This window comes from Thiomicrorhabdus marina, assembly GCF_017571465.1.
Taxonomy (GTDB): Bacteria; Pseudomonadota; Gammaproteobacteria; order Thiomicrospirales; family Thiomicrospiraceae; genus Thiomicrorhabdus; species Thiomicrorhabdus marina.
In genome coordinates this window covers 1-48,410 of the sequence record NZ_JAGETV010000018.1, presented here as the reverse complement: position 1 = coordinate 48,410, position 48,410 = coordinate 1, and the positions used below count along the sequence as shown (strand labels likewise).

Annotated in this window: 45 protein-coding genes, 1 tRNA gene and 1 riboswitch; of the genes, 18 read left to right on the top strand and 28 right to left on the bottom strand. The window is 44.3% G+C overall.

What is annotated here, in order from left to right:
- Nucleotides 1–145 precede the first annotated feature (145 nt).
- Entirely contained in the window at nucleotides 146–931 is a 786-nt protein-coding gene (locus J3998_RS09670) for a transporter (protein WP_208150456.1), read from the bottom strand.
- 202 nt (nucleotides 932–1,133) lie between these two features.
- Here J3998_RS09670 and J3998_RS09665 point away from each other — a divergent pair, with 202 nt between their 5' ends.
- The 5 genes from J3998_RS09665 to J3998_RS09645 are packed head-to-tail and all read left to right on the top strand — an operon-like array spanning nucleotide 1,134 to nucleotide 5,859.
- Complete coding sequence (locus tag J3998_RS09665) at nucleotides 1,134–2,060, top strand: metal ABC transporter solute-binding protein, Zn/Mn family (protein WP_208150455.1); 927 nt, start codon at nucleotides 1,134–1,136, stop codon at nucleotides 2,058–2,060.
- Entirely contained in the window at nucleotides 2,053–2,838 is a 786-nt protein-coding gene (locus tag J3998_RS09660) for a metal ABC transporter ATP-binding protein (RefSeq protein WP_208150454.1), read from the top strand. Before J3998_RS09665 ends, J3998_RS09660 begins: the two co-directional genes overlap by 8 nt.
- A gap of 14 nt (nucleotides 2,839–2,852) precedes the next feature.
- Nucleotides 2,853–4,220: a metal ABC transporter permease gene (locus tag J3998_RS09655; protein WP_243750693.1), complete on the top strand. Its 1,368-nt coding sequence runs from the start codon at nucleotides 2,853–2,855 to the stop codon at nucleotides 4,218–4,220.
- Complete coding sequence (locus J3998_RS09650; RefSeq protein WP_208150453.1) at nucleotides 4,217–5,140, top strand: metal ABC transporter permease; 924 nt, start codon at nucleotides 4,217–4,219, stop codon at nucleotides 5,138–5,140. The genes J3998_RS09655 and J3998_RS09650 overlap by 4 nt, the downstream gene beginning before the upstream one ends.
- 5 nt (nucleotides 5,141–5,145) lie before the next feature.
- A complete protein-coding gene (locus tag J3998_RS09645; protein ID WP_208150452.1) occupies nucleotides 5,146–5,859 on the top strand; it encodes a metal-dependent transcriptional regulator in 714 nt (237 codons plus the stop codon).
- Nucleotides 5,860–6,121: 262 nt separating this feature from the next.
- Here the strand turns inward: J3998_RS09645 and J3998_RS09640 are convergent, their stop codons facing one another.
- The 4 genes from J3998_RS09640 to J3998_RS09625 all read right to left on the bottom strand — a co-directional run bounded on the left by J3998_RS09640 (nucleotide 6,122) and on the right by J3998_RS09625 (nucleotide 12,632).
- Nucleotides 6,122–6,397, bottom strand: a complete 276-nt coding sequence (locus J3998_RS09640; RefSeq protein WP_208150451.1) for a (2Fe-2S)-binding protein — start codon at nucleotides 6,395–6,397, stop codon at nucleotides 6,122–6,124.
- A gap of 9 nt (nucleotides 6,398–6,406) precedes the next feature.
- Complete coding sequence (locus J3998_RS09635; RefSeq protein WP_208150450.1) at nucleotides 6,407–9,469, bottom strand: efflux RND transporter permease subunit; 3,063 nt, start codon at nucleotides 9,467–9,469, stop codon at nucleotides 6,407–6,409.
- Between the two features lie 3 nt (nucleotides 9,470–9,472).
- On the bottom strand, nucleotides 9,473–10,525 hold the full coding sequence (locus tag J3998_RS09630; RefSeq protein ID WP_208150449.1) for an efflux RND transporter periplasmic adaptor subunit: 1,053 nt from the start codon (nucleotides 10,523–10,525) through the stop codon (nucleotides 9,473–9,475).
- Between the two features lie 529 nt (nucleotides 10,526–11,054).
- Nucleotides 11,055–12,632 carry a SulP family inorganic anion transporter gene (locus J3998_RS09625; RefSeq protein ID WP_208150448.1) on the bottom strand — a complete coding sequence of 526 codons (1,578 nt, stop codon included), beginning with the start codon at nucleotides 12,630–12,632 and terminating at the stop codon, nucleotides 11,055–11,057.
- 271 nt (nucleotides 12,633–12,903) lie between these two features.
- On the opposite strand from J3998_RS09625, the gene J3998_RS13395 reads away from it, so the two are divergent.
- Nucleotides 12,904–13,032 (top strand): hypothetical protein, encoded by a 129-nt coding sequence (locus J3998_RS13395; RefSeq protein WP_279576273.1) that lies wholly within the window; start codon nucleotides 12,904–12,906, stop codon nucleotides 13,030–13,032.
- Nucleotides 13,033–13,297: 265 nt separating this feature from the next.
- On the opposite strand, the gene cas2 is transcribed toward J3998_RS13395, so the two are convergent.
- The 7 genes from cas2 to aroC all read right to left on the bottom strand — a co-directional run bounded on the left by cas2 (nucleotide 13,298) and on the right by aroC (nucleotide 21,198).
- Entirely contained in the window at nucleotides 13,298–13,627 is a 330-nt protein-coding gene (cas2, locus tag J3998_RS09620; protein ID WP_208150447.1) for a CRISPR-associated endonuclease Cas2, read from the bottom strand.
- Nucleotides 13,627–14,520, bottom strand: a complete 894-nt coding sequence (gene cas1, locus J3998_RS09615; RefSeq protein ID WP_208150446.1) for a type II CRISPR-associated endonuclease Cas1 — start codon at nucleotides 14,518–14,520, stop codon at nucleotides 13,627–13,629. Before cas1 ends, cas2 begins: the two co-directional genes overlap by 1 nt.
- A 4-nt stretch (nucleotides 14,521–14,524) precedes the next feature.
- Nucleotides 14,525–17,656, bottom strand: a complete 3,132-nt coding sequence (cas9, locus tag J3998_RS09610; RefSeq protein WP_208150445.1) for a type II CRISPR RNA-guided endonuclease Cas9 — start codon at nucleotides 17,654–17,656, stop codon at nucleotides 14,525–14,527.
- A gap of 299 nt (nucleotides 17,657–17,955) precedes the next feature.
- Nucleotides 17,956–18,273: a pyrimidine/purine nucleoside phosphorylase gene (gene ppnP, locus J3998_RS09605; protein ID WP_208150444.1), complete on the bottom strand. Its 318-nt coding sequence runs from the start codon at nucleotides 18,271–18,273 to the stop codon at nucleotides 17,956–17,958.
- Nucleotides 18,274–18,302: 29 nt separating this feature from the next.
- The gene (gene gloA / locus J3998_RS09600) at nucleotides 18,303–18,698 is read right to left on the bottom strand and encodes a lactoylglutathione lyase (RefSeq protein WP_208150443.1); all 396 of its coding nucleotides are present in this window, start codon (nucleotides 18,696–18,698) and stop codon (nucleotides 18,303–18,305) included.
- Nucleotides 18,699–18,773: 75 nt separating this feature from the next.
- Entirely contained in the window at nucleotides 18,774–19,928 is a 1,155-nt protein-coding gene (locus J3998_RS09595) for an MFS transporter (protein ID WP_208150442.1), read from the bottom strand.
- Nucleotides 19,929–20,103: 175 nt separating this feature from the next.
- Nucleotides 20,104–21,198: a chorismate synthase gene (aroC, locus tag J3998_RS09590; protein WP_208150441.1), complete on the bottom strand. Its 1,095-nt coding sequence runs from the start codon at nucleotides 21,196–21,198 to the stop codon at nucleotides 20,104–20,106.
- Between the two features lie 82 nt (nucleotides 21,199–21,280).
- Between aroC and J3998_RS09585 the strand changes: the two genes are divergently transcribed.
- Nucleotides 21,281–21,682 (top strand): acyl-CoA thioesterase, encoded by a 402-nt coding sequence (locus tag J3998_RS09585; protein WP_208150440.1) that lies wholly within the window; start codon nucleotides 21,281–21,283, stop codon nucleotides 21,680–21,682.
- On the opposite strand, the gene J3998_RS09580 is transcribed toward J3998_RS09585, so the two are convergent.
- The 3 genes from J3998_RS09580 to mog all read right to left on the bottom strand — a co-directional run bounded on the left by J3998_RS09580 (nucleotide 21,679) and on the right by mog (nucleotide 24,291).
- Nucleotides 21,679–22,674 (bottom strand): carbonic anhydrase, encoded by a 996-nt coding sequence (locus J3998_RS09580; RefSeq protein WP_208150439.1) that lies wholly within the window; start codon nucleotides 22,672–22,674, stop codon nucleotides 21,679–21,681. The genes J3998_RS09585 and J3998_RS09580 overlap by 4 nt on opposite strands.
- A 102-nt stretch (nucleotides 22,675–22,776) precedes the next feature.
- On the bottom strand, nucleotides 22,777–23,712 hold the full coding sequence (gene prmB, locus J3998_RS09575) for a 50S ribosomal protein L3 N(5)-glutamine methyltransferase (RefSeq protein ID WP_208150438.1): 936 nt from the start codon (nucleotides 23,710–23,712) through the stop codon (nucleotides 22,777–22,779).
- Between the two features lie 24 nt (nucleotides 23,713–23,736).
- Nucleotides 23,737–24,291: a molybdopterin adenylyltransferase gene (gene mog / locus J3998_RS09570; protein WP_208150437.1), complete on the bottom strand. Its 555-nt coding sequence runs from the start codon at nucleotides 24,289–24,291 to the stop codon at nucleotides 23,737–23,739.
- Between the two features lie 109 nt (nucleotides 24,292–24,400).
- Between mog and lon the strand changes: the two genes are divergently transcribed.
- Nucleotides 24,401–27,067 carry an endopeptidase La gene (lon, locus tag J3998_RS09565; protein ID WP_243750691.1) on the top strand — a complete coding sequence of 889 codons (2,667 nt, stop codon included), beginning with the start codon at nucleotides 24,401–24,403 and terminating at the stop codon, nucleotides 27,065–27,067.
- Between the two features lie 50 nt (nucleotides 27,068–27,117).
- On the opposite strand, the gene J3998_RS09560 is transcribed toward lon, so the two are convergent.
- The gene (locus J3998_RS09560; RefSeq protein ID WP_208150436.1) at nucleotides 27,118–27,951 is read right to left on the bottom strand and encodes an HDOD domain-containing protein; all 834 of its coding nucleotides are present in this window, start codon (nucleotides 27,949–27,951) and stop codon (nucleotides 27,118–27,120) included.
- Nucleotides 27,952–28,044: 93 nt separating this feature from the next.
- The gene (locus J3998_RS09555; protein ID WP_243750690.1) at nucleotides 28,045–28,737 is read right to left on the bottom strand and encodes an arylesterase; all 693 of its coding nucleotides are present in this window, start codon (nucleotides 28,735–28,737) and stop codon (nucleotides 28,045–28,047) included.
- 43 nt (nucleotides 28,738–28,780) lie between these two features.
- Between J3998_RS09555 and J3998_RS09550 the strand changes: the two genes are divergently transcribed.
- The 5 genes from J3998_RS09550 (at nucleotide 28,781) to J3998_RS09530 (ending at nucleotide 33,372) form a co-directional block, all read left to right on the top strand.
- Entirely contained in the window at nucleotides 28,781–29,476 is a 696-nt protein-coding gene (locus J3998_RS09550; protein ID WP_208150435.1) for an ABC transporter ATP-binding protein, read from the top strand.
- A 30-nt stretch (nucleotides 29,477–29,506) separates the two neighbouring features.
- On the top strand, nucleotides 29,507–32,002 hold the full coding sequence (locus tag J3998_RS09545) for an ABC transporter permease (protein WP_208150434.1): 2,496 nt from the start codon (nucleotides 29,507–29,509) through the stop codon (nucleotides 32,000–32,002).
- A gap of 152 nt (nucleotides 32,003–32,154) precedes the next feature.
- On the top strand, nucleotides 32,155–32,382 hold the full coding sequence (locus J3998_RS09540) for a hypothetical protein (protein ID WP_208150433.1): 228 nt from the start codon (nucleotides 32,155–32,157) through the stop codon (nucleotides 32,380–32,382).
- Nucleotides 32,383–32,629: 247 nt separating this feature from the next.
- On the top strand, nucleotides 32,630–32,848 hold the full coding sequence (locus J3998_RS09535; protein WP_208150432.1) for a hypothetical protein: 219 nt from the start codon (nucleotides 32,630–32,632) through the stop codon (nucleotides 32,846–32,848).
- Between the two features lie 113 nt (nucleotides 32,849–32,961).
- Nucleotides 32,962–33,372 carry a hypothetical protein gene (locus J3998_RS09530; protein WP_208150431.1) on the top strand — a complete coding sequence of 137 codons (411 nt, stop codon included), beginning with the start codon at nucleotides 32,962–32,964 and terminating at the stop codon, nucleotides 33,370–33,372.
- Between the two features lie 110 nt (nucleotides 33,373–33,482).
- On the opposite strand, the gene J3998_RS09525 is transcribed toward J3998_RS09530, so the two are convergent.
- The 10 genes from J3998_RS09525 to J3998_RS09480 form a co-directional block, all read right to left on the bottom strand.
- Nucleotides 33,483–33,559: transfer RNA gene (locus J3998_RS09525), tRNA-Pro, on the bottom strand.
- 22 nt (nucleotides 33,560–33,581) lie between these two features.
- A complete protein-coding gene (locus J3998_RS09520) occupies nucleotides 33,582–34,028 on the bottom strand; it encodes a MerR family transcriptional regulator (protein WP_208150430.1) in 447 nt (148 codons plus the stop codon).
- A complete protein-coding gene (locus tag J3998_RS09515; protein WP_208150429.1) occupies nucleotides 34,015–34,329 on the bottom strand; it encodes an integration host factor subunit alpha in 315 nt (104 codons plus the stop codon). The genes J3998_RS09520 and J3998_RS09515 overlap by 14 nt, the downstream gene beginning before the upstream one ends.
- A gap of 32 nt (nucleotides 34,330–34,361) precedes the next feature.
- Entirely contained in the window at nucleotides 34,362–36,749 is a 2,388-nt protein-coding gene (pheT, locus tag J3998_RS09510) for a phenylalanine--tRNA ligase subunit beta (protein ID WP_208150428.1), read from the bottom strand.
- Nucleotides 36,750–36,790: 41 nt separating this feature from the next.
- The gene (gene pheS / locus J3998_RS09505; protein WP_208150427.1) at nucleotides 36,791–37,789 is read right to left on the bottom strand and encodes a phenylalanine--tRNA ligase subunit alpha; all 999 of its coding nucleotides are present in this window, start codon (nucleotides 37,787–37,789) and stop codon (nucleotides 36,791–36,793) included.
- Nucleotides 37,790–37,995: 206 nt separating this feature from the next.
- Nucleotides 37,996–38,352 (bottom strand): 50S ribosomal protein L20, encoded by a 357-nt coding sequence (gene rplT, locus J3998_RS09500; RefSeq protein WP_208150426.1) that lies wholly within the window; start codon nucleotides 38,350–38,352, stop codon nucleotides 37,996–37,998.
- Between the two features lie 16 nt (nucleotides 38,353–38,368).
- Complete coding sequence (rpmI, locus tag J3998_RS09495; protein WP_208150425.1) at nucleotides 38,369–38,566, bottom strand: 50S ribosomal protein L35; 198 nt, start codon at nucleotides 38,564–38,566, stop codon at nucleotides 38,369–38,371.
- 168 nt (nucleotides 38,567–38,734) lie between these two features.
- Nucleotides 38,735–39,283: a translation initiation factor IF-3 gene (infC, locus tag J3998_RS09490; RefSeq protein ID WP_208150458.1), complete on the bottom strand. Its 549-nt coding sequence runs from the start codon at nucleotides 39,281–39,283 to the stop codon at nucleotides 38,735–38,737.
- Nucleotides 39,284–39,316: 33 nt separating this feature from the next.
- Nucleotides 39,317–41,260 carry a threonine--tRNA ligase gene (thrS, locus tag J3998_RS09485; RefSeq protein ID WP_208150424.1) on the bottom strand — a complete coding sequence of 648 codons (1,944 nt, stop codon included), beginning with the start codon at nucleotides 41,258–41,260 and terminating at the stop codon, nucleotides 39,317–39,319.
- Between the two features lie 153 nt (nucleotides 41,261–41,413).
- Complete coding sequence (locus J3998_RS09480) at nucleotides 41,414–42,295, bottom strand: HDOD domain-containing protein (protein ID WP_208150423.1); 882 nt, start codon at nucleotides 42,293–42,295, stop codon at nucleotides 41,414–41,416.
- A 231-nt stretch (nucleotides 42,296–42,526) separates the two neighbouring features.
- Nucleotides 42,527–42,633, top strand: a riboswitch (TPP riboswitch).
- A 90-nt stretch (nucleotides 42,634–42,723) separates the two neighbouring features.
- On the opposite strand from J3998_RS09480, the gene J3998_RS09475 reads away from it, so the two are divergent.
- Genes J3998_RS09475 through pnuC form a run of 4 tightly spaced genes read left to right on the top strand, consistent with a single transcriptional unit; the run spans nucleotide 42,724 to nucleotide 46,393 of the window.
- Nucleotides 42,724–44,793, top strand: coding sequence for a TonB-dependent receptor (locus tag J3998_RS09475; protein WP_208150422.1), 2,070 nt, complete (start codon nucleotides 42,724–42,726; stop codon nucleotides 44,791–44,793).
- Nucleotides 44,794–44,846: 53 nt separating this feature from the next.
- Complete coding sequence (locus J3998_RS09470; protein WP_208150421.1) at nucleotides 44,847–45,476, top strand: class I SAM-dependent methyltransferase; 630 nt, start codon at nucleotides 44,847–44,849, stop codon at nucleotides 45,474–45,476.
- Between the two features lie 13 nt (nucleotides 45,477–45,489).
- The gene (locus J3998_RS09465; protein WP_208150420.1) at nucleotides 45,490–45,759 is read left to right on the top strand and encodes a YkoF family thiamine/hydroxymethylpyrimidine-binding protein; all 270 of its coding nucleotides are present in this window, start codon (nucleotides 45,490–45,492) and stop codon (nucleotides 45,757–45,759) included.
- A complete protein-coding gene (gene pnuC / locus J3998_RS09460) occupies nucleotides 45,746–46,393 on the top strand; it encodes a nicotinamide riboside transporter PnuC (RefSeq protein ID WP_341829263.1) in 648 nt (215 codons plus the stop codon). Before J3998_RS09465 ends, pnuC begins: the two co-directional genes overlap by 14 nt.
- Here pnuC and J3998_RS09455 read toward each other — a convergent pair.
- A complete protein-coding gene (locus J3998_RS09455) occupies nucleotides 46,383–47,330 on the bottom strand; it encodes a hypothetical protein (RefSeq protein ID WP_208150419.1) in 948 nt (315 codons plus the stop codon). The two genes, pnuC and J3998_RS09455, sit on opposite strands and share 11 nt — an antisense overlap.
- A 194-nt stretch (nucleotides 47,331–47,524) precedes the next feature.
- Between J3998_RS09455 and J3998_RS09450 the strand changes: the two genes are divergently transcribed.
- Nucleotides 47,525–48,172: a protein-L-isoaspartate O-methyltransferase family protein gene (locus J3998_RS09450; RefSeq protein ID WP_208150418.1), complete on the top strand. Its 648-nt coding sequence runs from the start codon at nucleotides 47,525–47,527 to the stop codon at nucleotides 48,170–48,172.
- Nucleotides 48,173–48,410: the final 238 nt, after the last annotated feature.

Here is a 48,410-nt window from a genome sequence, read left to right as displayed (position 1 = left end):
CAAAGCCCCTACGGGCGAGGTTTGGAAGCGTCACTTCGTTGTTAGGCTTCTTAACCATAGCGATGGCTATGCTTTGCGAAACCTGCCTAGAATTGTCTGCTTCAAACACCTCGCTGAAGTCAATGGGGACTTATTCTGCGCTTCCTTAATAGCGCTGAGTGAAACCAAAGAAAACTTCAAAGTCTTGTCCATCATCAGTGAATGCTTGCTTTGAACCCACATCCCATTGCAGATTCTTATCTGCTTGGTAGGTGAGGCCAAAACTTGCATAAGGAATATAATTGGCATCAACATCGTATTCTCCAATGTATTCAATATAACCGCCTAACTTTTCCGCAATATCGTAGCCAAGAACGGCAGTGTAGCTACCGGCAAACGTCATTTCGTTTTCTGTCTCATCATGCACATAATCCAACTGTGCCTGTACGCCTACGCCAAAACCGGATAATTCAGTGCCATAGGTCACAATCATCCCAGCTTCAGTTTTATCGTTAGAAAAATCACCAGCCGGTAATTTGATATATGGCAAGAGCGCCATAGCACTTGCGCCTCCATCATTGCCCCAAAGATTAATCTTCGAGCGGACTTCTAAGTCACTGTAACTGCTTACAGAATTCGTTACGCCAGCTTGCTCAATTTCTTGTTTTACATAGGGAGTCATCACAAAGTGAATATCCATCGAATCGGTTAATCCATATTTCAAATTGGTATTGAATACCTCATAACGGCGTGACGTCATGCCATTTCGCTTATCTTGTGCAAAACCTAAAATCGAGGTTTCGATTTGCCAATGTCCTTTATCCACAGTCTGCGGGCTTTCAGTCGCATCGGGTCGGTCTGCGGCTAACGGGCGCAATTCACCCGCATTACTGGCGCTGGATAGGCAAACACTCAGTAAGCCAAAAGGTAGATAAGTCAAAAGGGGTTGCATCGTATTTCCTTGCAATTAATTAAAATTAGCCTTGGTTAACTTATTTATTAGACTAATAAACAAAAACTTTTAATGCAATGATATTTTTTTATTAAACGACACTGTGTTTTCAGTTGAAACAGTGCCAACATCTTGCTATATTTGGAAAAACTTTAGCCAAGACTAACTTTATTTTTATCCGGTCTTAAGGAATTTTCTAGTAATGCATAAACCAAACCAATTACTCAAACGACTTTCGTTACTGCTCAGTGCACTTTACCTAACATTAGGAACCTCTACGGCACTGGCACAACTCAAAGTCACCGCGACAACCGGCATGATTGCTGACTTGGTAGAAAACATTGCACAAGATAAAGCAGACGTTCAGGCATTAATGGGGGTTGGCGTTGATCCACACTTATATAAGGCAACACAAGGCGATATTCGTAAGCTAAGCCGTGCCGACATTATTTTTTATAACGGTCTGCATTTGGAAGGTAAGTTACAACCAATTTTCGACAAGATTGCACGCAAAAAAACTGTCATTGCTGTCTCGGAATCGATTCCAGAAAATCGCTTAATCGCCTACGACAAGCTGCATGATCCACACATCTGGTTTGACGTTTCGCTCTGGCAAGAAGCCGCCAAAAAAGTAGCGCAGTCGTTGGCGCAAAAAGACTCAAAAAATGCCGTTTTTTATCAAAACAACTTACAAGCCTACCTGCAAAAACTGACCGACTTGAACGCTTGGGTCAAAAGTGAGATGGCGAAAGTACCGGAACAAAACCGAGTGTTAATTACCGCTCACGACGCCTTCGGCTATTTCGGCAAAGCTTACGGTTTAGAAGTGATGGGCTTGCAAGGCATCAGTACCGCCGGAGAATTCGGTTTGCAAGACATCAAACAACTGAAAGACACGATCGTATCGCGCGGTATTCAGGCGGTCTTTGTGGAAAGCAGTGTCTCCCCAAAATTCATTGAATCTTTGGTTAAGGGCGTGCAAGCCGAAGGCAAAAAACTCGTGGTCGGCGGTGAGTTATATTCCGATGCCATGGGGGCGCAAGGTTCTAATGCTGAAACCTATCTCGGCATGGTTAAACACAATGTCGAAACCATTCGTAAAGGTCTTTTAGGACAGGCTCATGAGTAATCAAATTCCGTTACAAGTTGAACAGCTCTCGATCCGTTATCACCATAAACCGGTGCTGACTGATGTCAGTTTTAGCGTACCGGCCGGCAAAACTGTCGCCATTATCGGCCCGAACGGTGCCGGTAAATCTTCATTATTAAAAGGCATTATGGGACTAACGCCGGTGATTCAAGGCAACGCGCTGTTTTACGGCAAACCTTTAGCAGAAAAGCGGCTAACCACGGCTTATGTACCGCAACGCGAGGAAATCGACTGGGACTTCCCGATTGATGTCATGGATGTGGTGTTAATGGGGCGTCACGGTCAATTGAAATTCTGGCAACGCCCAAGTCAATCTGACCGAGAAATCGCTGAACAAGCGCTGAAAGATTTACAGATGTGGGATTTCCGCGAACGCCAGATTTCGCAACTTTCCGGTGGTCAACAACAACGCGTTTTTCTGGCTCGTGCCTTGGCGCAACAAGCCAGCTTATATCTGATGGACGAACCTTTCGCCGGTGTCGATGTCGCCACCGAAAAAGCCATTATCGAACTCTTTAAACAACTCAAAGCGAAAGGCAATACCGTGGTCTGCGTTCACCATGACCTAAATACCGTCAGCGAATATTACGACTATGTGGTGTTGATTAATTCACGTTTGATTGCCGCCGGTCCGACCGATGAAGTCTTGACCCAAGACAACCTCAACAAAACCTATGGCGGCCGCTTATCGTTGTTAAACGATTTGACCGAACAGATGTATCGTAGCCGCCTCGATAATGCGCACGATAGCGATTAAGGCAGGCCGAGAAGATGAATGGTTTTGAACCCTATCCCGAAATTGGCTTTATGCAACAAGCGTGGCATCACCTCGCGGTGTTTTGGTCATTTGAAGACATTAACGCCACTTGGGTACTGATCGGTAGTCTGTTGCTGGGCATGAGCGCTTCGGTAATCGGGGCTTTTGCCTTTTTGCGTAAACGCTCGCTACTTGGTGATGCTTTGGCGCATGCCGCTTTGCCCGGGGTAATGATGGCGTTTTTACTGAGCGGCAGCCGTGATGCCGAAGTAATTTTTTTCGGCGCTTTACTTTCAAGCTTGCTTGGCTTTTGGATTATTGATTGGCTGCCGAAAAACACCAAAATCAAACCGGATGCCGCCCTAGCAATTACCTTGTCGTTTTTCTTCGCCTTAGGCTTGATGTTACTGTCTTATATCCAAACCTCGGAAATGGCCAATAAAAGCGGACTGGATAAACTGCTGTTCGGGCAAGCGGCAGCGATTACCGAAGACGACATTCAATTACTGATTTGGGTCACCAGCATTGTATTGCTGACTGTATTGGTATTTTTTGACAAGTTTCGTCTTATTTCATTTAACCGACTGTATGCGAAAACACTGGGCGTGCATGTCAAATTCTATGAAGTGTTACTGGCAATCATGATTGTGCTTTCAGTCGTGGTCGGTTTACAGTTAGTCGGCGTGGTGCTAATGGCAGCAATTCTGCTGACGCCGATTGCCGCAGCGCGTTTCTGGAGTCATCAACTTAGTACGTTATTAATTTTAGCGGCTCTGTTTGGAGCCATCAGTGCCTCGCTGGGCGCACAAATCTCTTATGTTGCTCCGGCCATGCCAACCGGCCCTTGGATTGTGGTCAGCTTGTCGATTCTGTTTTTTATTAGTTTTATCTTTGCTCCGCAACAAGGGCTGTTAAAACGCTATCTGGACTATCGCCAATTAAAACAACGTGTCGTACAGGAAAACATTCTACGCACCCTATACAAACTTTTGGAACGTGAGCACTTCCAACGCAATCACTTCACCTTGGCAGAAATTACCGCCTTACGCTCAGTCAGTACCGCGGATTTAACCCGCAGTATACAAAGATTGATTAAGAAGCATTTAATCTCCGAAAAATCCAATGGCTATTCACTCAGTGAAGAAGGGTTGTTGAAAGCAATAAAACTCACTCGCCGCCATCGCTTATGGGAAAGCTATCTAAGCCAGCATGCCGACTTAAATTCCGAACAGGTGCACCAACAAGCAGAGCGAATCGAGCATATTCTCAATAAAGAACAAGAAGAACAGATTGTCGCGGAATTAATGGAGCAACTTGATCCACATGGAGCCCCGATTCCAAAACTGCCGTCGCAAAACTTACGGGAGACAAAAAACAAATGAGTTCCTTCGATCTTGCCGATTGGCTACTCGATATCTGGATTCTGGCGACCGCCAGTTTGGTTGCCGCCTCCTGTGCAATGGTCGGCGTCTTTCTGATTCTGCGGCGCCAAGCACTCATGGGCGACGCGATTTCGCATTCAGTATTGCTCGGGATTGTCCTCGCCTACCTGATTTCCGGCAGCAATTCACTTTGGGTAATGCTATTAGGCGCGGTTACTATCGGCTTAATCACCGCTTGGCTCTCGGAAAGCCTACATAAAGTCAGTCGCCTGCAAAGCGATGCCAGTATCGGCATCGTTTTCACTCTATTATTTTCCATCGGCGTGATTTTAGTGTCGCTGTATACCGGACAAATCGATTTAGACCAAGAGTGCGTGCTGTACGGTGAAATCGCTTTTGTGCCATTCGATACTATTATTTGGGGCGATATGGAAACCGGGACAGACATAGGTCCGCGCGCATTCTGGCTAATTCTTATCGTATTCCTAATCGTGTTGATCAGTATTACGCTTGGCTTTGAACGTCTAAAAACCGTGACATTCCACCCAAGTCTAGCACTATCGCTCGGCATCAGTATTCCATTCTGGCATTACTTTTTAATGACGTTGGTGTCGATGACGACGGTCGCTTCTTTCGATGCGGTTGGTGCGATTCTGGTGGTCGCGTTACTGATTATCCCAGCGGCAAGCGCCTATCTACTGGCTAAATCTTTGAAGTCAATGTTATGGTTGGCTGTGCTCTACTCGCAACTCTCGGTTTGGATTGGCTACGCCCTTTCTTACTGGCTAAATAGCTCAATCGCGGCTTCGATCGCGGTCAGTGCCGGACTGTTGATGATAGTTACCTTACTCATTATGCAAATCCGTAAAGTTCAACAGAAACGCCACTACCTACAACAACTTAATACTGAGCAGGCTTGATTAAGATGCGTACACGTAAAAACTCAACCAAAAACGCACCATCCCGCGCTTGGGAAGATTATTTAAAAGCGATTTATAAACTGGAAAAACCGGAACCGACCGACAAGGGCGTGCAAACTAAAGAATTGGCAGAGCGTATGTCGATTTCACAAGCATCGGTCACCAATATGCTGAAAAAATTGGCGGATGAAGGTTATATCCAATATGAACCTTACTATGGTGTGACCTTAAATGACTCCGGCCGAAGTATTGCCATGAAAATGATTCGCAATCACCGTGTTTTAGAAAGCTATCTAGTGGAAAGGCTTGGCTATTCTTGGGATGAAGTTGATGAAGAAGCCGAAACGCTGGAACATTTCCTGTCTGATAAACTAGTAGAAAGAATGTGGAACGATTTAGGGCAACCAACACACGATCCGCACGGCTCGCCAATTCCCAATATCGACGGTACCATCGAACGTAAAAACCTAACCTCGCTGGCTGAAGTTAAATTGGACACTCCGGTCATGCTGGAACGAATCAAAAACCGGTCACCGGAAGAGCTGCGCTATCTGGCTTCTATCGGCATGCATATCGGTGCCAAGATTGTGATTAAAAACCAAGCGCCGTTTAACGGCCCGCTATTAATCGAAGTCGATGACCAACACTTTCATGCGCTTGATTACCGTATGGCATTGGCGCTGTTTGTCGAAGATAACACAGATAGCATTAATCACTAAGCAATCGCTCTGCCTTGGGAGATTGCCTCGGGCTAAAGGCCTAAGCCCTAGAAATGACAAAATCCAGCGCCGCCATTGCAAAGTCCATGTGACGACCAAATCCAGCGACGTCAATGCAAACCCCGTGCAATGACAAAATCCTACCCCGTCATTACGAGGAGCGGAGCGACGAAGTAATCTTTTAAAGCTTTCGCAATAACACCACTCTGCCTCTCTAGATTGCCACGGGCTAAAGCCCTCGCAATGACCAAATTCAGCACCGTCATTTTGTTGTTACTGACTCATCCTTAGTAAATATCTCCGGCTTAGCTTGATAGCACTGCACTATCCCTTCCACTTTCGCTAGACAGCTGCCGCAACCGGTCGAGGCACCGGTCAATTGCTGAACCAATTTAACCGTCGCCTCACTGTCTTCATTAGTATGATGGGGTAAGACTGCTAGAATTTCATTCAGATAACGGTGATGACAAGTACAAATCAATGGGTTTTCTTCAATCAAAAGTTGCACATAGTTTTTTTGGCAAAGATGCATATTCATAATTTACCGTTACTTTTTCCACGCCAATAAACAAGGCGTGACAATTAAAGTTAGTAACGTTGAAAAGGTCAAACCGCCAACAATCGCACTCGATAACTGCACCCACCATTGCGAAGACGGCGCGCCAACCGTGATATTTTGTCCGATAATATCGATATTCAAAGCTAAAACCATCGGCATCAAACCGAGAATAGTGGTAATGGTGGTCAGCAGAACCGGTCGCAAACGTTGCGATAAGGTGCGCTGAATAGCAGCAATTTGCTCAACGCCTTCATTTCGATATTGGTTATAAGTGTCTATCAGCACAATATTATTGTTCACGACAATACCGGCCAAGGCGATAATACCGATACCGACCATGACTACCCCAAAAGGATTTTGAGTGACTAATAAACCGAGTAAAACGCCGGCCGTAGAAAACACAATCGAGGTCAAAATGACGCCAGCTTGATAGAAGCTATTAAACTGCGTCAATAGAATCAAAATCATTAAAAAAATCGCTGCCACAAACGCCTTGGTCAAGAAAGCTCCCGCCTCGCGTTGGTCTTCATCCTGACCTTTATAATGTACTTTAACAAGTGCTTTTAATGGGTTGTCTTGTAAGGATTTCTTTAGAATATTAAGTTGTTGATCAACTTGTATCCCCGGCATAACATCGGCTTGTACACTCATTACTCGGCTCCCGTTTACTCGATCCAATTTTGTGGTTTTCTGCTGCGGCTGGAATTCCGCAAAATTCGACAAGGGAACCGGGCCATAAGCGGTCGGCACTTTAAGATTCATCATCTGTTCCAAATTGCGCTCCGATTCGGGAAAACGCAGCCGAATATCCAACTCTTCCTCGGAATCATCCGGTTGGTAAGAGGCGATTTTAAGACCGGAAGTCAGCATCTGTACGGTATTGCCCAATGTCGTAATATCGACCTGATAACGCGCCGCCTGTTCACGATTAACCTTTAAATTCCACTCAATCCCCACAATGGGACGCGAATCTTCAATATCGACAAAACCGCCAATTTGATTCATCCTCTGGCGAATTTCGGCAATTCCGCTTTGAATTTCAGCATAATCACTACCGGCTAGCTCGACCTGAATCGGCTTACCGGAAGAAGGGCCATTCTCTTGCTGGCGCACTTGCGCCAAGATGCCCGGCATAATAGCTAAACGTTCTCGAATGGTTTGAATCACCTCTTCCGCAGAGGGACGTAACTGCCAATCGAGCAATTCAAGCTGAATGGTTCCCACTAAATCAACCGGCACATTCTGTAGTTGGCTGGCATCGCTGTAGGTTTTTGAATACAGCGTTTTATAGACCGGAATATCCAATACCGCAGCCTCGACCTTTTTAACCAACTCGTCTTTTTCATACACCGACAAATCTCCACGTGCTTGCACCTGCACCTGAATAAAATCCGGCTCAACTTCTGGAAAAAACTCCATGCCTTTACCGAACTGTGCATAAGACACATAAGCGGCAACCATACAGAGTAAAGCAGTCAACAAAACTTTACGCGGGTGCGCCAATAAAGGCGTTAATAAACCAATATAACGCTCTGTCCAGATACCGTTTTGTTCCGAGATCGTTATCTCTTGATTATTAGCAGCGCTATTTTTAGAAAGCGTCGCACCGAGAACCGGAATAAAGACCAACGCCATAAACAGCGATGCCAATAAGGTGAGAATGACGGTAATCGGCAAGAATTTCATAAACTCACCCACCACGCCCGGCCAGAAAATCAGCGGCAAAAATACACTTAATGTGGTCGCTGTAGAGGCGATAATCGGCCATGCCATCCGCTTAGCACCATACGCATAAGCCTCATTTGGCTGCATTCCTTGCGCCATTTTTCGTTGTGCCAATTCGACCGTGACAATCGCCCCATCGACCAACATACCGACCGAGAGAATCAAACTAAAAAGCACGATGATATTTAAGGTGTAATCCATCCATTGCAGAGCGAGAATGCCGCTAAGAAATGCACCAGGAATCGCAAGACCAACCAGTACCGCCGGTTTGACGCCCAAGGCGGCGATAATTACCAACATCACTAAGATAATCGCCGTCACGACATTGTTCTGCAGGTCGCCGAGCAAATCCTTGATACTTTTCGACTGGTCCTGCATAAAATTAACCGATACCACTTTCGGCCAGTTTTGCTGTTGCTGCGCCACCGTCTGTTTAACTTCATCAATCGTGGCAATAATATTGGCGCCAACCCGCTTGGTCACTTCCAGCACCAACGCCGGCTCGCCATCCACGCGCGCAAACCCTTCCGGGTCTTTATAGGTTCGACGCACCTGAGCTAAATCCTTAAAAGTGACCACCGTTCCTTGATGGGTCTTAATCGGTAACTCCAAAACATCGGCGATATTCTCAATTACACCCGGCACTTTAAACACCATACGTCCCGCGCCGGTATCCATGGCACCAGCCGGCACCAACTGATTATTACGATTTAAAAACGACACCACTTCATCAAACGATAGATGGTAAGTTTCCAAGGTTTCCGGCTCGATAATAACTTCCATCATCTCTTCGCGATCACCGCCGATTTTGACTTCCAAAACGCCACTCAGTGTTTCTAGCTCATCTTTGAGGTTCTGCGCTAGACGCACCAGTTCACGCTCGGGAATGGCGCCCGAAAGGGAAATAGAGATAACCGGAAACAACGCGACATTGATTTCATTGACGGTCGGTTCCAGCGTATCCGGCGGTAGGTTATTTTTAGCTAAATCGACTTTTTCACGTACATCCAACAAGGCTTGGTCAATATCGGCACCAGCGGAAAATTCCAATAAAATCGAACCGTAATTCTCTGCGGCGACCGACTTCATCTCTTTTAATCCTTCTAGGGATTGCAGCTCTTTTTCCATCGGTTTAATCAACAAACGTTCAGCATCTTCCGGCGAGATGCCATCATGCACCATCGATACATAAAACATCGGAATCGGCACATCCGGAGAAGACTCTTTAGCAATTGAAAAATAAGCCATAGCGCCAGCGATAATCAACATCAAAAAACCGAGCACCACTACCCGACTTCGACTAAAGGCCGCATCAATCATCTGCATGAATTAGTGCTCCTGCTTTTCGGCGACGATGACTTTCTGACCGGTTTGCACAAAGCCTTGACCGGTAACAATCAACTGTACCTGTTGCGGCAATCCGCTGACATAGATTCCCTTCTGCGCAGCTTGTACTATCTGCACCGGATAAAATTGCACTCGGCTTTCAGCATCAACGGTTTTAACCCCTATTACGCCACGATCGTCAAGCGTCAGTAACGCTGAGGAGATAAAATGCGCCTGTTCTTGGGCCTTAGGAATCTGCGCGGTTACGGAGATGCCGCTCGGCAGGTTTTCGGTGCCTTGCAAAAGAATTTCGACCTTGAAAGTTTTAGTATTCTCGTCTGCTTTTGGAGCTATAAAACGGATTTTTCCGGTCAGTTGTTCGCCGGTCGCTAAAAGGACTTGTGCCGGATTACCGGCTTTCAAAAAAGGATAGTCGGTCTGCGCAACCGAAACTTTGGCAACCATCGATTGTGTATCAATGAGTTCAAATAAAGGATTGCCTTTAAAAATATAATCACCGACTTCCACTAACTGCTCGGCAATCACACCGGAGAAAGGCGCATGCACAGTGAGTTGGGCAATTTCCTGCCGCAGAATCTGCTCTTCGGCTTTTGCCGCTTCATAGGCTGCCAATAGTTCATCAATTTGTTGTTGGGCACTAAAGCCTTTGGTTTTCAGGTTTTTAGTCGCTTGATAACGATTTTTCGCTTCTAGGGTTTTCGCCTGCGCACGCTTTAACTTTACGCCGCGATCTTCAAGCGATAACTTCAGTAATAGTTGCTCCTGCTCGACTCTATCACCTTCGAGCTTGATCAAGGATTCAACTTTGCCATAGGTTTCAGCCAGAACCTGAGTTTCGCGTAAAGGCAATAAATCGCCGTACGCCTTGATTGAGCTGATTACAGACTGAGCATTAGACTGACGCGTTTCGACACTGACCTCAGCAACCTCTTCCTCTTTTTGTTGCATTAATTCAGGGGCTGATTGATAACCTAATGCCATCCACACAATCAGTAATAACAGCAAACCAATCGAAATCGTAAAAGCGTGTTTCATCACAAAATATTCCGTTATCGCGAAACGTTTAAAAACTATCAGAATAAGCAGTTATCCTCAGCTTAGCAATGACTTTGGATAATAAAAAACCCCGCTGACTCAACAAATCAACGAGGTTCCATTTATTATCTCTTATCTACAATAAGACAAAACGAATTGTCAGTCCCTGCTAAGTAGCAAAAGCGACGTGTAGGCATGCTACACAAAAGAGCGCCAAACAAAGTTGAGAGAAAAGTCACTGACAAACTCATTGACTTGTCCAGCTAGGCAGTGAACTGTGCCGTGTCGTTACACTTTACAAGTTAAAAATCATAGCAATCTGACAAAGCGATTTGCTTATCCAGCTAGACAGCAAGAGTGACGTGTAGGCATGCTACACGAGCGAGTGCTAACAACGCTGGTAAGCCAATCGAAAAGTCAGAGCATTTTCAAAGTGAATTCTTTTATCCAACAAGGCGTAACGAGTGTGGTCTAAGCATGCTACACAAACGAGTTACAACACCGTTGGTGAAAGAATTCACACAGAAAATTATTTTTTGCCGCTCATTGAAACGTGATAGTGCGGATCTTCCGACACATTCACTTCAATCAAATCACGCGCATTGTGCAATAACGTCTGACACTCTGGGCTAAGGTGTTTCAGAGTTAATTTCTTGCCAGCCGCTTTGTATTTCTGCGTTAAACTCTCAACCGCTTCGACACCGGTATGATCGTAGACACGCGAATGCATAAAGTCGATATGCACACAATCTGGATCATTTTTCGGATCAAAACTGTCAATAAAATTTTTCGCTGATGCAAAGAACAAAGGCCCTTGCAGCTTGTAGGTTTTGATGAGTTTTCCATCGACAGATTCTTCCGAAGAAAGAACCATAATGCGTTGCGCATGCTGCCATGCGAACACCAGCGCTGCAATGATGACACCGGCAATAACCGCTACTGCCAAGTCAAACATCACCGTCAAAACAGTTACCACGACCACCACAAACGCATCCGCTTTGGTCATACCGCGCATAATCTGTAGGCTCGACCAGTTGAAAGTCGCGATGACCACGAAGAACATCAGACCTACTAGCGCACCAATTGGCACCATTTCAATAAATGGCGCGGCAATCAGCACGATAATCAAGAGGCCTAAAGCCGCCGAAATTCCAGACCAACGACCAGTACCGCCAGACTTAACATTAATCATCGATTGACCAATCAAGGCACAACCACCCATAGTCCCAAAAGAACCGGCAACACAGTTTGCCGAACCAAGCGCGATACACTCTTTATTGGCTTTACCACGGGTTTCAGTAATGTCATCAATTAACGTCATCGTTAAGAGCGATTCGGTCGAACCAATAATCGTCAGAATAATCGCATAAGGCAACACAATCCATAAAGTTTCAAGCGACCAAAAACCTTCCGGTAAAGTGGTAAACCAGCTTAGACCTTGGAAACCGCCCTCTTGACCGTCACCGTAGATTAATGATTCAAGCGTACCGGAAACCGCCGCACGATCTCCGACCGTCACCGCATTGATATCGAACATCACGACCGCAATCGAAACCAAGACGATTGCCGCCAAGGCCGATGGAACCGCCTTAGTCAGTTTAGGCAGCAGATAAATAATTGCCAAAGTCACCGCAATAATGGCAACCATCATATTCATTGCATTGCCGCTTAGCCATTCACCGTCGGTATCCTTAAACTGCGTGAACTGCGCGACAAGGATAATCAATGCCAGACCGTTCACAAAACCGAGCATCACCGAACTCGGCACCATGCGGATAAAACGTCCCCATTTCATTATGCCGATAATAATCTGGAAGGCTCCCATCATAATGACTGCCAAGAATAGATAAGCTGCACTATGCTCCATAACCAAATGCATCATCACCACGGCCAGCGAACCGGCCGCAGCAGTAATCATCCCCGGACGACCGCCAAACACGGCAGTAATCATACCGACGATAATCGCGGCATACAGACCAACCAGCGGGTGAACACCGGCAACAAAAGCGAAAGCCACAGCTTCCGGCACCAACGCCAAGGCAACCGTGATGCCCGACAAGGTGTCATTTTTATAAGTTCGCCAATCAAACGGCTGACTTGGATTCATATCGACTCCTAATTTCTTTAAAGCGAAAACTGGCGCAAATTCTAACAAAAAGCCGCTAGAATTACCGGACAATCAAAAACTTAGGAAAGCTTTGTACGAGTAGGTCGCGAATGAAAAATGAAGGAAAATTTGACTGAATAAGGCGGAAAATGCAGCTAATAGCTAGCTATTGGCAATTTTTCCAACACAATTTAGGGGAATTTTAACCATTTTTACTTGTGAAACTATCCCGTACAAAGCTCTCCTTAGATAACAACATTAAGGAAGAATTATGTGGATTGAACATATTGGAACCATTGGAATGGTAGCAGTGGTCGTTTTGGTTGCCGCCCACTTTGCAGTGCACTTTTACTTTAAATGGAAAAAGCGCAAAGCAAACGTGCAGAATAAAAAGGGATAGATTCAGTCAAAAACAACGTTATTTGATCCAATTCATTCACTCAAGAAGTTGTGATTTGCGGTTAGACCTTAGTCGGTTACACTTCGCAAGTGCTCGAAACGACATCGATCCCGGTTGTGATTTGCGGTTAGACCTTAGTCGGTTACACTCACAAAGATGTATATCCACCCCACTCGGCAGTTGTGATTTGCGGTTAGACCTTAGTCGGTTACACTAACCCAATGCTAATCTACTGAAAGTATTAGATATTTTCGCTTTTAAAGCTTCAGAAAAACATAAGTTGTTCTGGGGCTTTTTCTGTTGGCTTACGTTTTTTACCAAAATAGACCTCAATTTTTGAAAACTGTTTGTCAGTAATTTTAAAAATCCGTACCTCACCATCAGGTGGTAAGTGGTCTTTAACTTTTTTGCAGTGGATTTTAGCATTTTCTTCCGATGAACAATGGCGCATGTAAACACTGTATTGCATCATGCTGAACCCGTCCGTTAGCAGGCATTCACGAAACTCTCGGTAGCGTTTTCTTGCTAGCTGATCATCGGTCGGTAAATCAAATAAAACAATCACCCACATCGTATGCATTCCTCCAAAAACCATTAATTCCCTCCATCTGATTTAAGTATCCGTTGTGGAAATTGAAGCTGAGTAGTTTTGTCTTGATAAGACTGCTTAACCTGCGCGACAAAATAATCTAGGGCGATCATAAATGGCATCTGACGATCTTTAAATAAAACATCACTTGCTAAAATTTGAAGGTAGCTAGCTTTCGTTTCCTGATTAAGATTATAAGATTCTTGGTTTAATGTAATTTCATCTATCCATGGTCGAAAGGGCTCCATTAAGTCATCGGCTAGGCAGAAACCGTTATATTGATTGTGATGGTTTAGACCTAAAGATGGGTGAAATCCCGTTTTTACAATTGCTCTTGCTACCGCGGCTCGAATAATGGCATAACCATAGTTAAGAAGCTGGTTGATTCCAGACTCTTCAAAGTCGCGATGAAAGTTAGCACCCATTAGGGTTGGCCAGTATTTTTGCGCGGCTTGAGCTTCGTAGTTGTGTTTATCGCCACTGTGAACGTTTTTGGCTAAGCGTTCAATTTCAGGATGATTTTTTCCAAACAATGAAAGGGTATGTAGCTGTTGATGAATTTTCTCGATTACGATTTGTTGCCAGAGCTGTTTCTGTCGAACCGTTGAAAGTGCAATTTGCTCTCGAAGTGTTTTGGCATGTAAGCTATGAGAAGCAATAGATTGAGTAAGACTAATCGGGAGGTATTTACTTGAGCAGTGAATAATGACCGCATTGACATCATGGCACGCTGTTATAACTGCTTGAGTTAGTACAATTTGAGGATGAGCGAGTAACAATATTCCCAAATCGTCAAAAGGCACACTTGCAACGACCTCCTGCTCTTTTTCAATGACTAACTGCTGTTTGCGAGCTTTGAGATAGACAGGGTTACTGATTTCAAGTGTGCGCTTTATCATCTGTTTATTCCATCTTTTGGCCTATAGCATTAACCTTTATCGGTTGAATTTGATATTTATTGACTAGATTTTTTATCGAATCAGAAATATCTTCATCTTTTATAGGCAGTCCATTGTTCAATGGTTGAATGTTTGGTCTTGGTTGTTTTCCTTGGGATAGCTGACCAAACTTGGTAACAAGAAATAATTTTGACTGGTCATTAATCATGAGTTGAACGGTGTCATTTTTGTAAAGAAAAAAGTGACGGGCATTTTCTGGGATGTCATAACCTTCCATTAAATTTTGCCCCTTAGAGAGTTTTTGGGCGGCTTCATAAACCGTAATTTGATGGGCGAAGGCCTCTTTGTCTTGAGGTTGAATCACTAATAAACAGTGGGTGTTGCCATAGCTATGCCATTTAAAGATTTCACCGGCGAGGTTGCGAATACCGACTTTTTCATCTGTCAGTTTTGCTAGTTTTGTCACTGTTTTGCTTTTCACAACTCGCACACGTTTTATTGGCGTTTTACCATCTTTGTGCAATGGCCAAGGCTGATCACTCTCGCTTAATAAAAATTGCGCGACTTGCTCGCGAACACTATCGTCAATAATGGCATTAAGAGCCTTGTCCAGAACTTTTTGTTTAGCCTCATTGTTTGTTGTTTTGGTTAATTTCTTTGAAAGTTCGGATTTTAGTGAACTGACATTCAAACGCGAGATTGTCCCTAAACCTTCTCTAAATCCTAATCCAGTGTCTTCATGCAAAGCTCCACTGAGTTTTCGTTGTGGCGTGTGAGAAACAATGACTCTATCAAGTTGGCTTTGCAACTTTTCAACGAACTCCTCAAATACAGGCTCAAAATGCAAATCTTTAACTCTTAGCTTTCCGGGTGTGCGTTCAAGTTCTTTAGCAAGTTTTATTAGCGTGTTATAAAAACGACGGTCAATACAGGCAATCACCGTAGCGTCAATCAAATGATGGCGATGGTCAGCACGATTTTTATCTGTCGAGTCATCTTTATTCAATAAGCGGTTAAGCCCCCAGATATGTCTTAGCCAAGCGGTAATTTGTCCTTTAACGGTTGTGACATCACTTCCTAAAAGTTTTAAATAATGCAGAGCTTCCCGTGAGATATAGCGTGTGTCATTAAGTTGTGAGTTAATCATTTCACTGACATCATCGTCAGATTTTTTGTAAAACGCTTGCTGTTTAGACAGTAATCGTTTGTCGTAGTGTTTAGCGACAAATTGCTCAATTTGTTCCCATTGCTCTGGGTTTTGAGCAAAGGCTTCAATCGGGGTTCTTTGACCTTTGAATTGATTTTGATGGGCAAAGCAAATCACCTTATTCATATAAGAATCATTTAAAGATTTTGAATAAGGGACAATGTGGTCAACTTCGGTTTCTGCGGAAAACAGTTGCGTTTGGCTAATCGGTTTTTGCGAATAGGCACAAACTTTGCCTTGTTCGAGCCACAGGCGATAACGAATTTTGTCATCACGACTTGGGTATTTACTTAGCCCAAGATGCGCGTTTTTTTCTCGTATTGCTTGGAACTGTTGAGAGGCTTCATCGTTTTGTTTGGTGTTGTCTGCTTGTTGTTTATTAAAGGCTTTATAGCGCTTGGTGTTCATTTCCAAATCGCGTGCCATTTCTAAACGAATCGAAGTCGGCTTGCCGTGTTGTTTAATAATCGCATTGACAACTCGTCTTAGCTCTGAAAGAGCGCGGTTTACAATTGGATTGGCAAGTGTAGGAGCTATAGGTAAAGTTTCAAATATTTGTTTTTCTTCTGGTTTATAGCTATAGCCTGCTTTTTGTCTAGCTTCGGAGTACATCATCCCTTGGCGTAAACATGGCAACAACTTTCTAATAGCCTTTAAAGAGAGGTCGCTGTGCTCAGGTTCAAATTCGACTAAAGCAAGTTTAACAGCTTGTTCTGGAGTTAGATTCCAGTGATTGATTAAGCGTTTTTTTAGAGCCTTTTTGCTGTTAAAGGTAATCACGTCTTCTTCAAGTTGGCTTTGTTGTTCACTAGATAAAGTGCGCCATTCAGGAAAGGCTGACTCGATTTCAATTTTTGTCAAATTACCTTTAAATTTCTTATTATCAGCTCGGTCATAATTGAATTTATCATTACGGCTTAACCCAAGCGTTTTTTTGATTTGTGTTAAAGTTGGGTGTGCATTATTCTCAAAGAGTTCGACAAGTTTTTCTCTTTCATCATCTCGCAATTTTCGCCATTCACCTTCATAGCTGTTGAAAGTCTGAAAATTATTAATATCTTGCAGATAGCGAAATTCTTGATAATCACGCCATGCACAGCGGGCGCGCTTTGAGTTAGGTTCAAGCGAACATTTGCCGACTCGATCACTCTGCAATTTTAAAGGGCGTTGAAAAAAGATGATTTTATATAACGCTTCGGCTTGTGCTTCTAAAATAGGGTGATGAATTTTTTGCGTATTGATGATTTGCCAAAATTCGTCTTTATACATTTGACGGTCAGTGCGAAGCGGTGTGTTTAGGTGGTCTCGGTTGCGCTTGGGTTCTTGATTAGGGATTTGAGATAAATACTCACCTAGGCTTCTCGCCCCCGATTGTTCAATCTGCTGCCGTAATTCGGCAATGGATTGTAAATAATCACCTTCTTCTTTATCTAATGCCTCGACTTCTGCTTCTTGACTGACGACTTCCATTAAATCAGGATCATCAATCATATCGCCAAACAGTGTTTTGCGATTGGATTGAAACCCTCGTCTTTGTACAAGGTGTAGTAAAACTCTGCCCAATTGATGTGAGGTTAGAGGATGGTCTAACGCCTTGGCTCTTAGTGCGTATGGGTCACCTAAGTCATTTAGGATAATTTCTGGTTGTAATTCATTGATAAGGGTTTGGGGGAGGAAGTCTAAGCTCATTAAAAAATTAAGCATTCTTTGCTTTCGTTTAGCTCTGCGTTGGATAACTCGTCGGGCTAATCGCTTACTTCTTCGTGCTGCATTTTTCGAATTTTTCGTTTTGTCTTCAACTGACATCGGAAAAATCCGAACTCCTGAATCAATAAACCCTGTAATTTGGGAGTCTATATCAGCATGATAGAGTGCCCAACCAATAGAGTTTGTACCAAGGTCTAAGCCAAGAATGGTGTTGTTTGTCATAAGTTATCCTGTTAATATCTTCACATTAGTAACCGACTAAGGTCTATGATTTAGCTTTTCATACCAAGAAATTGATATTTCGTAGGCAACGCTTCCATGCGTCCCAAGCCCTCCCAGTGGGGGCTTTTTTATTTCCCCTTTCTCCACAAAAACAGATTTTCACTAAACATCAAATTAACCACCATTCTATTTCTAAAAATACTTTTTTCAATGTCAAAATTGTCAAAAATCTTTTCTCTAGACATAAAAAAAGCCAAGCATTTAGCTTGGCCTTTACAATGACAAATTACTGTTAAAATTTATTCAGTAATATAAGTACAGCAGTAGTCGGCGATGGTTTTGACTTTAATGCCAAACTTTGAGTTGGCTGGTACTTCAAAGCTTTCTCCGGCTGGAATTGCTTTCCACTCAGTTTCGCCTGGTAGAAGCACTTCAACTTCGCCTGCCATCATTTCCATGATTTCTGCGGCTTCGGTGCCAAACTCGTAATCACCCGGCATCATAATCCCTAGTGTTTTATATGAACCGTCTGCAAAAACCACTTTGCGGCTGGTTACTGCGCCGTCAAAATAAACGTTAGCTTCACGCACAATTGTTACGTTATTAAATTCAGACATTTTTATTCCTCAGTCTTAAATTTTAAAAATTAGGTACGAACGTGATCCGCACCGATAAATTCAATTTGGTAGCCATCCGGGTCTTCAACAAAGGCGATAATGGTTGAGCCGGCATTCATTGGCCCGGCTTCACGGAGGATTTTGCCACCCATAGCTTTTACATCGTCAGCCGCTTTATAAACGTCCGGCACTTCAATCGCAATGTGGCCGTAACCGCCGCCAAGGTCGTAAGATTCCACGCCCCAGTTGTAAGTAAGTTCTAGCACGGTGTTTTCTTCTTCATTGCCATAACCAAGAAACGCTAGGGTGAATTCGCCCTTCGGATAGTCTTTTTGACGCAGCAGTTCCATACCTAACACTTTGGTATAAAACTCAATTGAACGTTCTAGGTTACCGACACGAAGCATAGTGTGAAGTAGACGCATATGTTGACTCCATTAATTCATTTTTTGAAAGTGGCGATATTGTATCAATGAAAACCAAGCGCGGTTAATTTTCGATTATTTGACCCAGCGCCATGCAATTAATAAGGCAAATAAAGCGAACAGCGCTGTCATCGCATAACTCAATTCCGCGCCTCCTGCCTGCCACGCATAACCGGCGATAAACATACCAACTGCCCCACCAAGGCCATGACTGGATGCAGCAAATAGTGCTTGTCCCTTACCGTGGTGAGCACCGGTAAAATAACGGTCAATTAAATGAATTGCCGAGGCATGAAACAGACCGAAACTGGCGGCATGCAGCAACTGCGCAAATAGAATCCAGCCAAGATATTGATCTAATTGCCCAGTAATCGTCCAACGTAAAACCGTTAAAGCAATCGCTATAAGAATTAAATTACGAATACTAAACTGTTTAAACAAGCTCGCCATCCACCAGAAAACAGCAATTTCGGCTACCACCCCCAGAGCCCAAAGCCAAGCAGTTAAGGTTTTACTAACACCCTGATCAATCATCTGGATAGTGAAAAAGCTGTAGTAGACGCCATGCGAAAGCTGAACCAAAAAACTGACAACGAGTAACGCTAAGACTTCCGGTCGGCGGATAATTTGTAGGAAATTCTCGCTACTGAAATGTTCTTGCTCGACGAATTTCTGGTCTTTAACCAGAAAAGTACTGCCCCATACAAACAACAACAGCACACTCATCACCACCGGAAACAATGCGATACTGTATAACTCGAACAGCCAACCGAGCACAAGCACCGCGCCGATAAAACCGAGTGAACCCCATAAACGAATCTGTCCGTAACGATGCTTTTCGGCCGCTAACTTACGAAAAGTATAAGACTCAAATTGCGGCAAGGAGGCATGCCAGAAAAAGCTAAACAGCAGTAAAGTCAATAAGATTAACCAGAAACGATCGAACAGCACCAAACCGGCAGCAAACAGCATTGCCAGAAAGGTCGCCAGTCGTACCCAGTGAATCGGTCGGCCACTGCGGTCGGAAAAAACTCCCCAAATATTTGGCGCTATGACTTTGGTCAGCATCAACACCGCCATCAACTGACCGATCTCCACCGGCGAAAAACTCAGTGAACTAAGATAGAGCGCCAAATACGGCAGAATCGTCCCAAGTAAGGAAAAATACAAAAAGTAATGAACCGACAAAGGCCAGCACTGACATCTATCTTTAGAACTCAAATTTTGCATATTATGATTCACTGCTTTCAGAAATTAAAAAACGCCGCAAGAAAATCTTACAGCGTTTTCCTTATACCGATAAAACAAGAACGAGATAAAAGTTAGGTATTTCTAGGCGCTTTGAGCGACGTTTACTTTTGTAAACGAGCGATTACGCAACAACGAAATAACAACTTTTAGACTTCTACAAGCTAGCTAAGTCCGTGATTGGCGGCACCACATCCCCATTCTGCGCTCGATTACGCATAAAGTGATCTAGCAATACAATCGCCATTTGCGCTTCAGCGATTGGCGTGGCACGAATCCCCACACAAGGGTCGTGGCGACCTTTGGTGACCATCTCAATATCTTCACCAGAAGTGTTGATTGAACGACCCGGAGTCATAATCGATGAAGTCGGCTTCAGTGCGATGTGCGCCACAATTTCTTGACCGGTTGAGATACCGCCCAAAATACCGCCGGCGTGGTTTGACTGGAAACCTTCCGAGGTCATTTCATCACGGTGTTCAGTCCCCAACTGCCCTGCCACTTCAAAACCGTCACCAATTTCTACGCCTTTCACCGCATTGATGCTCATTAACGCATGCGCCAAATCCGCATCCAAACGATCGAAAATCGGTTCGCCTAAGCCAACCGGAACATTTTTCGCGATAATCGAAATCTTGGCACCGACCGAATCTTTTTTCTTCAGCAAATCATCCATGTATTGACGAATTTCTTCCGATTTCTGTTCATCCGGGCAGAAGTAGATATTGTCGTTATCAAACGGCCAAGTCACATTTTCGACCTTAATCGGCCCAAGTTGAGAAAGGTAACCTTTTACTTCGACACCCAAACGCTCTTTTAGGTATTTCTTAGCAATTGCACCGGCAGCGACGCGCATTGCAGTTTCGCGCGCCGAAGAACGACCGCCACCACGGTAATCACGAAAACCGTATTTTTGCGTGTAAGTGTAATCTGCGTGCGCCGGACGGAAAGTCTCCGCGACTTTTGAATAGTCTTTTGAACGCTGGTCTTTATTGTGAATAATCATGCCGATTGGCGTACCGGTGGTTTTGCCTTCAAACACACCGGATAGGATTTGTACTTCGTCGTCTTCGCGACGCGCAGTCGAGTGCTTAGACGTTCCAGGCTTACGGCGATCCAACTCGGCTTGAATATCCGCTTCGCACAACTCTAATCCCGGAGGACAACCATCTACGATACAACCAAGCGCTAAACCGTGACTCTCACCAAAAGTGGTGACGCGAAAATTTTGACCTAAAGTATTTCCTGACATACGCTTACATCTTCTTTAAATTTTTATAATTGCGGCGTATTTTACTGGAAATTCACCACGAAGGCACGAAGGCACGAAGTTTTTGAACAACTACTCTGAAATTTATACCGTACAAGAAACCGACTTAGACTTTCTTAGACACGTGAATAACAAAAGTTATTTGAATTGGATGGAGAAAATCGCATGGGCACATGCACAATCTGTCGGCATTAATACCGACATGCAAAAGCGACTTAATCGAATTTTGGCGGTTTACCAACACCAGATGCAATATCTAGCAAGTTGTTATGCCGGCGAGGAAATAGAACTGAAAACGTGGATTGGCAAACAAATCGGCTGCTGCCAACGTGAACGCTTTTTTGAATTTGTGCGACTTGCAGACAATAAAACCGTATTTAAGGCCGAAAGCATTTATGTCTGTATCAGTTTAGACAGCCACAAACCGAAAAAAATTCCTGCTGAATATACCGAGCTATACCGTTAATAATATTCATATATCGGTTCTTGTTGGCCTACTTCTGACCAAGACTTCAGAATGGTTCTTGAGTTAACCGGATTGACCGGGCGGGCATTCACCCCCATCACTTCATTCATCTGTTGAATCTGTTCGGCGGATGCCGTAATCGGTTGCTTAAATACCATCCAGTAAACCCCTTCAGTACATGGCGGTGTCGTTAATGAGCCACTGTATTTATAGAACTCGGTATTAGCCGGAATAAAGTACGCCGGATTAACACTTAATGCGGAATAAATTTTCTGCTTTGCCGTTTTTTTAGGTAGTACATTTAACAAAGTATTCAGGTATTCGTTTTCTTCACCTTCTTGGAAAATCACGCCGATAACCGCAAAATTGCCATCACCGTCACGATGCACAATATGCATTTCCATCGGGTAATTAAAGCCTTCTTTCATGTGTTCGCTCGGTGTATGGAAATGGTATTGCAGCAATTCATAACGTTTGCCGCCGACCTTAATATAGCTGCCAAGCGGATAATTGACTTGAATCGAATGGCCGTTGTTTTCGATTTTTAGAGGGACGTCACGATAGCGAATGTCCAAATCCGCCAAGCCTTGCGTGCCAACTGCGTTAGCATCTCGTAAATCAATCGGCGATTGATTTTTGCCGTTTTTGCAGGTACTGAATTCCGCGCTGAGTTCTCCCCAGTATTTCGGCCCTTCACTTCCTGAATAACCCCAGTGTAACGGTTCATCAATGCGATGTTCAACGGCAGTATGTACCGGTTCGACCTTCTTTTTCGGCGCTGGGCTTACTTGAGTTGTCGGCTGAATGCTGGCCGGTTTTGGTGCCGCATGTTCGGTAGCCGGTTGTTTCCCTTTCAACTGCTCCAGCTCCGCTCCCAAATCAAGCAGCGGACTATCTTGAGCAACAACCAGAGACGGAATCCACATTGCCGTACCGACAACAATTCCTAGGGCGAGAAAAATGTTTTTAGGCGAAAAACCGTACATAAGCATCCACACTCATATCAACTTTACATGCCGTAAAACGGCAAAAATTTGTCTTTTATCATAGCTACCAGCGAGCAAAGCGATAAGTATGCCATTTTCCGTTTTTATTTAGGCCGGCGCCAGTCGTTGCTGAATTTCATCGGCAAACACTTCCAGTTCGGATTTCTGAATCGCAAACACGCCTTCACCACCATGTTCAAACTCAAACCAGTAGAAAGGTAACTCAGGATATTCTTGTTCCAGATAGAATTGCGATACGCCGACTTCGACAATCAACACACCATCGTCTTTAAGATACTGAGGTGCTTCGGCTAAGATTCGACGTACCAAATCCAAACCGTCTTTACCGGCCGCCAAGCCTAATGCCGGTTCGCGCTGAAACTCCTCCGGCAGATGAGTCATTTCGATTTCATCAACATACGGCGGATTGGAAACGATTAAATCGTACTGCTTGCCTTGTAGATTGCTAAACAGATCGGATTGAATCGGATGCGCAAATTCTTCTAAGCCAAACTGCTCAACATTCTGCTGAGCGATCTCTAAAGCATCTTCAGAAATATCGACCAGATCAACTTCGGCATGCGGAAAGGCTTGTAAAGAGGCAATTCCGATACAACCACTGCCGGTGCACATATCTAATACATTGGTAACCTGCTCGGCATTAACCCAAGGTTCATAGCGTTTGGCAATCAATTCCGCAATCGGCGAGCGCGGCACCAAGGTCGCTTCAGAAACAATAAAACGCAATCCGGCAAACCAGGCTTCGCCAGTTAAATAAGCTGCCGGCTTGCGCGTTTCAATCCGTAACCGAAACAGTTCGGTAACCTGCTGCTTCTCGACATGCGTCAAGCGCGCATTCCAATAGTTATCAGGAATATTTTGCGGCAATTGCAGAACATGAAATGTCAATAATTTGGCTTCATCAAATGCATTATCGGTACCGTGTCCGAAAAACAGTTCCGATTTGGTAAACAGTGAACCGCCCCATCGAACAAAATCGATGATCGATTCTAAACCGTCGTATTGGTAATTTAATTTGCTCATAAACTTGGTCTCCTTACCAATCGGTTACGCACTTGGCTTTTTAGCATGCTTCGGGCGGAACGCCTTGACAAAAGCTTCATCGGTTTCTAAATAAGGCCCTTCAATCAAATCAACGCAATAAGGTACTGCCGGGAAAACCGCTTCCAGACATTCACCAATTGCGGACGGTTTGCCCGGTAGATTGATGATTAAACTCTCGCCGCGGATGCCGGCAATCTGGCGCGATAGAATCGCGGTCGGCACATACTGAAGTGATACCGCACGCATCTGCTCGGCAAAACCATCTAGAATTTTTTCACACACCGCTTCAGTGGCTTCCGGGGTCACATCGCGTTTGGCTGGTCCGGTTCCGCCGGTGGTCAAAATCAAGCAACATTTATCCTCATCAGCCAGCTGTTTCAGGGTACTTTCAATTAATCCCTGCTCGTCTTCAATCACCCGAGCTACCGGCTGCCAATCATTGGTTAAGGCCTTTCCAATCCACTCTTGCATCGCCGGGCCACCAAGGTCTTCATACTCGCCGCGACTGGCTCGATCCGAAACGGTGACAAATCCGATTTTAATTGGCGTATTTTGCATCTTCTTCCCTTGAATCTTTAAATTTCAGCCCCATATCATACCGTATTCATAACACGACCCATAACCGCTTGCTCCCGCTGCGGAAAATTTAAAGGCAATTTATAACATCATGAGTGATAAGCAGGATTTGTTTGAGCCGAGTGTCGATAACACTCAGCCGGAAAACGAACAAGAAGCGACCGACAAGTCGACGCTGGAAACCGCTGTGCCGAATCCGTCCGCACAAGAGAATAAAACGCCGGTTATGATTGAGATAAATGGCGAAGTGCAGAGCAGCATTAATCCGGAATTGGCGGAGAACCTAATCGACATCCTTAGCCAAGCAAAAGAAAAGGCCGACGCTTCTAGCCAAAATGATTCGACGGTTTTTGGCGAACTCGCACATGAAGATCAAAATCTTCCGCAAGAGATTTATCTATTGCCGGTTAAAGAGCGCCCTTTCTTTCCCGGACAACAACTGCCGGTATTGTTGGCTCGTGAAACTTGGGAAGAAACTTTCAACGCCATTAAAGAGAACAAATGCCAATACATTGGCTTGGTGTATGTCGACCATGAAGAACATCACAAAACCCCAGTTGATGATTTCAGCCGTATCGGCACACTAATCCGCGTCCGTAACCCAAAAATCCGCGACGACTATATTCAATTGGTCGCCGAAGGTATCTGCCGTCTGCAGATCGATTTCTGGGTATCGAATCAAGCGCCGTATCGTGCCGTGGTCAGCTATCCGCAAGATATTATTACCTGTAGTGATGATGTCTTGAAAGCGCATGGCATGGCGATTATGAACGCCTTCCGTGAATTGCTACCGCTTAATCCGCTGTATTCGGAAGAACTGAAATACTTTCTCAATCGCTATAGCGCCACCGAACCGTCGCGCTTGGCTGATTTCGCAGCCAGCCTGACCACAGCCGAAAACGATAAATTACAGCAAGTCTTGGAGACTTTCGATTTAGAACGTCGCTTGGAACAGGTATTACAACTGCTGAAACATGAAGTGGAAGTAACCCGCTTGCAGGTCAATATTCGTGAACGTGTTGAAGAGTCCTTGACCGACCATCAACGTGATTTCTTCCTGCGCCAGCAACTAAAAGAGATCCAAAAAGAACTCGGGATTGTTAAAGACGACCAAACCCTCGACCGCGACCGTTTTGAAGAGCGCATGGAAAAGCTGGCGCTGACCGAGGAAGCTTTGAATAAAGCCGAAGAAGAACTGAGCAAGCTATCGATTCTTGACCCGCAGTCGCCGGAATACAATGTTGCCCGCAACTGGCTCGAATGGCTGACGCAACTGCCGTGGGGACAATACAGCGAAGACAAACTGGATCTAAAACGCGCTCGCAAAGTGCTCGATAAAAAACACGACGGTCTGGATGATGTAAAACAACGCATCTTGGAATTCCTCGCGGTCGGTGCTTTAAAAGGCGAAGTATCCGGTTCGATTATCTGTTTAGTCGGCCCGCCGGGTGTCGGTAAAACTTCGATTGGTAAGTCCATCGCCGAAGCCTTGGGACGTAAGTTCTATCGTTTCTCGGTTGGTGGTATGCGCGACGAGGCCGAGATCAAAGGCCATCGCCGCACCTATATCGGCGCCATGCCGGGTAAATTCATGCAGGCGTTAAAAGATTGCGAAACTGCCAATCCGGTGATTATGCTGGACGAGGTTGATAAAATCGGTTCGTCTTACCACGGTGATCCGGCTTCTGCGTTATTGGAGGTGCTTGATCCGGAACAGAACAGCGAATTTATGGATCACTTTATGGACTTGCGTTTCGATCTGTCGAAAACGCTGTTTGTCTGTACCGCCAATACCCTAGATACCATTCCCGGGCCGTTGCTGGATCGTATGGAAGTGATTCGCCTGTCCGGTTATATTACCGAAGAGAAAATCGACATTGCCAAACATCACTTGTGGCCTAGCCTGCTGGAAGAATCCGGCATCAGCAAAGAACAAGTGCAAATTACCACACCGGCAATTCGCCATGTGATTGAAGGTTATGCGCGTGAGTCCGGCGTACGTAACCTGAAAAAACAGCTTGGTAAATTAATTCGCAAACTGGCAATCAAACTGGTCACCGGTGAAATCGACAATGCCAAGATTCATGTGAATGAATTGCAAGAAATGCTTGGTCAACCGCGCTTCCATCCGGAAAAACTGAATCAACAAACCGGTACCGTCACCGGCTTGGCGTGGACCTCAATGGGCGGCGCGACGCTAACAATAGAAGCAAGCCGCGTGCACACCCATAACCGCGGCTTTAAACTCTCCGGTCAATTGGGCGATGTAATGCAAGAATCCGCCGGTATTGCTTACAGCTTTATCAGCTCGAATCTGGATAAATACAAAGCCGACCCTGAGTTCTTCGATAAGGCGTTTGTGCATTTACATGTACCGGATGGTGCAACACCAAAAGACGGCCCGAGTGCCGGTATTACCATGGCGACCGCCCTGCTTTCGCTGGCGCGTGACGAAGCGGTGAAAACACCGATTGCCATGACCGGTGAACTCAGTCTGACCGGTCAAGTCTTACCGGTCGGCGGGATTCGTGAAAAAGTCATTGCGGCACGTCGTTTAGGGATTAAAGAATTGATTCTGCCGGAAGATAACCGCAAGGATTATCAAGAACTACCGGAATATCTACAGGAAGGTATGACCGTGCATTTCGCCAAGCAATTTGATGATGTCGCTCGGCTAACTTTTAATATCCGTACCAAATCGCCGGCGCTGAAAGTCTATCTAGCGAATAAAGACGAAGAAGTCAGTACACAGCATTAATGTATTAACTTACACAGCGAAAAGCCGTTTAAGAACCTCTTAAACGGCTTTTAACTTTTATGATTATAGGTAATTAAGTTGGCGCGCAGCTCTGCAACCACTTCTTCATCTAACATCAATTCTTGCACAGCATGCTCTTCAAAAGCTTTCATTTCTTCACCACGGTAGGCACCAATGGAAATTTCTGCCACCACGGCATTCGACAACTGTAACATCGCCACCATCGAACGCACTTCTTCATTGCTAATGCGAGTTAGATTAGCGCTATGGTGCAACATAATGCCATTAATAATCGCCATTGGAAGTTGCCATTTCTTGGCGACAAGAACACCGACCATACAATGATCTGCGCCCATTACTTCACGCTCTTTGGCAAGTAAACGAACAGGATTAACGAGACTCATACTGAATAATTTCTCATACGCTTCCTGATTCTTAGCCGCCAGCAACAAACTGCCGGCATTATGGAACAGCCCCATCATATAAGCTTGATCGCGCGGCACACCGTGCACAAATTCAGTGAGATACGCCATACAGAAAGCAACGTCGACACTATGTTCAAGAATATCGCGTTGTAGACTACCGGAATTAAACAGCCGTTTAAATGCGGCGGCCACGACAAGATTACGCAATTGCTCCAAGCCCATCGCATTAACCGCATCGCGAATATTATCGACCGGCTGTTTTAGTTTGATAATCGGTGAATTGACCAATCGCATCACTTCACCGGAGAGCGTAATATTCTGCTCTAGAATAGAGACAATTTTATGCACATTGGCAAATTTACTGTTGATCTCATTGTCTAACTCAATAACTTCTTGCGGGAATTCCGGAATTTTAACTCCACGAATCGCTTCCAATGCGGCGCGCAACTGATTTTGCATAATCATTCTCTTATTAATCGGAATTCATCGCATCCAATATAGCAAAGGCCTTTGTTAAGCGAACTGACTTAAGATAGAAAAGTTAATGCAAATCTAGAAATAGGCTTTAACCAGAGGCCAGAGACGCTCAACAATCTTTGTTTGCGCAGCGGCATTTGGATGCAAAGCATCGTCTTGCATTAAATCCGGCTCCAGAGCAACATCCTGCAAAAAGAAAGGATCAAAGCTTAATTGATACTTGTGCGCTAAATCTCGATAAATTTTAACCAACAGCTTTTCATACGCCGGGCCATAGTTTGAAGGCAAGCGAATGCCTAACAGAATAACTTGGCAGCCCTGCGCTTGCTGCTTACAGAGTTGAATCATGCGTTCTAAATTGGCTTTGGTCTGCAAAAGATTTTGACCACGTAGTGCATCATTCGCCCCCAGTTCCAAAATCATCAAATTAGGCTCTTGCAGAGCCAAAATACTCGGCAGGCGCTGCATACCACCAGAAGTGGTTTCGCCGCTTAGACTCGCATTATGCACAGTAATTTTTGGGTTGAACTGCTGTAAACGTTCGGCAAGTAATGTTACCCAGCCTTGCGATTTTTCGATGCCATAGGCGGCACTTAAGCTATCACCAAACACCAACACCTTGGCCGGCATTGACAACTTACTGATATTTCCAATCTCTGGTGCTTGTTGTTGTGCGCTGACTGCAATAGGATTAGTCAGCAATAAAGCCAACATAAGCAAGTTGAAAACGCCATAATTAAGACGTGCTAATTTAGTAGTAAATTGCATTTATCTTCCATTCATCGCCAAGATCCACACTCAAGGATAAGTCATGACCACAGCTGCTGCCACGATTTCCAACCCAATTCTTGCTTTAGAGAATATCAGCTACCGTGTTCAGAGTGATGAACAAACTCTGGATATTCTTAATGGCTGTAATTTAACGTTAGAACCGGAGCAGACCTTAGCGATTGTCGGTCGTTCCGGTTCCGGCAAATCGACTTTGCTTTCTATTATGGCCGGTCTGGAAAAACCAAGTTCCGGCAATATCTCACTACTTGGTCATGCACTCAATCATTTAAATGAAGACCAGTGCGCACAAATCCGTGCCCAGCAGGTCGGCTTTGTATTCCAGAACTTTCAACTGCTTTCCAGTATGAATGCCTTAGAAAACATTCTGATGCCATTGGAACTGTTTCAAATCGAAGACGCTCGTGACAAAGCCTTGGCAGCTTTAGATAAAGTAGGCTTAAGCAATCGCGCTCACCATCTACCGGCACAACTTTCCGGCGGCGAACAACAGCGTGTTGCCATTGCCCGCGCATTTGTCACCACGCCAAGCATTCTGTTTGCTGATGAACCGACCGGTAATTTGGACGAGCACACCGCGGCACAGATTCAGGAACTGCTGTTTGAGCTCAATCAAACCCATCAAACCACTTTGGTATTAGTGACCCACGATATGAACTACGCCAAGCAGTGCGATCAAGTTCTACAACTGCAACATGGTCAATTGCAACCTTGGTAATCGTACTGCTGACAAAAACGGAAGTCTCATATGTCTGCTAAAAATACTCTTCTCAACGAACCCTTCATCGCTTGGCGCTGGTTTTACCGCAGTTTTAAACAAGGTGACTGGCTTTGGCTGTTTATCGCCATATCCATTGCCAGTATGAGTGTCACCACCATAACTCACTTAGGCGAAAGTATTAAACAGAGTATGTTACAAAAAGCGGCCAACAGCCTTGGGGCCGATTTGGTCTTGCGCTCTTCAAGACCGATAGATGAGCACTGGCAAAATCAAGCCGACAAATTAAATCTACAGACTCAAAAAAGCCTCAGCTTTGTCACCATGGCATTGGTTGAAAAACCTCAAGAAGCTTTCCAACTGGTCAATTTAACTGCCGTCGAGAAGAGTCAGCCTTTACGTGGCGAACGAATCCTTAACTCACAACTGCCTTTTAAAGCACTCACTTCCAGCACGGTATGGATTGAACCAAAATTAATGCAGTTAATGAATCTAAACGGCAACAGCCAACTGCTACTTGGTGAGAAAAAATTTGCATTAGCCGGTGCCGTTGAACCGAATAGTTTGATTAATCCAATGGCACAGTTTGCGCCGCAAGTGATTATGCCGCTACAGGATTTAGACAGCACTCAACTTATCGGACCCGGCAGTCGCATCACCTATCAATTATCGCTAGCCGGAAACACTCAGAACATCCAGCAATTTGTCCGCGAATTTGAAAACGCCAAACCGGAATTTATCGACTTAATCTCGGCGCAGGCTCCAAATGAAGATCTGCAAAAAACCCTTGATCGCGCCTGGCTGTTTCTCGACTTAGCCGCCTTGTCAGCCGTTTTTGTGGCAGGTTTGAGCATTTTGATTGCCAGTCGCTTTTACCTAAATCGCTGGCGCAGTAGCCTCGCGCTATTACGCGCTTTTGGCGGCAGAAACAAACAACTGCGCCGTCTGTTTGCTTGGCAGTTTTTCTGGATTGGTTTCAGTAGTAGTTTGCTCGGTGTCGTACTTGGCCTCTGCCTAATTCTATTAGCCTCACCATGGCTGGAAACGCTATTCACACTCTTCATACACGCCAGCTATGTCTATGCCGCATTAATTGGCTTAGTAAGCGGCATCTTAGTATTGTGGAGTTTTGCTTGGCAAGCCTATCAAACCGCCATGCAAACTTCGCCGCTACAGGTTTTCAAACAAACCTCAAAACGCCAACAGATGCGTCACTGGGTTATTTCGTTTGCATTGGTATTGATCTTAATGAGCGTTATCGTGCAGATGAATTTCCTTGGTTGGGTACTGAGCATTGGCGCTTTATTGAGTATTATCTTTTATCTCTGCGCCAGCGCCTTATTGTGGGCGCTACAGAAAACTCACATGCACACCCGCGGCTGGCTGCGTTTATCGATTGCTGCCCTGCTTAAGCAACCGGAACTGATAAAAATTCAGTTAGTCTCTATCGGCCTAGTGCTTTTTGTTTTGATTTTAATGACTTTTGTCCGTCAAGAACTAATCAATAACTGGCAAAGCAGTTTGCCTGAAAAAACACCCAATACTTTTTTAGTTAATGTTCAACCTTATCAACTCGATACAGTTAAAAACCTATTTGCAGCACAACAATTAACGCCCGATTTTGTCCCCGTAGCACGCGGCAGATTAATCGCTAAAAACGGCATACAGTTAACCTCTGAACAAATGCCAACACTGAGAGCACAGCGCTTACTGCAACGAGAAGCCAATATTGCTGTAAGCAGCGAGACCCCAAAATACAATGAAATCATTGAACAGTTACCCGACTCTGAATATAGCGGCTTAGGTGTAACCGTTGAAGAAAGCATTGCCGAGGCTTTTGACATAAAGTTAGGCGACCGTTTAAGCTTCGATTTTGCCGGAATTGAATACCGCTACCAAGTTCGAGCTATCCGCTCTTTAAACTGGCAAAGCTTCCGATTGAATTTTTTCTTTATCGTCGAACCGAATTCGGAAAAACCGCTGGCGGTCAGTTATCTAAGCAGCCTATTTATCGATAATAAAACGGTGCGTAATGAATTGACTCAGCAGATGGCACAGCAAGCTTCAGGAGCATTATTGGTCGACGTACAACAAATCATCGAGCAGATTCGCGAAATCATGGATCAAGCCGCATCCGGCGTTAGTGCCTTATTCTTCTTTACACTAGCTGCTAGTATCGCCGTCCTGTTTAGTGCCACCTTAGCGAGTCAGCAAGCACGAATACAAACTTGGCTGTTACTAAGAACCTTAGGTGCAAGTAGTCGACAAATCCGTCTAATCGGCCTCAGCGAATTTATATTACTTGGACTCTTAGCAGCCGTACTTGCCGCTAGCTTTGCGCAAGCAATCAGTGTCATGATATCAGTAAATATTTTGGACGCTAACCCGAAAATTTCACCCGAATTATGGTTTACGACATTTATTGCCGGCAGCCTAATCTTATTATTAGTCGGATACCTATCGCAGCGCCCATATTTAAACATGAGTGTCGGAAAATTAAAACGCAACTTATCAAGCATGAATTAACAGTAAAAAAACATACTTTTATCTATAACGATAATTTTTATTAAATTTCCTTAACTCAGGTATTGTAATTTTTACGTACCACAGGTAAATTAGTACTTAAATTTACTTAGTCTCTAATTTATACCAGTGCTTGCATTGGCAAGGAAACTACCATGAGCCCGCAATTACTTATCTTCACAGGTCGCTGTACACAGGCTTTTGGCACAATCGGTTTTGTACTACTGTTTGGCTATGGCCTATACGTCAGTATTTTGCAAGACTTAACACAAGGCATTACATTGATTTCTATAGGTTTGATCATTGCATGGTCAGTTGCCCTAATAACAGGAGGTTGTTATTTAGCTGCAGAAAGTTACCGCCATCGAACTATACGGGATTAATTTCAACATCAATCCTCAAACTGCAGATAACTCTCAAATGGATTTGGGAGTTTTTTTTATTTTCCCATCCGAAAAAACTATCTCTTATTGCTACGTAAATTCACCAAGTGAATTTTTTTCTCTCAGCCTCTATAATCCGTTCCTGAAATAACCATTTACTCTGGTTGGTTATTATCCAAAGTTCTTGATAAATATCGCATATTTATTGAGGGATTAACCTCCTTCGAAGCGCTCAATGGAATAGACAATGAAAATAACAACAAACGATATTCAAAATTTTTCTGTTATTGATGAGATTCATTCCGGGTTTATTGAAAACCCGCAATCACAAAAACTACACGATGCCATTCATAACGCTGGTGGAGAAGTGAGATTAAAGCCTGTGAGTCTTTTTAAGGCAGACTTAAAACAACAGATGGTTGTTAAATGTAAAAATTCCGGCACGACCTACACAATTAATTCATAATTTATTGCTAGTCGCTATACAAATAAGCGCTATTGGACGGCCTCAATAGCGCTTATTTTTTTATGTCGTGTGGGTTTATAATAGAAGCTCGCCCGCAAATAAAACTCACTTTTATGAATTATCTGCAAGCCGTCCAATTACTGCGTCAAGACGACCAATTACCCTATCTTGGTTTATTACTGGATACCGAACAGCAATATCTACACTTCTTTGTTCTGCAAACATCACATGCAAATTGTCCAGAAGTCGAAATTTTCTACAGCGGCAGCTATCTTTTTGAAATGACTGCAACCGAAGGAAGTTATCAACAAGAAGCCTTTCCGCTAAGCTTACAACCTTATCTACAGAAAGCGCAGTTTCGCAGCTACGACGAAATTACCGACCTGTATTACATGATTCCGGCCCAAGTTCTCTACAGCCTATTTCCCGAACTTCCCGATCCAAGTAAAGGCGTACTCTGTAAACAGAGCAAAGAATTCTTCTGCCTGCATGCACACGAATTAATTAAACGTTATTGGAAGTAACCTCAAGTCCCTTCGTCAGCTCCAAATAGAGCTTCGATTCCAACTCAAAAAAATAATTAATTAAAATGCATGTTTAATAAATTGAGGTAAAACGGGAAGCAAACATAGATTGGTCGGAGAGGCCGGATTTGAACCGACGACCAACAGTCCCCCAGACTGCTGCGCTACCAGACTGCGCTACACTCCGATTAAGAATGAGGTTTAGATAACTAATAGTTTTCTTTAAGGTGTTTTTGGAAGGCGTTGATTTGTTGCTGGAGCACTTCTGCGATTTGCAGAGCTTGTTGCAACTGAGAGGAATCGACTTTTGGCTGAGCGGCTGAATCAACTTCGGCAATGGTTTGCTGAACAGGCTCGAAGGATGGAGCAACATCCGCTTTATTTTTTTGCTGCTTGCTTAAGCGGTTTTGCGCACCGACAATGGTCAACCCTTCTTCATTTAAGAGGCGGCTGATTTCAATAATCAACAAGACATCATCACGTTGGTAATAACGTCGTCCGCTTCTTTTAGAAGGCGTTAACTGAACAAAATTCTGCTCCCAGTAGCGTAATACATGGTCTTTAATACCGGTAAAACGCGATACCTCACCAATAGTGAGGTATTTCTTCGCTGGAATTGCGTCAATATTGATCGATTTTGCTTTAGTGGTTGCCATCAAAACTATCTATTTGTGCGCGTAATTTCTGACCTGGTTTAAATGTTACCACTCTTCGTGCCGAAATAGGAACATCTTCACCAGTTCTCGGGTTACGGCCTGGACGAGACGCTTTATCACGCAGTTCAAAGTTACCGAAACCGGATAATTTAATCTGCTCACCCGAAACCAATACATCACTGATTTCTTCATAGAACTGTTCGACCAGCTCTTTAGACTCACGCTTGTTAAAGCCGAATGTATCTGATAGATCTTGCGCAATTTGCGCTTTGGTTAAAGTATCTGATTTTTCCACAGACATCCTTTGTACCCCTAATCAATTATTCTTTTTTATTAACGCAATTCTGCGTTCACCGCAGATTTTGCCGACTGCAAAATTTGCTCAACTAAACTTTCTACTTCAGCATCTTCCAAAGTACGATCTTGGTGTTGTAGCTTTAAGGTCAAAGCAACACTCTTTTGATCCGGTTCAATTCCTTGCCCACGGTAGATATCAAAAATATCGACTGAACGAAGAATTTCAGACTCAACATTCACTGCATCCAATAGTTGCTGTACCGGCAAAGACTGTTCTACCACAAACGCCAAATCACGCTGTACTTCAGGGAATTTAGATATTTTCTCTGCTGCTGGAATCTCCATTGTCAGCAAAGCATCTTGACGAACTTGGAACATAAACACCGTGCCGGAGACTCCCATGGTTTTCACCAATTGCGGATGCAACTGACCGATAATCCCCACTTCTTTGCCGTCTTTCATCAACGATGCCGACTGACCGGGATGCAGAGCCGGATTGTTACAAGCTTCAAAACGAATCTTACCTAGCTGATGGCTCATACGTAATAACGTTTCTACATCGCCTTTCAGGTCGAAGAAATCTGCATTACGCGGTTTCTCATCCCAACCTGAAGCGGCAACCGGACCAACGATAGCGCCTGCTAACATAGGCACTTGGGTTGCGCCGGTCTCATCTTGGTCGTTTTTATAGAAAACCAAACCAGATTCGAACATACGAACGCGTCCTTGCTGACGATTTTGGTTATAGGCAATCGACTGCAAAAGACCTGGAAACAGAGTAGTACGCATTGCTTTCATGTCTTCCGAAATTGGGTTCTGTAGTAGAACATACGGCAAATCCGGTGCAATCGCTTGCTGCTTTTTCTCTTCCACAAAAGAGTAGGTCACCACTTCGTTGTAACCGTTTTGCACCAAGGCCGTTTTCAACGCCATTAGTTCTTGTTCCGATTCCGGTAGTTCACGTAGAGTAATTGGCGCAAGAACTGGGTCTTCCGGTAGATTGTTATAACCGTAGATACGACCGATTTCTTCCACCAAATCCATCTCGATTTGCATATCAAAACGGTATGACGGCGCTGTCATAGACCAACCACCATCTATCGCTTCAATCCCAAAGCCAAGCTTAGTAAAGATATCTTCAATCTGCTCAGCAGACACAGCAACACCTAATTTGTCGGTAACCGTTTTCGCACGCAACGTAATTTGTGCTGGCGCAGGAATATTTTCCGCAGAAATTTTTGCATCGATAGCGCTGACTTCACCGCCGGCAATCTCAAGCAATAGACTTAACGCCCGGTTTAGCGCACGCTCTGGTAGCTGAGGATCAACACCACGCTCAAAACGCATTGACGAATCCGTGTGCAAACCGTATTTACGGGCTTTACCGGTAATCGCTAACGGTGCAAAGTGTGCGCACTCGAAGAAGATAGATGTAGTTTCATCAGTCACCGACGTGCTTAGACCACCCATAATACCGGCCAGCGCAATCGCGCCGGAGTCATCAGCAATAACCAACGTATCGTCGCTTAGCGTCACTTCTTTTTCATCTAGCGTCGTTAGTTTTTCACCGTTTTGCGCCATACGAACTTGCACTGCACCTTGCAGCTTATCCGAGTCAAACGCGTGCATCGGCTGACCCATCTCCAACAATACATAGTTAGTGATATCAACCGTTAAACTTAATGGACGAAGACCAGAGCGCTCAAGACGCTGTTTCATCCAACGCGGCGTTTCCGCTTTAGCGTTAAAACCGGTAACCATACAACCTAGATATTTAGGACAAGCTTGCGGCTCTTGCACATCAATTTCTACAGAACACGCTGTTGAGCCAGCCATTTCTTTTTCCTCAAAAGGAACGGTTAAACCTGCACCGCTGATGGCATTCACATCACGGGCAATACCCATGACGCTAAAACAGTCGGCGCGGTTTGGCGTCAAATCGACATCAATCGACATATCGTTTAATTCTAAATATTCACGAACATCCATGCCGATCGGCGCGTCTTCCGGCAGTAGGTGCAAACCATCAACACCATCATCCGGCAGACCGATTTCAGTCGCACCACACAACATGCCGTTTGAAGGTACGCCGCGTAACTTGGCTTTTTTGATTTTGAAGTCGCCCGGTAGCTTTGCTCCAACCATTGCACAGCAAACTTTTTGCCCTGGTTGAACGTTTTTCGCACCACATACGATTTGTACTAATTCTTCTTCGCCAACATTAACTTGCGTAACGTTCAGTTTATCCGCGTCTGGGTGCTTTTCCATCGATACAACGTGACCAACAACCACATTGGTAAACTCACCTGCTACCGGTTCTACATCATCAACTTCCAAACCAGCTAAGCTTAACTCTTCAGCTAGCTCGTTAGCATTCCATTCCGGGTTGGTCCATTGACGTAACCAATTCTCACTAAATTTCATTTTTGATCAGTGCCTTTATTGTTTAGTCGCTTGCAGCAGAATTATTTAAATTGTTGTAGGAAACGCATGTCGTTCTCAAAGAACTGACGTAGGTCTTTTACGTTGTAACGCAACATTGCCAAACGCTCGACACCCAAACCAAATGCTAGGCCTGTGTACTCGTCTGGGTTGATGCCAACGTTTTCCAATACTTTTGGATGCACCATGCCGCAACCAAGCACTTCCAACCAACGGCCTTCACCGAAGAGGTCTGTCGAAATATCCACTTCCGCTGACGGTTCAGTAAACGGGAAATAAGACGGACGGAAACGGGTTTGTAGGTTTTCGTCTTCGAAGAATTCACGTAGGAATTGAATCAGTAGGCTACGAAGTTGCGCAAAACTGGCATTCTTCTCGACAATCAGCCCTTCCACTTGGTGGAACATCGGCGTATGAGTTTGGTCAGAGTCACAACGATATACACGACCCGGCGCGATAATACGTAAAGGCGGCTGTTTGTTTTCCATAGTACGAATCTGTACACCGGAAGTGTGGGTACGAAGAACGGTGTTTTCGTTGATATAGAAAGTATCGTGCATGGCACGCGCCGGATGCGTTTCCGGGATATTCAACGCTTCAAAGTTATGCCAATTGTCTTCGATTTCCGGACCGGTTTCAACGGTGAAACCTGCTTTCGAGAATAGGGTTTCAATACGACTTAACGTACGCGTTACCGGATGTAGAGAACCGACATCAACACCGCGACCCGGCAAAGTAACATCAATGGTTTCTTCAGCCAATTTTTGCGCTAGCTTAGCGTCATCTAGCTGGCGTTTTTTCTCGTTAAGCAGTGATTGAACAGTTTGCTTGGCTTCGTTAATCACTTGCCCCGCTTTAGGACGTTCTTCGGCTGATAGTTTACCGAGCATTTTCATCATGCCGGTCAGCGCGCCTTTCTTACCAAGGAACTGCACGCGCAGTTCGTCGAGTTTACCTAGATCTTGAACATCTTTAATCGCTTCTTTGGCTTCAGCGATAATGCTTTGCAATTCTTCTTGCATGGGTCCTTAAATCCTAAAACAGCTTAAAATTCTTTATAAAACAAAGGATTATATCCGAAAACGCCCTGCTTTTTCAGGCAAAACCAGATCAATCTTCTCTTTTATAAAAACTTTATAACCCCTCATAAAAGGGCAATCGGAAAAGAAAAAAATAGGGGACCTAAGCCCCCTATTTAGGATAACCGCCTAAACGGTTAAGAATGCGCTTACGCTAAAGCCGCTTTTGCTTTTTCAGCAATTGCTGCAAACGCTGCTGCGTCATGAACAGCGATATCCGCAAGAACCTTACGGTCAACTTGGATACCAGCCTTAGCAACACCGTTGATGAAACGGCTATAAGTCATTCCGTTCATACGAGCCGCTGCGTTGATACGCGCGATCCATAGACGACGGAATTGACGTTTACGCTGACGACGGTCACGGTATGCATATTGACCCGCTTTGATTACCGCTTGCTTAGCAACGCGGAAAACTTTGCGACGTGCACCGTAGTAACCTTTCGCAGCTTTAAGAACTTTGTTATGACGACGGCGTGCGATTACGCCTCTTTTAACTCTTGCCATGCTTTAAATCTCCCAATTAAGCGTAAGGTAGCATGCGGCGAACCATTGCCACATCGTTATCGTGAATCATGCTGCCAGCACGAAGGTGACGTTTACGCTTAGTCGACTTCTTAGTCAGAATGTGACGAAGGTGAGACTGTTTGCATTTAAAACGGCCAGAGCCAGTTTTTTTGAAGCGCTTACGAGCGCTGCTGTTAGATTTCATCTTTGGCATGAAATAAAACTCCGCATTTAAGCAGTAACTATAAATAGTCCTACTTGATTTCAGTTTTAGCCTCTTACGAGGCCAGTGGAAACAACAAACAGCACTGAGGGAGCTGCACCGGTAACGCCCTATTCAGGAACGTCCCAGCTGTTGTGTTTGACTCAATTAGTGACCTAATTAGCCTTTTTTGATTGGAGCAACCATCATTTGCATTTGACGACCTTCCATCTTCGGCATCTGTTCAACAGTACCGATGTCCTGAATATCGTCGCGTACGCGCTCCAACACCTTCAATCCCAGTTCCTTGTGAGTGATTTCACGACCACGGAACCAGATGGTTACCTTGACGCGATCTCCCTTACCTAGGAATTTCACCAGGTTGCGTAGCTTGACCTGATAATCTCCCTCCTCAGTTCCTGGGCGAAACTTAACTTCTTTAACTTGGACTTGTTTCTGCTTTTTCTTTGCTTCATGCGCTTTTTTCTGCTGCTGATACAAATACTTGCCGTAGTCCATAACTTTACAAACCGGCGGGCTTGCCTTCGCAGTGATTTCGACTAGATCTAAACCTGCTTCCTGTGCAGCTTCAAGTGCTTCTTGGATTGAAACGATTCCAACTTGCTCACCTTCAGCGCCAATCAGACGAACTTCTTTCGCAGTAATCGCTTTGTTAATTCTATCTTTAGGGGCTTCAGGTTGTTGCGGTCTTCCGCGACCTCTTCGAATTGCGATGGCAATATCCTCCAGTTGTTTAAAAATTTAGTTTTGGGTGTCAGGTGATTCCACCACACGACCAAGGTTTGAAATATCATCTAAAAGCAATTTCAGCATCTGATCATAATCAAATGAACCTAGGTTGTTTCCACCACGAGCACGTACATTTACAGTACCTTGCTCTTTCTCTTGGTCACCAACGACCAAGATATATGGCACGCGTTGCATTGTGTGCTCGCGAATTTTAAACCCAACTTTCTCATTTCTCAAGTCTGTTTCGACTCTAAAGCCATGTTTTTGCAGTTTTTTCGCGAAATCTTGGACATAATCATTGTGTACTTCGGAAATTGATGCGATTACCACCTGTGTTGGTGCCAGCCAAGTCGGGAATTTACCCTCATAGTGTTCTACCAAAATACCCACGAAACGCTCAAGCGAACCTAAAATGGCACGGTGAATCATGACCGGATGCTTTTTCTCATTATCCGAATCAACATAAACCGCGTTTAGACGTTCTGCTTGTGTCATCGAGAAATCTAGCTGGATCGTTCCACATTGCCAAACACGACCGATACAGTCTTTCAATTGGAATTCAATTTTCGGTCCATAGAACGCACCTTCGCCCGGCTGTAGAGCATAATCCAAACCTGCGTCTTTTAGCGTTTCTTCCAAAGCGGTTTCCGCAAGGTCCCAAACCTCGTCAGAACCGACTCGCATCTCAGGACGCGTAGAGAATTTAACCGCAATATTATCGAAACCGAAATCATTGTAAGTTTCGTAAACCAGATCAATACAACCTTGAACTTCTGACTTGATTTGTTCAGGGGTACAGAAGATGTGCGCATCATCCTGAGTAAATGAGCGAACACGCATCAAACCGTGCAAGGTTCCAGACGGCTCATTACGGTGAACGGTACCAAACTCGGCAATACGCGCCGGCAAGTCACGGTAAGAACGTAGGTGTTGGTTATAAACCTGAATATGCCCTGGGCAGTTCATTGGTTTTACAGCGTAATCGCGGTTATCGGTTTCAGTGGTAAACATGTTCTCTTTGAACTTGTCCCAGTGCCCCGATTTTTCCCAAAGTGAACGATCCATAATAAAAGGCGTGCGAATCTCGTCGTAATCGTTAGCCACCAACTGACCACGCATATATTCTTCAACAATGCGGTATAGCTTGTAGCCTTTTGGATGCCAGTACGCCATCCCTGGAGCCACTTCATCAACATGGAATAAATCCAGCGTTTTACCCAGTTTACGGTGATCACGTTTTTCCGCTTCTTCCATCATTTTCAAGTAGTCTTTTAGCGACTGCTTGTCTGGGAATGCCACACCATAGATACGCTGTAACATTTTATTGTCTGAATTACCGCGCCAGTATGCACCGGCAACGTGAGTCAATTTAAACGCTTTAGTGAACGCCATATTTGGTACGTGCGGACCAACACACATATCAACGTATTCTTCATGGAAGTAGAAACCAAAGTCGGTTTCGTCCGGCAGGTCACGAATCAATTCCAACTTGTACTCTTCGCCACGCTCTTCAAAAGTCTTGATTGCTTCTGCACGCGGTAGCATTTTCTTGATTACAGGGTATTTGGTTTTCGCCAGCTCATTCATGCGCTTTTCGATTTTTTTCAAATCTTCCGGCGTGATTTTGTATTCCATATCGATGTCATAATAAAAACCGTTATCGATAACCGGACCGATTGCCATTTTGACATCCGGATAAAGCTGCTTTAGCGCATGCCCCATAAGGTGCGCACAAGAGTGACGCATAATATGAACACCGTCATCATCTTTCATGGTCACGATTTCAAGCGCTGCATCTTCGGTGATTAAATCACTGGCGTCTTTCAGGGTACCGTTTACACGCCCCGCCACTGTTGCTTTTGCTAAACCGGTACCGATGCTTTCGGCAACCTGCATAACAGAAACTGCTTGCTCAAATTCTCTAGTAGACCCGTCAGGTAAAGTGATGATTGGCATAAAGGTAATCTCTTTTAAAATTATGCGTTTAAATTGAAAACAGACAATATTAGCATTTTCTGGAGTACTAGAAAAAATATTTGTACAAAGAAGTACTTTTAAAAAGAGAGGAGAGGAAAGTGTCGCTGATTGTAACGACACTCTTAAATGAAATTAATTGTCCGAGTCAATTGGGCTGAGATGGTTAAATTCGGCAAAGGACTTTTCAAGAACGGACTGAAAATGCTCGGGAGTAACTTTTAACTTTTCCAAAGCCACATTCATTTTTTCTTCGACCTTCGGCCAATATTCCGGCGGAATTTCGCCGATACCGTTATCGACACCCAATTTGAAAGCGCCGATTTCAGTTAGATACGTCAAATATGCATAAGACGAAAAACCGCCTTTCACCTTGTCTGGAATGTGGTGGTAAGCCACCCCCATAATCACTTCTTGCGAGAAATTCCAAAGCTGTAAAAGACGAGCACTCATTAAAGCATGGTAGGTTCCAAACGCTTTGTTTTCATGAACGGGGAGTTTAAGAATATTAAAATCGACTTTAGTAAGAACTTCCTGGTATTTGTCTCGACTCTCTAACGCCAGTAGATAGACGCCGATATCACGCAAAAGCCCTGCAAGAAAAGCTTCCCCTTCGTTCAAATGACAAACTTCAGCTAAATTCTGACCAATCAAAGCGCTCAGCATTGCTTGTTGCATGAAACGCTCTTCACTAAATGGCGGTTTACGCTTGAACGACTGTTGATAACTAATGGCATAAGCCAACATACGCACGTCTTGCAAGCCGATACGAATAACGGCTTCAAACAGATCATTGATTTGCGTTCCTAACGAATATTTAGCCGTATTCGCCATAAAGATAATTCCAGCAGTCAAACGCGAATCCATTGCGATTAAATTCACTATTTCATCAATATCTGCATTGGAATCGTCGGAAAGTAGTTTTTCCAATCTAATCAAAGCGTCCGGGATATGAGGAAGGTCGCCAAGTTCGGCAAGACGCTCAACTATCTCTTTAGTAACACTGGCTTCTGACAAGGGAACCTCTAAAAAGTAATCACAGGGAAAGGAATGAATGAAATTTAATGCAAATCATATCAAAGCAGTTCCCACGAAAATCAGTTTTTCGCAAGTAAAGTCGATGTAAAACACCCCATTCGACCCGAATTCAGATATTTTTCTGCACAACGCTTTAGTAAATTTTTATTCTGGCATATTAGAGAGTAGAATCCCTTCCAAATATCAACAGTTTAACATTTAATTAATTTAAATCATGCCAAGGGGCGGCCGTTTATTTCGGCCTGAGATTTCAAAATGAAAGACCCTAAGCACCTGATCCAGATAATACTGGCGTAGGGATGGCAAAACATTCGATTACCCTCAATTTAGAGAGCAATCTACCCGTTGTTTTTCCTTACCTTTTCTCAGGTGCCTTTGATCAGCTTGGCATAGTGTAAGGAAAAACCATGCAGAGAAAACATCTCCTCACCGCACTGCTCGCTACAATCAGTAGCACCGCAAACGCAACCACCGAACTTGATACCGTTACCGTTAATGCCGATTTTCGTGGAGCCTCTTTAGAGCAGACCTCAGCAGCAGTGAGTGTTGTCGACCCGATTGAAATGGAAAAACGCGGCGCTCAACATTTAGAAAACATTATCAACCTTACCCCCAATGTTAATTCAGCCGGCGGTGCATCACGTAACAAATATTTCCAAATTCGTGGCATTGGCGAAAGAAGCCAGTACAACACCCCTTTAAACCCATCGGTGGGTTTAACGATTGACGGTATTGATTACAGCCGAAGCGGCGCTGCAGGTACCCTATTCGACGTACAGCAAGTTGAAGTTTTACGCGGCCCGCAAGGAACCCGTTTCGGTGCCAGTGCATTAGCAGGGATGATTAATATCCAAAGCAATCAACCGACTGAAGAACTGGAAGCACATGTAGAGCACACTCTAGGTACGGATGGATTGCAAGGTGCCGGTGTTGCGGTCGGTGGCCCTATCACCGAGAACGTACTCGGACGTTTCTCTGTTTATAAAAATACGGCTAATGGTTACATGACCAACACCTATTTAGATAGAGACGATACCCAAAACATTGATGAACTGACTTCTCGGGCACAAATCAAATGGCTTGTTAACGACAGTCTTACCGTCGATTTTACGGCAATGCATTTAGATATAGACAATGGCTATGATGCTTTCAGTTTTGAAAATGACTACACAACCTCAACTGACGAACCAGGTACAGATTCTATAAAGTCGGATGCTTTAGCTATTAGCACCGACTGGAAAATCGACGAAGCCGTATCAATGCAGAGTAAATTGACCTATTCAAATTCAGATTTACTTTACAGTTACGACGATGATTGGACTTATGACGGTCAATATAATGGTGGCTATAGTGCTAAAGACAACTACTACCGTAATCGAGAGAACTATTCTGTAGACTTGCGCTGGCTATCTTCCGAGCAAGGCAGAATTTTTAACAACAGCACTGATTGGGTTGCCGGCGTTTATCACTTACAACAAAGCGAAAGCCTGCACAGAGTCTATCCGTATGTCGATAGCGGCGAGATGAACAGTTCTTATGACACAACCAACAGCGCCATTTACGGCCAGCTGGATTATCACCTTAATAAGCGTACCTTAATCACTGCCGGCCTTCGTACAGAACAATTTACTGCCGATTACGCCAATTCATACGGATTCTCAGAGAATACTGATGAAATCTTATTTGGTGGCAAGCTAGGACTTGAACACCAAGTTTCCGCTCAACACCGAGCCTTTACTAGCCTTTCTCGTGGCTACAAAGCCGGTGGAGTAAATGATGACGCGACCTTGCCAGAAGATAAAATTGCCTTTGATACCGAATATCTATGGAACCTTGAAGCAGGGGTTAACTCAAGCTTCTTGAACAATAAGCTAAAAACGCGCCTGACCGCATTCTACAGCTTGCGTAAAGATCAACAGGTGAACAGTTCAACACAACAGGAAGGTTCTCCAGACTTTACAATTTATCTAGACAACGCTGCAAAAGGCGAACATTATGGGCTAGAGTTGGAAGCTGACTGGAATGTTAACCGACGATTAAATGTCATCGGCTCGCTAGGTCTATTGCATGCAACTTTTACCGATTACACCTATGTAGATCCAAATGACACAACCAATACCATTTCTCTAGACGGTCGTGAACAAGCGCATGCACCAAGCTACCAATTCTCTCTTGGCGGTGAATACTACTTTGCGCAAAACTGGACTCTAAGTGCCAATATTGAAGGTAAAGACGCATTCTATTTCTCGAACAGCCATGATTTACAATCAGAGTCTTTTTATTTAGTTAATACCAGCCTCGCATATACCACTGGCGACTGGGTATTTACGCTATGGGCAAGAAACCTAACCAACACCGAGTATGACACTCGTGGTTTCTACTTTGGGATCGACCCTAGAACTAATTATGCAGATAATCTTTACACACAAAAAGGTGGGCCAAGAACAGTTGGCTTGACCATTTCCTGGGATTATTAATCAACAGCTTAAAGGTCCTTTCGAGGGCCTTTTCCATTAATAGGAAAAGATAAATGCCCAAAACTCAAGGTTATGAAGCACACGCTGCAGAATACGATCAATGGTTTGATGAAAACCCGGAAATTTATCAAGCTGAGATTAATGCAATAAAGCGTCTGTTGCCGCAAGGCAAAGGGATTGAAGTCGGAGCCGGTAGCGGTCGTTTTACTGCGCCATTGGCAATTGATACGGGCGTTGAGCCTGCCTCGGCGATGCGTGCGCGAGCTAAACGCGAGCGTAATATCGAGATGCTGAATGGAACAGCGGAGTGTCTGCCAGTTAAAGATAGCACTTTTGATTTTGCCGTTTTTATTACCTCAACCTGTTTTTTGGATAACCCTTTAAAGGCATACCAAGAAGCTTATCGAGTGACCAAACATGACGGCAGTATCTTAGTCGCGTTTTTGGAGCGCGATTCTGAACTTGGGCAGCAATATGAAAAGCATAAGCATGAAAGCCCTTTCTACCAAGATGCGACTTTTTACAACTATTCAGAAATCACCGATTTCTTAAGCCAAGCCGGTTTCGGGAATTTCACATCAGTGCAAACGGCTCTGCCGGAAACTGAACAGCAAAAAACCAGTGACATTTTAGAAGGCCATGACCGCGGTGCTTTTATCGTCATCAAAGCAAACAAAATTTAACAAGGAATGAAAAATGAAAATTTCCGTCGATATCAGCATGTACCCTCTTAACGAAGATTACTGCCAACCCATTATCGATTTTATCGAAGCAATGGAGGAACAACCTAAGGTCTCGGTACAACGCAATAGCATGAGCACCCATATTTACGGCGAATTTGCCGACGTAATGAGAGCAATGAGTTCTGAAATCGAACAGGTATTAGAAAAACTGCCAACCACGGTTTTTGTCATCAAGCTTATTGGCACTGACCGCGAAAAGGTAAATTACCGTGGTTGCGAATGAGAATAGCCACTGGCTAATGCAGGCATTTGACGCATTACTGGCTCAGTCCGGCTGGGAGTGGTTGGCGGTTTTCCTCGGCATCGCTTATGTTATTTTGGCGGCGAAAAACAACAAATGGGCGTGGCCGAGTGCATTTTTTAGCACACTTATCTATACGGTACTGTTTTGGGAAGGCCAACTGCCGATGCAAGCCCTGCTCAACGCTTACTATCTAGTGATGGCTGTGTACGGTTTCTGGCTGTGGAATCAGTCCGAACAGTTCAAAATCCAAGAACAAACGACAACTCATGTTTCGATACACCGTCGTAGTGTTAACTTTCACTTACTGTTTATCGGTATTGGCTTTGGGTTAAGTGGATTGATTGGTTGGTATTTGAACGCGACCGAAGCCAGTCAAATGCCATATCTGGACGCAACTGTCACCGTTTTCTCGGTGATGAATACGGTTTTAATGGCGCGCAAAGTGTTAGAAAACTGGTTGTACTGGATTGTCATCGACGCGGCGGCAATCTATCTATACTGGGAAAGCGGCTTCTATGTAACCATTATGATGTTCAGCTTGTATCTGATTCTCGCCGTATACGGCTTCCGTGAATGGCAAAAACTGATTAACAAAACTGAGGCTAATCGATAAGTTCATCAAGGTGTGGTGGCAAGTCTCGCCACCACGCCCATTCCTGCTCACCCAACAGTCCTAATCCGCAGAACAGTGCACGATACAACTCGCGTACTTCTCGCAACATTGCTTTATTTGGCAACGTCATATGTTGCTTATATTCACAAACCAATGCCCTTAGGTGAGTTTTTGGGAAGACGGCTTCTAACATTAACCAATCCATTTCGACTGGCGCGGAAATGGCAGCGTCAATATCCAGCAAAACCAATTCATTATTTTTCCGTTTCATAAATTGATCCCAGCGCAAATCCAAAACCATTGAAACCAAAGCGGATGTTTGAAAATGATTCGCGGCCTCAATTAAAGAACTCAACTCATTGGAAGACAAGGTTTTCAGACGAGGACTCCTCTCTAAAAAACTCAGAATTCTCTGACGAAATTGCTGCAGATTCAGAGTTTTCGATCCTCCGAGTACTCCAACCTTTGTGTGCTTTTGTTGATGCATTACCATTAAATATCTGGCTAAATTTTGGCAGTCTCCAATGTCAACCGACTGAATATCAAGTGCCTGCCCATCAATAAACTCGGTCAAAAGCGCTGCATGTTTTCCTTGCAGACTAAAACAGGTGCCGCCTAATATTGGAACCGTGACGCCATCCAATGATGAAAAAAAACGATATATTTCAGTTAAATGCGTATAACTTCCGACTAAATCCCAAGCAAATAAGTCGCGCATACCTTGCCAGAACACCTGTGCAGAAACGCTCTCTAAATCCGCTACTTTCAACACCGCTTGTTGCTGTTCGCCGCACAGTGCCCAAATCCGGTGCGTACTGTCGGCAAAAGGCGTGCTCAGATGCTGCGCAGAACTGAAAGCAGAAAGAAAATCATTGCCGTCAGTCTGAAACAGGCTCTGTAACCTTAACAGTGAATAATCGGAACTAATTGAAGACATCTTTGATTCAAATCCATGGAGTTTGGCTAAGTCTAGCAAAACTTGCACGTTCTGATTTTGTTTTAGGCAATTGATAAATTTTATAAAAATCGAATTTTCCGCTATAATCAGCCGGCTAAATTTTCCGGTGCGGTGCCAATAAAATCCGTTTTAGAGCTACAACACCACCGTCAATACAATGAAAGGACTATCTTATGAATTTAGATCAAGCCCGTTTTTTTATGGTTGAACAACAAATCCGCCCTTGGGATGTGCTGGACCCTAAAGTTCTTGATCTTTTGATGGACACTCCTCGCCACCTGTATGTTAGCGAATCGCAACAAGCACTGGCTTATACAGATATTGAACTTCCAATTGGTGAAGGCGAAGTAATGATGGCGCCGAAGGTTGAAGGAAAAATTCTACAAGCCGTCGAACTTCAAGATAACGATACGGTTTTAGAAATCGGTACCGGTAGCGGTTACTTTACTGCGCTACTGGCCTCTCTGGCCAAAGAAGTGACCACGGTTGAACTACATAAATCGATTCAAGAAACAGCGCAAGAACGCCTAAAAGAATTTGCCAACATCAACTACCACATCGGCGATGCCAGCCAAGATTGGGCAGACAATAAAAACTACGATGTTATCGTTTTGACCGGTGCCGTAGCCGAAATCCCGCAAGCCTATCTGGACAAGCTTAACATCGGTGGTCGTCTAGCGGTTATCCATGGCGAATCTCCGGCAATGAACGCGGATGTCATTACTCGTGTCAGCCAAACTCAATACAATACTGAAGTACTATTTGAAACCGATATGGCATATTTAACCAATAGCGAGAAGAAGTCGGTATTTTCTTTCTAAGGAAACGCAGAACAAGTCCAAATGGCTTCAGGCAAAGTAAAATTTAGGCTAAGCAAGGCATCTGTTTGCAGTCATGTCTAGACCTGGCAAAAACAGATAAACACCGCCTAGACAAATTTTACAAAGCCCCTGTGGGCGAGGTATTGAAGAGTAACTTCGTTGTTAGCGCTCTCAACCATAGCAAAGGCTATGCTTATCAAACGCTGCCTAGAATTTATCTCTTCAAACTCCTCGCTGA

What these genes read in the sequence shown, in the direction of transcription:
- J3998_RS09655 (WP_243750693.1), top strand. Translation starts at nt 2,853, where the DNA reads ATGAATGGTTTTGAACCCTATCCCGAAATTGGCTTTATGCAACAAGCG.
- J3998_RS09595 (WP_208150442.1), bottom strand. Translation starts at nt 19,928, where the DNA reads ATGCAAAATTTGAGTTCTAAAGATAGATGTCAGTGCTGGCCTTTGTCG.
- lon (WP_243750691.1), top strand. Translation starts at nt 24,401, where the DNA reads ATGAGTGATAAGCAGGATTTGTTTGAGCCGAGTGTCGATAACACTCAG.
- J3998_RS09550 (WP_208150435.1), top strand. Translation starts at nt 28,781, where the DNA reads ATGACCACAGCTGCTGCCACGATTTCCAACCCAATTCTTGCTTTAGAG.
- J3998_RS09555 (WP_243750690.1), bottom strand. Translation starts at nt 28,737, where the DNA reads ATGCAATTTACTACTAAATTAGCACGTCTTAATTATGGCGTTTTCAAC.
- J3998_RS09670 (WP_208150456.1), bottom strand. Translation starts at nt 931, where the DNA reads ATGCAACCCCTTTTGACTTATCTACCTTTTGGCTTACTGAGTGTTTGC.
- J3998_RS09665 (WP_208150455.1), top strand. Translation starts at nt 1,134, where the DNA reads ATGCATAAACCAAACCAATTACTCAAACGACTTTCGTTACTGCTCAGT.
- J3998_RS09625 (WP_208150448.1), bottom strand. Translation starts at nt 12,632, where the DNA reads ATGAATCCAAGTCAGCCGTTTGATTGGCGAACTTATAAAAATGACACC.
- J3998_RS09465 (WP_208150420.1), top strand. Translation starts at nt 45,490, where the DNA reads ATGAAAATTTCCGTCGATATCAGCATGTACCCTCTTAACGAAGATTAC.
- cas2 (WP_208150447.1), bottom strand. Translation starts at nt 13,627, where the DNA reads ATGGTTTTTGGAGGAATGCATACGATGTGGGTGATTGTTTTATTTGAT.
- J3998_RS13395 (WP_279576273.1), top strand. Translation starts at nt 12,904, where the DNA reads ATGTGGATTGAACATATTGGAACCATTGGAATGGTAGCAGTGGTCGTT.
- J3998_RS09475 (WP_208150422.1), top strand. Translation starts at nt 42,724, where the DNA reads ATGCAGAGAAAACATCTCCTCACCGCACTGCTCGCTACAATCAGTAGC.
- pheS (WP_208150427.1), bottom strand. Translation starts at nt 37,789, where the DNA reads ATGCAAGAAGAATTGCAAAGCATTATCGCTGAAGCCAAAGAAGCGATT.
- J3998_RS09520 (WP_208150430.1), bottom strand. Translation starts at nt 34,028, where the DNA reads ATGGCAACCACTAAAGCAAAATCGATCAATATTGACGCAATTCCAGCG.
- J3998_RS09640 (WP_208150451.1), bottom strand. Translation starts at nt 6,397, where the DNA reads ATGAATATGCATCTTTGCCAAAAAAACTATGTGCAACTTTTGATTGAA.
- mog (WP_208150437.1), bottom strand. Translation starts at nt 24,291, where the DNA reads ATGCAAAATACGCCAATTAAAATCGGATTTGTCACCGTTTCGGATCGA.
- J3998_RS09470 (WP_208150421.1), top strand. Translation starts at nt 44,847, where the DNA reads ATGCCCAAAACTCAAGGTTATGAAGCACACGCTGCAGAATACGATCAA.
- J3998_RS09450 (WP_208150418.1), top strand. Translation starts at nt 47,525, where the DNA reads ATGAATTTAGATCAAGCCCGTTTTTTTATGGTTGAACAACAAATCCGC.
- J3998_RS09560 (WP_208150436.1), bottom strand. Translation starts at nt 27,951, where the DNA reads ATGCAAAATCAGTTGCGCGCCGCATTGGAAGCGATTCGTGGAGTTAAA.
- J3998_RS09530 (WP_208150431.1), top strand. Translation starts at nt 32,962, where the DNA reads ATGAATTATCTGCAAGCCGTCCAATTACTGCGTCAAGACGACCAATTA.
- cas1 (WP_208150446.1), bottom strand. Translation starts at nt 14,520, where the DNA reads ATGATAAAGCGCACACTTGAAATCAGTAACCCTGTCTATCTCAAAGCT.
- cas9 (WP_208150445.1), bottom strand. Translation starts at nt 17,656, where the DNA reads ATGACAAACAACACCATTCTTGGCTTAGACCTTGGTACAAACTCTATT.
- J3998_RS09650 (WP_208150453.1), top strand. Translation starts at nt 4,217, where the DNA reads ATGAGTTCCTTCGATCTTGCCGATTGGCTACTCGATATCTGGATTCTG.
- J3998_RS09540 (WP_208150433.1), top strand. Translation starts at nt 32,155, where the DNA reads ATGAGCCCGCAATTACTTATCTTCACAGGTCGCTGTACACAGGCTTTT.
- thrS (WP_208150424.1), bottom strand. Translation starts at nt 41,260, where the DNA reads ATGCCAATCATCACTTTACCTGACGGGTCTACTAGAGAATTTGAGCAA.
- J3998_RS09545 (WP_208150434.1), top strand. Translation starts at nt 29,507, where the DNA reads ATGTCTGCTAAAAATACTCTTCTCAACGAACCCTTCATCGCTTGGCGC.
- J3998_RS09630 (WP_208150449.1), bottom strand. Translation starts at nt 10,525, where the DNA reads ATGAAACACGCTTTTACGATTTCGATTGGTTTGCTGTTATTACTGATT.
- J3998_RS09515 (WP_208150429.1), bottom strand. Translation starts at nt 34,329, where the DNA reads ATGTCTGTGGAAAAATCAGATACTTTAACCAAAGCGCAAATTGCGCAA.
- J3998_RS09455 (WP_208150419.1), bottom strand. Translation starts at nt 47,330, where the DNA reads ATGTCTTCAATTAGTTCCGATTATTCACTGTTAAGGTTACAGAGCCTG.
- rplT (WP_208150426.1), bottom strand. Translation starts at nt 38,352, where the DNA reads ATGGCAAGAGTTAAAAGAGGCGTAATCGCACGCCGTCGTCATAACAAA.
- ppnP (WP_208150444.1), bottom strand. Translation starts at nt 18,273, where the DNA reads ATGTCTGAATTTAATAACGTAACAATTGTGCGTGAAGCTAACGTTTAT.
- aroC (WP_208150441.1), bottom strand. Translation starts at nt 21,198, where the DNA reads ATGTCAGGAAATACTTTAGGTCAAAATTTTCGCGTCACCACTTTTGGT.
- J3998_RS09635 (WP_208150450.1), bottom strand. Translation starts at nt 9,469, where the DNA reads ATGCAGATGATTGATGCGGCCTTTAGTCGAAGTCGGGTAGTGGTGCTC.
- prmB (WP_208150438.1), bottom strand. Translation starts at nt 23,712, where the DNA reads ATGAGCAAATTAAATTACCAATACGACGGTTTAGAATCGATCATCGAT.
- gloA (WP_208150443.1), bottom strand. Translation starts at nt 18,698, where the DNA reads ATGCGTCTACTTCACACTATGCTTCGTGTCGGTAACCTAGAACGTTCA.
- rpmI (WP_208150425.1), bottom strand. Translation starts at nt 38,566, where the DNA reads ATGCCAAAGATGAAATCTAACAGCAGCGCTCGTAAGCGCTTCAAAAAA.
- J3998_RS09645 (WP_208150452.1), top strand. Translation starts at nt 5,146, where the DNA reads ATGCGTACACGTAAAAACTCAACCAAAAACGCACCATCCCGCGCTTGG.
- pheT (WP_208150428.1), bottom strand. Translation starts at nt 36,749, where the DNA reads ATGAAATTTAGTGAGAATTGGTTACGTCAATGGACCAACCCGGAATGG.
- J3998_RS09660 (WP_208150454.1), top strand. Translation starts at nt 2,053, where the DNA reads ATGAGTAATCAAATTCCGTTACAAGTTGAACAGCTCTCGATCCGTTAT.
- J3998_RS09580 (WP_208150439.1), bottom strand. Translation starts at nt 22,674, where the DNA reads ATGCTTATGTACGGTTTTTCGCCTAAAAACATTTTTCTCGCCCTAGGA.
- J3998_RS09535 (WP_208150432.1), top strand. Translation starts at nt 32,630, where the DNA reads ATGAAAATAACAACAAACGATATTCAAAATTTTTCTGTTATTGATGAG.